This is a genomic window from Steroidobacter sp., assembly GCF_036406195.1.
In the GTDB taxonomy this organism is placed as follows: Bacteria; Pseudomonadota; Gammaproteobacteria; order Steroidobacterales; family Steroidobacteraceae; genus Steroidobacter.
In genome coordinates, this window is the sequence record NZ_DASWVW010000061.1 from 461,374 (window position 1) to 519,044 (window position 57,671).

The window sequence follows — 57,671 nt, forward strand, 5'->3', positions numbered from 1 at the left end:
GCGCCTCTCGAACTGCTGAGCCGCGAAGTCGATCGTTACATCGCGGGAGCCTCGGCCAACTGAATGCGTGCCTTCTGGCAGTTCTTCCGGCTGTCCGCGCCACTATTCGTCATCGTCTTTGCCGGATTTGCGATTGCGAAGTGGCGCTGGCGGCGGGAGTGGACCGAGCTGGGCTCCAGGCTGGTGTTCACAGTGGCGCTGCCAGCGCTGCTGTTTCATATGATGACCGGACTGTCGCGCTTGCCGCCGGTGGACATGCGCCTGCTGATCGCGTTCTTCGGCGGCTGCTTCATCGTGTTTCTGGTCGGGCGCGTGGTCTCGGCGCGCCTGTTTCATCTCGACGGTACCGCTCAGTCAGTGTTCGCGCTGGCGGGAATCTTCTCCAACAACGTGCTGCTCGGCGTGCCGCTCGCGAAGCTCACGCTGGGCGAGCAGGCGCTGCCGTCGGTGGCGCTGGTGCTGGTGTTCAACTCGCTGACCTTGTGGACCCTGGTGACTCTCTCGGTCGAATGGGCCCGTAACGGCGCGTTCACCGTGCAAGGCTTCGGCAAGACGACACTCAGCGTGCTCAAGAATCCACTGATCCTCGCCATCATCAGCGGCTCGCTGGTGGGCTGGTCCGGCGTGCAACTGTATGACTGGGTCGAAGTCACGCTCGCGGGCATCGGCAAGCTCGCCGCGCCGCTCGCGCTGCTGGTGCTCGGCATGGGGCTCGCCGAGTACAGCCTTCGCCAGGGGCTGGATCAAACCCTGGCGATCTGCGCCATCAAGCTGATCGTGCAGCCGCTGGTGGTCTGGGGACTGGCGGTGCTGTTGGGTCTGCCGCCGCTGGAAACGAGCGTGGTGGTGTTGTTGGCATCGCTCGCAGTCGGCATCAACGTCTACATCATGGCCTGGCCGCGCAGTTCAACACGCTTCAAAGCACCATCGCCGGCAGCCTGGTGCTGTCGACAGCACTGGCGTCGCTGACGACGCCAGTGCTGCTGGCTCTACTGCATGCGTTGCACGCTTGATCGGCCTGCCAATCGGCCCGATCAACTGATCGTGCGCGAAATGACGTTCGACAGCTTGCTCTCTTCGCCAGTCGCGGTGTACGCGCGAACAGCGAAGAAATAGGTGCCTTTCGGCAGGTTCTCAACCGTGAAGCTGTTCTGACCCGCGCTCTGCACTTCGATCGAATTCACCAGCGCATTCTCGTTGGTGCCGAAGTGAATGCGATAGCCGGCGAGGTTCTGCAGTGTTTCGCCGGTGACCGTGCGGGTCGGAACCTCCCAGGACAATGCGACGTTCGGGCCGGACGGCGTCGCCGAGGGCGACGTGGTCGGGCTCGACGTGGTCGGGCTCGATGCGACCGTGATCGAGAACGCCTGCAGCGAAGCGCTGGCTTTGCCGTCGCTCACGGTGATCACGATATCGCTGGTGGTGCCGGCGGTGCTCGGCGTGCCGGTGAGCTGGCCGGTGGCCGTGTTGAATTCGGCCCACTCGGGCTTGTTCTGGATGGAGAACGCCAGCGCGTCGCCATCGGGATCGGTGGCCTGCGGCGCCATCGAGTAGACCGCGCCGATGCTGGCTTGGGTGACCGGCGAACCGGAAATCGTCGGCGCCGAATTCCCACCCGTGTTGCCGATGCCTGTGCCGCTGCCTGTGCCCGTGCCGCTGCCGCTATCGGTGCCACTGCCGCTGCCGCTGTCGCTGGAACCACCAGCGCCATCCGCTGCATTGGCCGAAGCGGTACCGCCGCCGCCACCGCCACCGCCGCCGCCGCAACCCGCGGCCATCGCACTTGCCATGATCAGCGCCAGCAGCCCGCTCCGCTGCGCCCACTTCCCGACATTCGCCTTCTGCATCTGACAGCCCTTGATACATCTTCCGGCGCTCGCGCGCGCGGCGTGAATTTCCAAGGGCAAGACGCGGTCGCGCTCATGGCGACCAGACAAATCACCGGTGTGCTCGCGCACACATAGAACATCCGTGCCTCGACGGCACTTTGCTCTCGCTAATTTGGCAGCCCCGCTGTCTTCAAGGCGCGAGCCCCGTAAGACCGGTTGCTTTGCGTCCCCGACTTTCGACGGGTTTGCCCTTGACGGTAGCGAGCCTCGAGAAGCCCTTTCGAGGTGGCGATCGCCGGTCAGGCGCGCACGAGCGCGCAGCCGACCTGGCTCTCACCTGATTTCAGTCAGACGACGAATGCTCATCACATCCTCGACCCGCTGCGGTATTCGCTTTCCCTGCGAACCCTGTTGTTGATCTCCGAAGTGTTACTGGTGGAGATCCTTGGGCGCCAGTTTCACGCTCTCGCGGCTCCTTACCCATCGGAGCGGCACCCAATGTCTTGACGCGGGATGGAGCATAGCGCCCCCCGGCGGATCCTCAATCCTGTCGTCGAAAGGCAGCAACGTCGCCGTCTACAGACGGCGAGGCGGCGAAGAAACAAAACCCCGGCGCGGTCGATTGTGAGCAGGCGCTGTGGAGCAGGTTACGTTCGGGAGCGGCGAGCACGTCGCCGGAAGATGAGTTTGAGCCTGTATTTTCAGGCTTTTTCGTTGATTCGAGAGGTTGGCGGCGCAAGCTCACGCCGCTGTTTTCAGCGACGCCGACGTGTCTCGCGCGCGCTTCCCGGCTTGGACCGGGCATCCCTGGCACCGGCCTTAGTACGTAGTCTAGGTGGCCCCGACCGCTCGCGTCGGAGCTTGTCTACATGTGTTTTCAGGGCCCGACTGATCTGCAGCTGCTGACCGGCGACACGCACCTTCTGCAGTTGGCGAAAGATCTCCTTCGGCATGCCGGTGGGCAGGTCGACAAAACTGTGATCGTCGAAAATCCGCACGCGGCCGATGCGCCTGCCCTCGAGCCCGGCCTCATTGGCGATGGCGCCGACGATGTTGCCCGGCTTCACGCCGTGCACCTCGCCCACCTCGATGCGATAGGTCTCGACTTCGTCGTCGCCGATGCGATCGCGGCTCATACGATCGCGAGGGGGCCTCTCGCCGCCAAAGTCGCGCGACGGGCGGTGTTCCGATGCTCGCGCCTCGTCGCGCGATGGGCGCTTGGCCCGGCCTCGGGCCGGCGCTTCCTCGCTCGGTTGGGCATGGCGCACGATCTCGACCTTCTCGCCGTCACTTTGGGTCGCGCGCTGCGCCGGAAGCCCCTGCCGCTCGCGCTCGGCACGTTCCAGCGCCCGGCGCTCCTTGCGATTTAGCGCACGGGGTTCGGCCGGTGCGGAAGCTTCCTGCTCGGGCCATGCTTGCTCCGGTCGCGTGGCTGGTTCGGAGCGTTCGGCCTCCAGGCGCGCCGCGCGCTTGGCGAATTTCTCATCGCGTGCGGCTCGATCCGGACGGGGAGCGCGCTCACGGCGAGGTGCGGGTGAATCCGACTGCTCTCGTTCGCCAGATCGAGCCTGCGGCTCCAGCAGCAGCGGCGTGGCGCCTTGAGCGATGCTGGCCAACGCCGCCGCGATCTCGACGGCCGACACGTTGTTCTCGCGCTCGTAAGCCTCGATCAGCGGCAGGAACCGCTGACCCTCGTTGGCCTCGATCGCCGCCGTCAGCTTCTCGTTGAACCTGGCGACCCGACGCTCGTTCACATCCTCGATCGTCGGCATCTGCATCTGCTCGACCGGTTGCCGAGTGGCACGCTCGATGATGCGCAGCATGTTCCTTTCGCGAGGCGCGATGAAGAGGATCGCCTCGCCACTGCGACCCGCGCGGCCGGTCCGGCCGATGCGATGAACGTACGACTCTGGATCGTAAGGCACGTCGTAGTTCACGACATGGCTCACCCGCTCCACATCCAAGCCGCGAGCGGCAACGTCGGTAGCGACGACGATATCGATCTGCCCCGACTTCAAGCGGGCAATGGTCCGCTCGCGTTGCGCCTGCGCGATATCGCCATTCAACGCTTCAACCGCAAAGCCGCGAGCGGACAGCCGCTCCGCCAACTCTTCAGTCGCGATCTTGGTGCGCGCGAAAACGAGCATGGCATCGAACGGCTCGGCTTCGAGAATGCGCGTCAGCGCATCGAGCTTGTGCATGCCGCTGACGATCCAATAGCGCTGCCGGATCTGGCTCGCCGTGGTCGTCTTGCTGCGAATCGTGACCTCGGCCGGATTGCGGAGGTGATGTTGGGCGATACGCCGCACCTGCGGCGGCATGGTGGCCGAGAACAGCGCGATCTGCCGTTGCGCCGGAATCTGCTCGAGAATCCATTCGACATCGTCGATGAATCCCATGCGCAGCATTTCGTCGGCTTCATCGAGCACGAGATGCCGCAATGACGACAGATCCAACGTGCCGCGCTTGATGTGATCCATCGCGCGGCCCGGTGTGGCCACGACCACGTGCACACCTCGGCGCAGGCTATGCAACTGCGGCGTGTAGCTCTGCCCGCCGTACACCGGCAGTACGTGAAATCCCTTCAAGTATGTCGCGTAGCGCTGGAATGCTTCGGCCACCTGGATTGCCAGCTCGCGCGTCGGCACGAGCACCAATGCCTGAGGCACGGCTTCGCTGAGGTCGATCTTGGCCAGAATGGGCAGCGCGAAAGCCGCCGTTTTGCCGGTGCCAGTCTGTGCCTGGCCGACCACATCGCTGCCGGCCAGCAGATGCGGAATGGTCGCGGCCTGGATCGGCGAGGGCGACTCGTAACCCACATCCCGCAACGCCTCGAGCACGGCATCGCCCAGGGCGAGATCACTGAAAGCGGGGCTGTCGCCCGGAGTCTGTTCGGAAGGAGCGGGCAAGGAAACCTCGGATTTCGCGGGCGCGGACTGACGGAAGGCGCGCGAGTTTACACATCCAGCGGCCAATCCGCTGGAAACAGTGTATTTCGCGGCCGCTTATGACAGCCCGGCGGCTTCAGCGGCGGACCATCTTCTGCAGTAACTGCTCCAGCACGCGAGAAGGTTCGTCGGTGCGGCCGGTGTGTACCGAGGAGGTCTGGATCATGGTACTGCGCGGCGCCACCAGCCAATGAAACCGCTCGCGCGGCGTGAGCCGGCCAATCGGCCCCGAACCGGCACAGATGGCCGGAATGCTGGCCAGGTTCTCACGCACAAGGTCGAGATCGATATCCGGCGCGAGCGCGCGCAACCGTCCCTCGTCCAACTCGATGCGAGCCGCAAGGTACTCCAGCGCCGGACAGGACACGATAACGCCGACGTTGATGAACTCCTCGCGCTCGACCCGAGGGACGACGCGAATGATGGCGTAGTCATACGAGCACGGAGCGCGCACGCTTCACCTCGTCGAAAAATAGATGGGGTGCCTGCAGCCGGCGCAGCAAATACTCGCAGTAAGCGCTTCGATACTCCGCCGCACTGGAGAAAGTAGCGTCTCCACGTAACAGCGCATCCGGGATCAAAGCCACGATATCACCGACCACTGCGGGCGTAATACGCGCCAGCATGGCCTCGTGCGCTTCATCCAGCGCTGCGGCGAAAGGCAGCAGCACATGGTCGCGAATCATGGGAAAGGCATCGCGGCTGCGCTCCAGGTACTGCGTCCACGAATGATGAAAGTACAAGGACGCGCCATGATCGATGAGCCGCAACTGCCGATGCCAGACCAGCATGTTGGTGTTGCGCGCCGTGCGATCGACATTGGTGACGAACGCATCGAACCAGACGATCTGCGAGGCCAGCGCCGCATCGGGCTGGAACGCGATCGGATCGAACGTGATCGCACCGGGCAAATAGTCCAGCGCGACGTTGAGGCCGGCGCTGGCGCGAATCAATTCCTGGATCTCGACATCGGGCTCGGTGCGAGCCAGGTCCGGGTCCAGCTCGATCAGAACGATCTCCGGCACCGGCAAGCCGGCGGCGCGACCGAGCTCGCCGGCCACCAGCTCGGCGATCAGCGCCTTCGGTCCCTGACCGGCACCGCGAAACTTGATGACATACATGCCCTCGTCATCGGCTTCAACGATGGCGGGTACTGAACCGCCCTCGCGCAGGGGCGTGACATAGCGGGTGACGACAACGGTTCGCAAGCTTCGGTCCACGGCAGCCGGCAAAGCGGCGGCAGTATATAGCCGACGCTCCCGCGACTGGCAGCGCCCGGGACGGAGAAGCCTCGTTACCTCTCGCCAACGCTAGACAATGCCGCCAGCAAAATTCCGTGTCGCAGGACGTTTGTTAGCGCAATCAGTGCGATAGTTGCTGCGGCGATAGGCGCCTATGGGATCGATGGCCGCGCCGTTGCTCAGCCGGGCCCGGGCGAGAATGGGCTGCACGTCGGTAGTGAATGCGCGCTTCAACGTTTGCGCTGCCATCAATGCATCGTTTCGCTCTTGATAGCCGGCGAGCAGTTGCCGATCGACCAGTAGCGCCTGCGCATAGGCCCGCTGCAGCTCGATGGCGCTGGTCATCAAGCTCTCGATGGGATCGGTGACGTTGTGGGACTGATCGAGCATGTGCGCCGGCTGAAATTCCGGCACCTGGCGCCACTGTGCATCGACCAGCTCATTGAAGATCAGGAACAGCCGGTACGGATCGATGCAGCCCGTGTCGAGATCGTCGTCGCCATATTTCGAATCGTTGAAATGAAAGCCGCCGAGCTTGCACGCATGCACCAGCCGCGCAACGATCATTTCGATGTTCACATTCGGTGCGTGATGACCGAGGTCCACCAAACAGAACGCCTTGGGACCGAGTGTTTGCGCGGCCAGCAGCGAGGTACCCCAATCCTGGATCACCGTGGCGTAGAACGCGGGCTCGTACATCTTGTGCTCGATGAGCATGCGCCAGTCCGCCGGCAAGGCCGCGTAGATCCGCACGGTCGATTCGAGATAACGCTCGAACGCCCGAGCCAGATGTTGCTGGCCAGGAAAGTTGGCACCGTCGCCGATCCAAACCGTGAGCGCCTTCGAGCCGAGCAACTCGCCGATGCGGATGCAATCGATGTTGTGCTCGATGGCCTGGGCGCGGACCGCGGCATCGGTGTGCGTCAGGCTGCCGTACTTGTAAGAGAGCTTCTGGCCGGGACGATCCTGGAAGGTGTTCGAGTTGACGGCGTCGAAGCCAAGTCCAAGCGCGCTGGCCCGCTGCCGCAGCGCCGGCAGGTCGTCGGTGTAATCCCAGGGAAGATGCAGCGAGACGGTCGGAGTAGCGCCGGTCAGGCTGTGAATGACACCGCAGTCCTCGAGCTTTTCGAACACATTGCGTGGTTCGCCCTGGCCGGGAAAGCGAGCGAAGCGCGTGCCTCCCGTGCCAACACCCCAGGAAGGAATCGCCACGCCGAAGCCCGCAACCTTGGCCGTGACCGCATCGATATCGATACCTCGACGCTGCAGGATCGCACCTAGCGCCGCGTAGTCGGCATCGAGATCCCGCTGCAGCGGTTTATTGCAGTCGGCGATGAAAGAACGAGCGCGCGGATCGCTGAAGTTGCCAGCCATGATGCCCCTTCATACTGTTACCGCGTGAACGCGGCAGCGTTACCTGCGTCGACGTTGATGATATTGCCAGTCGACTTCGCCGCGCGCTCGGATGCGAAAAACGCGACCGCCTCGGCCACATCTTCAGGATACACGCTGCGCTTCAGCAAGCTGCGCTCGCGGTAGATGGCCTCGAGCTCGTCGGTGCTGGTCTTGTACTGCTCGGCACGCTGCTGCGCCCACTCACCTTGCCAGATGCGCGAGCCACGCAGCACTGCATCAGGGTTCACGACATTGACGCGAATACCTGCCGGCGCCCCTTCCAACGCCAGGCAGCGAGCAAGATGAAGCTCCGCCGCCTTGGCCGTGCAATACGCTGCCGCGCCCGGCGAAGCCGCCAGCGCATTCTTCGAGCCGATGAATACGAGGGAGCCGCCGATGCCCTGCGACTTCAGCAACTGGAACGCCTGCCGCGCCACCAGAAAGTAGCCGGTCGACAGGATATCCATGTTCTTTTGCCAGGTTGCCAGACTGGTCTGATCCACCGGCGATGCGGACGCGATCCCGGCATTGGAAATACAGATGTCGAGGCCGCCAAATGTCCAGGCGCTGTCGCGGAAGCCGGCGACGACAGCCTCTTCGCTGGTGACGTCCACCCAGCAGCTGGAGACGACATCGCAGCCATATTGTTTCTTCAGCCCGGCCTCGGCTTCATGAAGCGCGTCACGATCGATATCACAAAGCAGGACGCACGCACCCTCGTCCATCAAGCGTCGCGCCGTCGCGAGGCCGATGCCGCCCGCGCCGCCGGTGATCAACGCGACCCGGCCCGCCAGGGGCTTCGGCTTGGGCATGCGTTGCAGCTTGGCCTCTTCCAGGTCCCAGTATTCGATATCGAAAGCTTCCTGCTCCGGCAGGCCGCGATAGGTCGATACGGCAGCGGCGCCCCGCATGACATTGATCGCATTGATATAGAACTCGCCGGCAATGCGCGCCGTGGCTTTGTCCGCGGCGAATGTGATCATGCCCACGCCGGGCACCAGATACACGACGGCGTTGGGATCGCGCATCTTCGGTGAGCCGGGCCGTTTGCAACGCTCGTAATAAGCCGCATAGCGCTCGCGATATTGTTCGATGGCTGGCTGGATACGGCGAGCCAGCTGCTCGATCGATTCATTGGCGGCATCGAACGGCAGCACCAGCGGCCAGATCTTGGTGCGCAGGAAGTGATCGGGGCAGGAGGTGCCAAGATCGGCCAACGCCTGCAGCTTTTCGCTACCGACGAATTCCAGCACCGCAGCGCTATCGTCGAAATGACCGACCTTGCGTGTCGTTGCAGAGATCAAGCCGCGAATGCGCGGCATGATGGCTGCCGCCACCTCGCGGCGTTTCTCGAGCGGCAAGGGTTGAACTTTGCTTGCACCGAACGGCTGCTTGCCGCGGCTCTTCTCGGCGAGCCATAACGTCGCGCGATTGATCACGTCGAGCGTGTTCTCGTAACACGCCTTGGCCGTGTCCGCCCACGTGAACACCCCATGCGCTTCGAGCACCACACCGCGCGCCTTGGGATTCTCACGAGTGAATTTGCGGAGCGCGAGGCCCAACTCGTATCCGGGCCGAATCCACGGCAACCAGCCTACTTCCTCGCCATAAATTTCCCGGGTCAGCGCCTTGCTGTCAGCAGCGGCGGCTATCGCGATCAGTGCATCGGGATGCATGTGATCGACGTGTGCGCGATCGACTAGACCATGCAGCGGCGTGTCGATACTCGCGGCCCGAGGATTCAGATTGAAAGTGCAGTGTGAGTACAGCGGCACCAGCACGCTGTCGCTATCCGGACCTCTGTAGAACGGCTGCAGCGACAGGAACTTGTCCATGTACAAGGTGGCAAAGCCATCGAGCTTCAGGGTGCCGAGGTCGCCGCCCGAACCCTTTACCCACAGCACCTGCACGTCCTGGCCGGTGACTGGGTCTTTTTCGGTGAGCTTGGCGGAGGTGTTGCCGCCGCCGAAATTGGTGATGCGCTGGTCGGAGCCCAGCAGGTTGGACCGGTATAGCAGCAGCTCGGCGGGAGTCAGGGTTGCCGCGGCCGCATCGTCCCAGCGGTTCTCGAGCAGCAACGAAGACGACTCGGCTTGCGCCGGCTGAACCACGCTCATCTAATCTCCCCCACCGCCCCGGATCCGTTCCGAGCGTTAAAAAACCGTCAAAGATCGCCCGCCGGGGTCGCTCCCGGGGCGTGAAATGCCTGTTTACCATACGAATCGATCATATACAATCAGATACAAGCATAATCGATCAGGCCCCGTGACCGATCCTGGTAACGGCCCGACGAGCGATGCGCGAGGTAACTGTCATGCTGGAACGCGAGCGCCATAGCCTGATTCTCAAGCTGGTCGAAGAACGCTCCATCGTCAGCGTCGGCGATCTGCTGGAGTTGTTGGGCGCGTCCGAGGCCACCATTCGGCGCGACATCAACACGCTGGCCGAGCGCGGCGAAATCAAACGCATTCGAGGCGGCGCCGAGGCGGTGCGGCCACGCCATCAGCCTCACCTGGTGGGCATGCCGTTTTCGCTGAGTCAGGACATCAGCGTGCCGCAGAAGCGCGCCATCGCGCGGGCCGCCGCCGAGCTGATCGCGCCGGGCGAAAGCATCATCATCAATGGCGGCACCACCACGTTCGCGCTGGTGGAATTTCTCGCCGACCACGATCTGGACATCCTCACCAATTCGTTTCCGATCGCGGCCAAGCTGCTCGCCACCAGCCGCAATCGCATCACGCTGCCGGGCGGCACCATCTTTCGCGAACAGAACATCGTGCTGAGCCCGTTCGACAACGACACCATCGAGAACTTCTGGGGCAACAAGCTGTTCACCGGCTGCTATGGCCTGAACCGCTTCGGCCTCATGGAGGCCGATCCGTTGATCGTGCAGGCGCAGACCAAGCTGCTGAAGCGCACCGAGGATGTGATCGTGATGGCCGACAGCAGCAAGCTGCGGCAGAAGTCCGCGATGATCGTGACCGGCCTGGAGCGCATTTCCACCCTGGTCACCGACGATGGCGCGAAGCCCGAAGAGTTGGATGTTTTCAAGGCGGCCGGCATCAAGGTGATCGTCGCCACGGTGAGCGAGCAGGACGGGTTGCAGAAGCTCGCCTGAGTCGAGTCGGGATTACGGCGGCCGCGCTGACGGCCGTCTGAATGCAGGGGGATGGGAATGCGTAGAAGAGCAATGCTCGTGGCTGCGGCCGCGCTGGCCGCCGTCGTGATCTCGGGCTGCGGTGAGCGCTCGCAGGGACCGGGCGATGGCGGCAAACTTCGGATCGGCATCGTGGCCAAGAGCCTGGGCAACGGCTTTTTCGACGCCGTCCACAAGGGCGCGGATGAAGCGGCCGGCACGCTCGGCGCCGAGATCATTTTCACGGGTCCGACTACACCCACGGCCGAAGGACAAATAGAAACATTGAATGCGCTGATCGCTCAGCGCGTCGATGCCATTGCCATTTCCGCCAACGATCCCGATGCGGTCGTGCCGACACTGCAACGCGCGATGCAACGAGGCATCAAGGTCATTTCCTATGATTCGGCCGTGGCCAAAGCGGGGCGCGCGGTACATCTGGCGCCTTCTTCAGACGAGCTGATCGGCCAGACCGTTGCGCAACTCGCGGCCGAGCTGGCGCCCGAAGGCAAGGGCAAGGTCGCGGTGGTGTCTGCTACACCTACCTCGACCAATCAGAATTCCTGGCTCGCCAATATGCAGCAGACCTTGCCGCAGCATCCGGGGCTGGAGCTCGTCAGCGTCGTGTACGGAGACGATGTCGCGGACAAGTCCTATCGCGAGACCGTCGCGCTGGTGAAACAGCATCCGGATCTGGCGGTGATCGTGTCCTTGAGCTCGGTCGGCATCGTTGCCGCGGCCAAAGCCATCGAAGATCAGGGCCTCGCCGGCAAGGTGAAAGTGACGGGTCTGGGACTGCCCTCGGAGCTGGTCGGCTACGTGCGCAAAGGCGTCGTGCCGAAGTTCGCGATCTGGAATCCAATCGATCTCGGCTACGCCGCCACGCAAGTGGCGGCACATTTGGCTCGTGGCGAGACCCCCGACAGCGGGCTTTCGCTCGAACGCATCGGCACCGTGACGTTCGACGCGGACGGCGTCGGCGCGATGGCCAAACCTTTCATTTACGACGAGAGCAACGTCGAGCAGTTCGCCTCGATCTTCTGACATGGCAGCAGCAATCGAGCAGGCGCCCGCGCAGCCCATCCTGACGCTGGCGCAGGTCAAGAAGTCTTTCGGCGGCGCGCAGGCGCTGCGCGACGCCAATCTTGCTTTGTATCCTGGCCAGGTGACGGCGCTGATCGGCGAGAACGGCGCCGGCAAGTCGACCTTGGTCAAGATCCTTTGCGGCATTCATCAGCCTGACGGCGGTGAAGTACTGCTCGATGGCCGCGCGATTCGCGTGCGTGATCCCGAGCACGCGAGGCAGCTTGGCATCAATGTCGTTCATCAAGAATGCGTGGTGTTCGACAATTTGACCGTAGCCGAGAACATCTTTGTGAGCGCGCGCCCTCGCAAAAACCGCTTTATCGCCTGGAGCGAGATGCGCAAGCGCGCGGCCGAGATCCTGCGGCAACTGGATGTTTCATTCTCACCGGACACGCCCGCAGGTCAGCTCAGCGTCGCACAGAAGCACATCGTGCAGATCGCTCGCGCATTGACGAGCGAGGCGCGGGTATTGATCTTGGATGAACCGACAGCGGCACTGTCTCATCGTGAGGCAGACGACCTGTTTCGAATCGCTCGGCGGCTACGCGACGCGGGCTGCGCGCTGCTGTTCATCAGTCACAAGTTCGAAGAAATCTTCGCGCTTGCCGACCGCTATGCCGTATTTCGCGACGGCGCTGCGGTGGGCAGCGGAATGATCGCCGGCACAGGCAGCGAGCAGCTGATCCGCTTGATGGTCGGCCGATCGGTCGACCAGCTATTTCCCAAGCTGGAAACGACCTTGGGCGAGGAACTGCTGCGCGTGGAAGGCCTGTCGCGGGCGCGCGAATTCGACAATGTTTCTTTCTCGGTACGGCAAGGCGAAACGCTCGGCATCTATGGCCTGGTCGGAGCTGGCCGCACGGAGCTGGCTCAATGTTTGTTCGGCCTCACGGCACCGGATGCGGGCTCGATTCACATCGGCGGCAAGCCGGTGACTATCGACAGCCCGGCGGACGCCGTTCGCCATGGTCTGGCATACGTACCCGAGGACCGACAGCGACAGGGTGCGATCCTGGCCTTCTCCATCGCCTCGAACCTGGCGCTCACCAATTTGAGCACGCTCGCGCCGCGCGGCCTGTGCAGCCGGCAACGCGAGTCGGAGCTGGCGAATCATTGGATCTCCGCGCTCGGCATCAAAGCGACCGGGCCCGAGCAGAACGTCGGCGATCTCTCGGGCGGGAATCAGCAGAAGGTGGTGATCGCGAAATGGCTGGCTCGCGCGCCGCGCGTACTGATTCTTGACGAGCCTACGAAAGGTATCGATGTGGGCGCCAAGTCCGCCGTGCATGCGGTCACGAGCGCCTTTGCGCAGCGAGGCAACGCCGTCGTCATGATCTCTTCGGAACTGCCCGAGATTCTCGGGATGTCCGATCGCATCCTCGTGATGCGCCGCGGCCGCGTGCGCGCACTACTGAATCGAAACGAGGCAACGGCGGAAACCGTCGTGCAAGCCGCCACCGACGCATGATGCATATGCTGCAAACTTCCACCGCGCGACGCGATCTGGCTCTCGGCATCATTGTCATATTGCTGCTGGGCTCGGTCGCCGCAGGTTTTCCGCAGTTCGCCACGCCGGGCAATCTCGCTGAAGTTCTGGATGACAGCGCCATTCTGATCATGCTGGCGCTTGGGCAGATGCTCGTCATCCTCACCCGCGGCATCGACCTGTCCATCGCGGCCAACGTCGCGCTGTCTGGAATGGTGGTCGCACTGTTCAATAGGAACTATCCAGACGCGGGCGTGGTGCCGGTGCTTCTCATTGCCATGGTAAGCGGTACGCTTCTCGGTGCCGTCAATGGTCTGTTGGTGTGGCGCCTGAAATTGCCGCCCATCGTCGTCACGCTCGGCACCATGTCGGTGTATCGAGGGCTCATTTATTTGATGTCAGGCGGCACCTGGGTGAACGACAACCAGATGTCACCTGCCTTCCTAGGTTTCGTGCGGTATGAGCTGCTCGGGTTGACGGTGCTGTCATGGCTGGCGATCGTTGCCACCGCAGGCGCCGCTGTGTTGATGCGCTACACAGTGTTGGGTCGTGACCTGTATGCGGCCGGCGGAAACCCCGCAGCCGCCGCTTACACCGGCATCGATCCTGGCCGCATGCAATGCATCTCATACACCATCTGCGGCGCGATTGCGGGGCTCTGCGGATACTTGTGGGTGGCACGCTTCGCGGTGGCATACACAGACATCGCACTCGGCTTCGAATTGCAAGTCATCGCTGCGTGCTTGATCGGAGGTGTCGCGATCGCTGGAGGCATCGGGACAGTCACCGGTGTGGTGCTGGGCAGCCTGTTCATTGGGATCATCAGAAATGCCTTGCCGTTGATCGGCGTCTCACCGTTCTGGCAGATGGGCATCAACGGCCTGGTGATCGTAGTCGCTGCCGTGCTCAGTGCGCGTCGACGCGAGGACAAACGCGCAATCCTGGAGACTCAACCGGCATGAGCACGCAACGATTCAAGGGGTTGATGCGCTGGGAATCGATGCTCGTCCTGGTGCTCATCATCGAGCTCATCGGTTTCACCAGCCTGTCGCCATATTTCCTGGATGTCTGGACGCTCTCTGACGCGACCTTCAACTTCACCGAGCGTGCGGTGATCGCACTGCCGCTGGCACTGCTCATCATTGCCGGCGAGATCGATATTTCAGTCGCGGCCATCATCGCCCTGGCCTCTGTCGCCATGGGACTGGCCGCTGCCGCCGGAGTCGATACCTCCGGTCTCGTGGCCATTGGTCTGAGCACGGGGCTCGCGGCCGGCATGATCAACGGTGTGCTCGTAACCTTGGGGCGCGTGCCCTCGATCGTCGCGACCATCGGCACGATGACGCTGTTTCGCGGCTTGGCATACGCGGTGCTCGGAGATCGCGTGTTGAAGGATTATCCGTCGTCGTTCTCCGTATTCGGGCAAGGCTATGCAGTGGGTGCGTTGTCCATCGAGTTGAGCTTCGTGATCGTGCTCGCGATCGTCCTTGGGATCTTCCTGCACCTGACACGGTGGGGAAGAACGATCTACGCGATCGGTGCGAATCCGATTGCCGCGCGCTGGTCCGGCGTGTCCGTGGATCACTATCGTTTCCTGCTGTTCGCCGTAACGGGCTTGTGCAGCGGGCTGGCTGCAGTGCTGCTGACTTCCCGGCTGGGCTCGACTCGTCCATCGATTGCGCAGGGCTGGGAGCTGGAGATCATCAGCATGGTCATTCTCGGCGGCGTATCGGTGTGGGGCGGCAAGGGCACCATCCCCGGCGTGCTGCTGGCGGCGGTGGTGCTCGGCCTGGTGAACTTCGGACTGGGACTGTTGAATGTGCCGGGCATAGTGATGTCCATTATCGTGGGCGCGTTGCTCATCACGGTCGTGGCGGTTCCCGTGCTGGCGGAACGCTGGTGGGGACGGCCGGTGCGCCGTTGGTCTTGACTCAATTCCCTCGCTCAGATGTCACGCTCGCTGGTCGCCCTGATCGATATCGGTAAGACGCACGCCAGGCTCTCGGTCGTCGATCCGACGTCGGGTGCCGAAGTTCGTGGTAGCCGGCGTGCGAACGCAGTGATTCAGGGAGCGGTGACACGCGAGCTCGATGTCGCCGCGATCGATCAATGGTTGCTGGAGGCGCTACGAGACGCGCCCCATAGAGAACGCATCCGCGTCATCGCGCCTGTAGCGCATGGTGCAGCGGCAGTGCTGATCGATCGTAATGGCCAGGTAATCACGGCTCCCGACTACGAAGATTCCTGTTTCGAGCAAGTGAGCGTCGCCTATCGCGCGCAGCGGGATGCTTACAAGGACACGTATTCTCCCGATCTGCCCTTGGGACTGAATCTGGGGCGACAACTGTTCTTCTTGCAAGAAACGCAAACGCAACTGTTCTCGCGAACAACGAACGCATTGCTGTATCCGCAGTATTGGGCGTGGCGACTGTCCGGTGTGATGGCTACGGAAGTCACCTCGCTGGGCTGTCATTCGGACTTGTGGCGGCCCGGTGAAAACAGGTTTTCCTCGTTGGTCGAGGCGCGCGGCTGGAAAGAATTGTTTCCTATGAGAAAGCTCGCAAGCGACCTGCTTGGACCGATCTCGTCTGAGATTGCCACCGCCACAGGACTGGACCCCGCCTGCCAGGTCGCCTGCGGCATTCACGATTCCAACGCGTCGTATTTGAAGTTCTTGATCGGCCGCGAGCCAGAGCAGCCGTTCACCGTCATTTCCAGCGGCACGTGGACCGTGGTCATGGCGAATCGCGCGGATCTTGCGAGGCTTCGCGAAGATCGCGACATGCTTGCGAGCGTCGACGCCTTCGGAGCGCCGGTCGCAACGGCAAGATTCATGGGCGGCCGCGAGTACGAGGCTATCGCTGGCACCGACACGCGGCCAAATTTGCCGGCATTAGTCAACGTCATTGAGCGTCACGCGATGGCATTGCCGACGTTTGCGAGCGGCGGACCGTTCGCCGGCCGCGAAGGACGATTGATCAACGCCGAGGGGCTATCTGGTTCGGAGCGCGCCAGCATGGCGACGCTGTACGTCGCGCTCATGTGCGAATTGCTGATCGAGACGTTGGGCGCGCGCGGCGATGTGCTCATCGACGGACCACTCGCGACGAATCCTCTGTTCGGCTCGGTGCTCGCGACTTGCCTGCCCGACCGCGCGGTTCTGCTGAGTTCAGGCACTTCCGGCAACGCGCGAGCCGCCTGTTATCTCGCGGGCTTTCAAGATGCGTCCTCTGAGAGCGTGGCAGCCACGACACCCGTGACGATCAAGTCCCTGCCTGCCTACCGAGACGCATGGCGCAATCTATTGCCGCGCTGACGAGTCTACTGAGCTCGTTTCGGTCCGAAGCTGGGTCCCTTCGAAGTGCTCCTGTCTTCGTCGCCGGCCTTGCCGTCTTTGTTCGTCTTGGAACGTTTCTTGTCGTCCGCCGACGGCTCGCCAATCCCCTCCAGATTCTCACGCACGTCACGTACTGAAATGCTTCCCTCCAACGAGCGTGCGAAGGCACTGACGAACGCATTGCGAAGCACGCTGACGATGGTTTCGAGAATGCTCGTCTTGGGATCTTCGATCGTGCCGGTGAACGGAATGCGCGCGGCCACCTGCTCCTTCCGGTCGTTCTCGAGCACGTTGGCGGCGAAATCCACCAACCCTTCCCAGAGGCGCTTCAGGACATTCTCCTCGGGCTCCTCGCTGCTGTAGATGTCGACGTTGCGGAGCACCGGCTTGGCGTAACCTTTGAACTTGCCATCGGCGGCCGCGATCTCCAGGTACAGCTCGAAATCGCCGGCTTCGGCATCGGCCTTGATGTACTGACGCAGCCAGGGATTCACCTGCGGCAGTTTGACGTCGCGCAACTGCATGTTCACATCGAACGTCGGCTGTTCGCCCATGGGATTGACGCTGCCACTCACGTTGGCCGAGCCGCCATCCAGCACTGCGGCCTCGGCCCGAAAGTCGGCAAATGTTTCCTTACCGCTGTCGACGACATTGGTGAGATTGGTGACCTGACCGCGAACCTGCGTGGCCTTGATGGCGTCCGCGGTGCGGATGCCCGGAGCACGAAACGTGATGGTGCCGTTGTAGACACGGACCGTATTGAAGCGGAATGGGAACAGCTCCCCGAGCCATTGCGCCCAGTTCACGCCCTCGCCGGTCTGCGACTGCTGCTCGTTCTCGGCCTGGACGAAGTTGAGATTGGGACTGTCAAATTGGCCTTCGGCGACCAGCGAGCCTCGCATCAGGCTGCGCCACTCGACGGAGAAGTCGACGCGCTTGCTGCTGAAGAACGGCACGGGCTCGCCCGACCCCGTCTTGACGATGCGAATGCCGTCGATGCCGTACGCGCCGCGAATCAGCGCTAGATCGATGTCATCGATGTAGCCGTCGTAGCCTTCCAACGCCTGCAGCTTGTCATTGACGTAGTCGCGGACCAGTGTCGGCAGCGCGGCGCGAATCGCAACGGCGACGAGAACCAGCAGCACGACACCCATCAGCCATCTGTCCCGGCGCCGCATGACTTCGCCTCAATCCCCGGCTCCGACGACGCGTCGGTGATCACCGCAGTTCATGTCACTCCTCCACGGGGCACTCGCCACCGGTCCGAGGAGGCAACGCGCGTCACCCAGCCTCGGTTTCGGAGTAGGAAGACTTTGACGCCGCTTTGCCGCAAAATCGCGCCTTTCACTGACGAGGTTGGCTCATGAATGCACGGCGCCTGGCGATCCTGGCTGTTGCCACCAGCGTGGCTTTGCTCGGCTGTGGCAACCAGGACGGCAAGGGGCGCATGGGCCGCGACACGCCAGTGGTTCGCATCGACGGTTCCAGCACGGTGTTTCCGATCGCGGAAGCGGTCGCCGAAGAATTCCAGATCGAAGAACGCGGTGCCGTGCGCGTGACGGTGGGTTTGTCCGGCACCGGCGGCGGCTTCAAGAAGTTGTGCCGCGGCGAGATCGACATCTCCAATGCTTCCCGTCCCATCCTCGAGGAGGAGATGGCGGCCTGCCGGGCCGCGGGCATCGGTTTCATGGAGCTGCCGGTGGCCTTCGATGCCATCACCGTGGTGGTCAATCCGGCCAACGATTGGGTGAAGTCGCTGGCCATCGCCGACCTGAAAAAGATGTGGGAACCGGCCGCGCAAGGTCAGCTCAAGCGCTGGAATCAGGTGCGGCCGGAATGGCCGGATGCGCCGTTGATGCTGTTCGGGCCGGGCGCGGATTCCGGCACATTCGATTATTTCACCGAAGCCGTCATGGGCAAGGCGAAATCCAGTCGCGGCGACTACACCGCCAGCGAGGACGACAACGTGCTGGTGCAAGGCGTCGAGCACAATGAGAATGCGCTCGGCTACTTCGGCTATGCCCACTACGCCTCGCACAAGGAGCGCATGCGCGCCATTCCGATCGAGAAGGGCGACGGCACTCAGATATTGCCAAGCAACGCCACGGTGACCGACGGCACCTATCAGCCGCTCTCGCGCCCGTTGTTCATCTATGTGAGCGACAAGTCCGCGCAGCGGCCGGAAGTGCGCAAGCTCATCGAGTTCTACTTGACCGAGGGACCGAGTCTCGCCGAGCAGGTCGGCTTCGTGTCGTTGCCCGAGCATGCGGCGCAGATGTCACTGCAGCACTTCCGGGATGGCCGGCTGGGAACCGTGTTCGGCGGCGTGCCCGAGGTCGGCGTCACCATCGACGAACTGTTGACACGCGAAGCCAGGCTCTGATGTTTTGCCGCCGCCGGGCGGCAGACAGCGCACCTTCGTTTGCTCTGGCCATCGCTCTGGCCAAAGGGGTCGTGGCGGGAAGCCCGATCCCGGGATTAATATCGCGGGCGCGGCAGACTAGAACAAACATCAAGCGAGGGAATTCGCCATGCCTGAGCCGAATGCCGAGCGCGCCACCTTCAACGAAGTGTTGTGGCGCGAGTTGCAAGCGCTGCGGCCGGAGTACTGCGTGTCACGCGCGTTCGAACCGGCAAAGTTCGATCCGGCGCGCCCCGACGACGCCGGCACCGACCCGCAGTTTCAGGACAATCTGCGCGAGCTGTTCCAGATGATCGGCACGCTCGATGCCGATGCCGACAGCAACAAAGCACAGCCGCCGCTGTCGGCGTTGTGCCTGTCGGGCGGCGGCATTCGCAGCGCCACCTTCAATCTCGGCGTATTGCAGGCCCTGGCCAGGAACAAGCTGCTGCCCGAGTTCGACTATTTGTCGAGCGTATCCGGCGGCGGCTATATCGCCAGCTGGCTGCAAGCGTGGATTCATCGGCAGCAGCAAGAATCCGGCACCGCCAAGGAAGTGTTCGCGGAGCTCGGCGAGCGCACCGACAAGCCGGTGAACCCGCTCGCGCCCGAGCCCAAGCCGGTCGATCATCTGCGTCAGTTCAGCAACTATCTCACGCCGCGACTGGGCCTGTTTTCGGGTGACACCTGGACCGCGGCTGCCACCATCCTGCGCAATCTGCTGTTGAACTGGTTGGTGATCTTGCCGCTGCTGGCAGCCTTGATCGTGATTCCGCAGGGCGTGTATCTGCTCGTGCAAAGCACGGTCAGCGCCGGTCTGGGGCGAACGCTGCTGTATGTGTCGCTCATCGCCGAGTTGCTTGCGAGCTTCTCCATCTACTATCACCGGCGCTGCGTACGCGCTCCGGATACACCTCCTGCCCGCTATGCATTGCTATGTGTGCTGCCGGTGATTGCGGCTGCGGCGCTGCTGTCCTTCTGCGGCCTCGGTTACGCAAACGGGCCAGCCGTGGTACTGGATGCGCCGTTCTGGTCCGCAGCGAATCGGCCCATCCTGGTGTTCTCGGTAGTGTGGTGCATGGTCGTTCCTCTGCTCGGCTGGGTCGTGGTCGAGTTGCTGTATCGCTTGCGTCATGACATTGCGCCCGAATCCAAACACACGGAGAAATTCGAGCTGGGCGCTCTGATCCTTTCCGGCCTGGCGATTGCGCTGTTGTTCGCGGTCTCGGTACGTGGCTTGCTGCTGCCGTTCTACAACCAGCCGGGCTTGTATGTGATGCTGACTCTGCCGGTGCTGCTGGGTCTGTATCTGCTGGCACGCACGCTGTTCGTGGGACTGGCCAGCTTGAGCGAATCATTCGTGACCGGTGCGGCGCCGGCACTGGTCAATGATGGCGATCGCGAATGGTGGGCGCGCTTGTCCGGCTGGATTCTGGCAATCGCCGTGGGCTGGATCGTGGTCAGCGGGTTGTGTTTGTTCGGCCAGTTCCTGCTCGACAAAGTGACCGACGCCGCCAAACCGTTCGTCGCCGCGGCCGGCGGCATCTCCGGCGTGGCTGCCGCGTTGCTGGGCAGCCGAGATCGGACGCCGTCGACCGAGAAGAAGCCGTCGATCTTGCAGCAAGTCGGCCTGGCGCTGGCGGCGCCGGTCTTCATCGTCTGCGTCGTGATCGCAATCTCGTGGGCCACGGCCACGCTCGGTGGCTGGATCGTGAGCAACGCGAATGTGGCGGCGGAGCAGATCTTCACCGACCCCATGCTGCGTCAGAAGGAATTGCGGCACACGGGTTTCGAGTGGTTCTGGGCCTTGCCGTGCATCCTGTTGCTCGCGGCCTTGATCATGGGACTGGTCGTGAACGTGAACCGCTTCTCGTTGCACGGCTTCTATCGCAATCGCCTGGTTCGTGCGTACCTCGGCGCGTCTCACACCAAACGCAAACCGGATCCGTTCACCGGTTTCGATGCACAGGACAACTTGCGCATGCACAAGCTGCGGCCGACCGCTGGCGCGCAGCGACTACTGCCTCTGATCAATGTCACGTTGAACATGCTTCGCGACGGCAAGCTTGCATGGCAGGAGCGCAAGGCCGAGTCGTTCTCGATCACGCCGTACTACTGCGGCAATTTCCATGAGGGCTATCGCGCTTCGGCCGCTTACGGCGGACAGGGCGGTATTTCGCTCGGCACCGCGGTCACAATCTCCGGGGCCGCGGCGAATCCGCACATGGGCTATTGTTCGTCGCCGGCGCTGGCTTTCGTGATGTCGCTGTTCAACGTGCGGCTGGGCGCATGGTTGGGCAACACCAACGCACAAGGCGACAAGGCTTATCACCTGCCAGGACCGCGGCAAGCGCTATCGCCCATGTTGGGCGAGTTGTTCGGTTACACCACCCCGGACTTCAAATACGTGAACCTCTCCGACGGTGGTCACTTCGACAACCTCGGCTTGTATGAAGTGGTGCTGCGTCGTTGCCGCTACATCATGGTCAGCGACGCGGGCTGCGACCCCGAAGCCAGGCTGGGCGACCTGGGCAATGCCATTCGCAAGATTCGCATCGACTTCGGCATTCCCATCCGCTTCGAGAAGGAAATCGAGATCTACCCCAACAGCAGCGCCAGGCAGGGACTGTACTGCGCAACGGCGCGTATCGACTACGATGCGGTCGACCAGGGGACGCCGCCGGGACGGTTGCTGTACATCAAACCCACTTTGCGCGGCCGTGGCGAGCATCCCATCCCGTATGACGTGTACAGCTACTCCAGGACGATCGATGCGTTTCCGCACGAGCCCACCACCGATCAGTGGTTCAGCGAATCGCAGTTCGAAAGCTATCGGGCGCTGGGATTCCACTCGCTCCAGCAGATCCTGCGGGGCTCGGCGCCGCACGACTTCGCCGACTTCTTCGCACGCGTCGCAAACTACATGAGCCCGAAGAGCAAGCGCCGGCCGTTCAAGCCCGAGCGCGAAACGCCGCCGCTGTCTCGTACGGTGCTGGATGATGAATGATGAACGAGCGAGTCGACGCGGCTCAGCTCTCGATCAGGTCGCGAATGCGCTCGGCCAATGTTTCCAGCGCGAATGGCTTGGTGATCATTTGCATGCCGGGCGAGAGCAGGTCGTTGCTCACGGCCGCACTGTGAGCATAGCCCGTGATGAACAGCACCTTCAGTCCGGGCCGGTGCGCGCAGGCCGCATCCGCCAGTTGACGGCCGTTGAATCCCGGCAAACCGACATCGGTTATCAGCAGATCGATCCGCACATCGGACAGCGCAATGGCGAGGCCGCTCGGGCCGTCGGCGGCCTGCAGCGAGCGATAGCCCAACTCGGTGAGCAAGTCGACCACCAGGTCGCGCACCACCTGCTCATCCTCCACCACCAGCACGACTTCCTCTCGCGCGCTGGGCTGGAGGATCACTGGCACCCGCTCCGGCTCTTGTGAGCTTTGGTGCTCGCCGTGGAAACGCGGCAAGTAGAGTTTGACGGTGGTGCCCTTGGCCACCTCCGACTGAATTTTGGCGTAGCCACCCGACTGGCGCGTGAAGCCGTAGATCATCGACAACCCGAGCCCGGTGCCCTGGCCGATGGGCTTGGTAGTGAAGAACGGGTCGAACGCCCGGCTCATCACCTCCGGCGTCATGCCGACACCCGTATCGGTGACGCAGATACAGATGTAGTCGCCCTGCACGACGTCGCGCAACTTCGCTTCATGCGGGTCTTCGAGCTGGGTGTTGCAGGTCTGGATGATGAGCTTGCCACCTTCGGGCATGGCGTCGCGCGCATTGATGGTGAGATTCAGCAACGCGCTCTCGAGCTGGTTCTGGTCACACCGTGTCAGCCACAGATCCGGCTCTTCTTTGAGCTCCAACGCGATGGTCTCGCCCAGCGTTCGGCGCAGCAGCTCCTCGATGCCGCGAATCAACCGGTTCGGATGCACCGGACGCGGATCGAGCGCCTGTCTGCGTGAGAACGCCAGCAGCCGGTGCGTCAGCGCAGCGGCGCGATTGGCCGCGGTCATCGCGGCCGAGACATACGCATTGACATCGATCTGTCGGCCACGCGCCAGCTTTCTTTGCATCATGTCGAGCGAACCGATGATGCCGGTCAGCAGATTATTGAAGTCGTGAGCGATGCCACCCGTGAGCTGGCCGACGGCTTCCATCTTCTGCGACTGACGCAGCGACTCTTCCGCCTCCGACAGGCGCTGCTGGTCGCGAACCCGTTCGGTGACATCCTGTGCATACTGGAATGCACCGATGACGGCACCGTCGCGATCACGCAGCGATGTGTATGTGATCTCGAAGTGACGCGGCGAGTCCCCTTCGCTGGTCGCGTCCGGCTCGATCAGTGTGAATTCTTCGCCGGCCAGGGCGCGGCTCCAGCGACTGCCGGACAGCGCCAGTTGCTCGCGATGCCCCTTCATGATTTCGAGCAGGCTTTGCCCCACCTGGGGACGCACGCCGATGCGACGCTCGAAGCGATCGGCATAGGCCTTGTTCATCGCGAGGTAACGGTAGTCGTTGCCTACGGCGGCGACCAATGCCGTGACCGAGTCCAACAGCTCGCTCCACAATTTGCGCTGAGCAAAAGCGTCCTCGACACGTTGCTCGAGCGTCGCGTTGAGCTGACGCAAGGCGTTCTCTGCGCGAGCCCGTTCGACCGCATCCCAAGTGCGCTCCGCGGTTTCGCGCGTCAGCGCGACTTCATTGTCCGTCCACCGGCGCGGTTCGGCTTGATGAACATAGAAGACCGCCACGAACCGTCCGCCTTTGATCAACGGCACGACGATGCCGGAGCGCGAACCGATGGTGCGATAGATGTCTGTTTCCTCCACCTCGCTGATCCGTGGATCGTTGCGGCTGTCCTCGACCCGCAGGATCCGGCCCATCCGCAGTTCTCGAATCAAACCCGCGCCGAAATCGTTCAGCGGGTGGCGGCCGGCCAGACTCGGCATGTCAGGCAGAGTCCAATCGCAGACCACCAGGACCGTATTGGTGGATTCCTCGATTTCTCCGTACCCGACGCGTCCCGCGCCCAGTTCCCTGCCGACCATCCCCGCCGCGGTGAGCATGATCTCCGCGGCATCGCTCAGGCTGCGCAGCTTGTCGCTCAACGCCAGCTGGAAGGCGAGCTGCCGCTCGGCCCGCACCTTCTTGGTCGTCTCCATGCACAGGACCATGACGCCGCCGACGTTGTTGGCTGCGCCGGCGTCGTCGATGGGACTGAAGCTATAGGTCCAGTAGATTTCTTCGCGCTTGCCGAAGCGCGGGATCATGACGAGGTGATCTTCGGCCCAGGTGGAGCCCGCCCCGGACATCACGCGCTCAATTTGCGGCCCCATCACGGACCACGTTTCCGACCATACTTCGCGCAGTGGCGCGCCGAGCATGGCGGGATGCCGCTCGGGCCCGAGCGAGCTGCGAAAGCTGTCGTTGTAGAAACAAATGAGCTGCGGCCCCCAGAAGACGCAGGCCGGGTGTTGGGTCGTAAGCAGGATCCGCAATGCCGTGCGCAACGCTTGCGGCCAGCCTTGGGGCCGGCCGAGCGGCGTCCCTTCCCAGTCGAAAGCGCGGATGAGCTCGCCCATCTCGCCGCCACCACTGAGAAACTCGGCAGATCCATCTACGCGAATGACGGGCAACGTGCTCACGACCACAGCCTGCCGTCTCGGCGCGCGGTGGTCAACGCGTAGTGATCTAGATACACACGCGATTTTCCGTGACTTATCACGGCTTGCGTTTTGCCTCAGAATGTCACTGCAACGCCTGATATACCAAGTTGCGCAGCAGCGACCGGTAGTGAGTGCGTAAGCTCATGTCCGTTGTCTGCAACATCAATACGGCAATCAGTTTTTCCTGCGGGTCCACCCAGAAGTAGGGGCCCGTGGCGCCGCCCCAGAAGAAGTCGCCCACCGAGCCCGGCACCATGCTGCGCCCGGCTTCCTGACGCACGCCAACGCCGAGCCCATATCCCTGGCCATATTGGGGCAGTGGCGCGGTCAATCCCAGCTCCAACGTGAACGCGCCGTAGCTCACATCGGGCGGCAAGTGGTTGCTGGTCATGAGCTCGACACTCTTGCGTGACAGCACTCTGACACCATCCAGCTCGCCGCCATTCAGCAGCATCTGGCAGAACCTCGCGTAGTCCTCCACCGTGGAAAACAGCCCGCCGCCACCGGAGAACCATTTAGGCGGCTTGGCAGCGTTGTATTCGCCAAAAGTCGGCACGCCTGGTGCGGCCTGTGGCCTGGCGAGTCGCGCAGCTTGCTGAGTGTCGAGCAGGAATGCGGTATCACGCATGCCCAAGGGGCGAGCAATGCGCTCGACGATGAAGCGATTCAGGTCCAGGCCGCTCTGCACTTCCACGAGCCGGCCGACCACATCGTTCGACATCCCGTATTCGAAGGCTGTGCCGGGCTGAAACGCCAATGGCAGCTGCGCCAGCTTGTCGATCAATTGCTCGTTGGTTTGTTGATCGTCCAGGGTGTTGGCTTCTCGATAGGCTCGCTGCACCAGGGAGTCGCCGAATATTCCGTAAGTCATGCCCGAGGTGTGGCGCATCAGATCCTGCACTGTGATCTCGCGACGCGCCGGCTCCAGCAGCAGGCTCCGTCCGCCGCTGCCATCCTTCACTTCCACACCCACCTGCAGCTGCTTCAATTGCGGCAGATACACCGCAACCGGATCCATCAACTGCAGCTTGCCTTCTTCGGCCAGCATCAACGCCGCCACCATGGTGACCGGCTTGGTCATGGAGGCGATCCGAAAGATCGAGTCCGGCTGCATGGGGCTGCTGGCGGCGCGATCCTGGAAACCGAAGGTCTGTTGATAAGCGACCTTGCCGTCGCGCGCTATCAACACCACCGCGCCTGGAATTTTTCCAGTGACGACGTCGTCGTTGAGCTTGTCCGTCAGGTGCTGCAGCCGTTGCGATGAGAAGCCCACGTCTTCGGGCTTTGCAGCTTTCGGCAGCGATGCGCACCACGCCGGAGCGTTCAGGGTCAACAGCGACAGGGCCAATATGCAAACGAGTTTCTTCATGGGTATCGCTCTCAAACGATGCCAGTCGCGTAGTACACGCCGATCACGAAAAACACAGCCAATGTTTTCACGCAGGTAATCGCGAATATATCTTTGTACGCCTGTCGATGAGTGAGCCCCGTCACCGCCAGCAGCGTGATCACCGCGCCGTTGTGGGGCAATGTATCCATGCCGCCGCTGGCCATCGCCGCCACTCGGTGGAACACATCGGGTGAAATGCCCGCCGCCTGCGCCGCGGCCATGAATTGTTCCGACATGGCGGCGAGCGCGATGCTGAGTCCGCCGGAGGCGGAACCCGTGATGCCGGCCAGCGTGGTGACCGTGATGGCCTCGTTCACCAGCGGATCTGGAATCGACATGAGGGCGTTGCGAATGATCAGGAATCCCGGCAGCGCGGCGACCACTGCGCCAAAGCCGTACTCCGACGCGGTATTCATGGAGGCCAGCAGCGCACCACCCACGGCGGTCTTGGTGCCTTCGGCAAACCGCGTGACCACCGGCCTGAATGCAAACACCAGCACGGTCAGGATGCCCATCAGCAGCGCGCCCATCACGGCCCAGATCGCAACGACGCTGGACAGTTGCATGACCAGCGGCTGAGCCAGTCCCTGCAGTTGAGTCTCCAGGGTCGGTGGGTAGAAGCGTGGAATGAGCCGCGTGAACGCAAGATTTGCCATGCCTACCACCAGCAGCGGCAGAACGGCGAGCAACGGATGCGCGGCGCTGCCATTGAGGACCTGCTCCGGCTCGTTGACATGGCCGGTGCCATAACCTTCGCCGGCGCTCAGCGCCTGCCGCCGTCGCCAGTTCAGATAGAGCAGTCCGCAAGTGAGAATGAACGCGCCGCCGATCACACCGAGCCACGGCGCGGCCCAAGTGGTCGTGCCGAAGAACGTGGTTGGAATGATGTTCTGAATCTGCGGCGTGCCGGGCAACGCGTCCATGGTGAAGGTGAAGGCGCCAAGCGCGATGGTGCCCGGGATCAATCGCTTCGGGATATTGCCGCGACGGAACATCTCGGCCGCGAACGGATAGACGGCAAAGACGACGACGAACAGCGAAACGCCGCCGTAAGTCAGCAGCGCGCACACCAAGACGATGGACAGAATCGCCCGCTCCTGCCCCACCAACCGGATCACCGCGCCGGCAATGGACTGCGAGAATCCGGACAGCTCGATCAGCTTGCCGAACACCGCGCCCAGCAGGAACACGGGAAAGTAGAGCTTCAGGAAGCCGACCATCCGCTCCATGAACAAGCCGGTGAACGCGGCGGGCACGGCAGCCGGATCGGTCAGCAGCACCGCGAGCATGGCGGCCAGCGGTGCGAACAGAATGACGCTGTAACCGCGATACGCGGCCAGCATCAACAACACCAAGGCAAGCACGACGATGGCAAAGGTCATTGCGCCCAGTCACGGCGCAATCGCTCATCGCGTGCCGCCGCCCCCTATGAAATGCAAATCCCAGGTCGCTCCGATGGATCGCTTTGCCGGCATCTGCTGCGCGGTCGCAGCCGGCGCGGCAAGCCTCGATCGGCGCTGCTTCCGGTATTAATTCATCAGATGATGATTTTCAGCGCAGCTTGCCCTGGCGGCACCGGCCGTGTCAACCAATGCGCGCCTCGGGCTGCTCATGCCGCGGCTGGACCGCACCCGCTACACTGGCTGGATGGACAACATTACTCACACCATCATCGGCACGCTGGTCGGCGAGGTAGCCGCGCGTGTCGCACCGGCCAGCCGCAGCACTCTGCCGGCAACGACTCGCCGCAACCTGTGTGTGACGCTGGCGGCGATCGGCAGCAACCTGCCGGACTCCGATCTGCTGTATTCATTCTTCGGCGGCAAGGTGAACTACCTGTTGCACCATCGCGGCCATACGCATACGGTTCTGATCGCGCTGCTGTTGGGCGTCACGGTTTTTGCCATCACGCGCTGGTGGATACGACGGCGCAATCTGCAAGCTTCCTCCACCGATTACGTGCTGCTGGCCGCGGTGCTGCTGCTCACGCCATTGCTTCACATAGCCATGGACTTCAGCAACAACTACGGCGTGCATCCGTTCTGGCCCATCGACAATCGCTGGTTCCACGGCGATTCGGTTTTCATCATCGAGCCGCTGCTCTGGGCCGCGTGCGCGCCGCTGGCCTTCATCTTCAAGACGCATCTGGCACGCTTCGCCGTGTTGCTGCTGATGGTGGCGGCAATCGCACTGTGCTTCTTCAGCGGCATGGTGCCCCAGGCTCTGGCCGCGGCCTACGCGCTGCTCGTGGCAGCGATGTTGCTGATCGGCCAGCGCGCACCGGCGCACGTCGCGCTCGCTGCCAGCGTCATGTTGTGGCTGGGAGTGACGACGATGTTTGTATTGACCGCTCACACAGCAAGGACGCACGCCGATGCAATTGCCAACGCACAGTTCCCGGAAAGCACCTTGATCGATCGCATCGTCACGCCCATGCCGGTCAATCCCGCATGTTGGGAAGTCATGCTGCTGCAGAGAGAAGCAGACAACGTAGTTCTTCGCCGCGCGATGTTGGCGCTGGCCCCGGCATGGCTCACGGCGGATCAATGCCTGACCCGCAGTCTCGACATGGAGATCACGGCACCCCTCGTGCCGGTGCCCAGCGACAGCTCCGATCGTTTGAAATGGTATGGGCAGATCAGCACGCCGCGCGACCGGCTGGCCTTTCTCGCATCGACCCACTGCGAAGCCGCCGCGGCGCTGCGCTTCATCCGCATGCCTTGGCTGGCGAATGTCGAGGAAGGGCTGGTGCTGGGCGACCTGCGTTACGACCGCGAGAAAGCGCTGGGCTTCGCGGAAATCCTGATCGACGATCGGCCCAGCTGCCCGCCCTTCGTGCCCGACTGGATCGAGCCTCGCCAGGATCTGCTCGGCCTCATGAGTGGCAGGCGCGCTACTTCCGCCGCGCCGTGAAGGTGCCTTCGCCGAACTGGCCGAAGACAGCCTTGCCCGTGATCGTGTCGCCTTCCACCGTGCCGCTGTAGTCGAGCTTCAGGGCCGTGCCCTGAACATCGAGGATGAAATCGAACGACACCGCGGCACCGTGCACCGAGCCCGTGTAATCGACCTCGCCGGCCTCGCCGATAATGGTGCCCACCAACGAGCTGCCGCTCTGGCGCACGATCATCTGCGAGTCCTGCGCGCCCATCTGGCTTTCGGTAGTCAGCACCCAGTGGCCCGACAGGTCTGGAGTGCTGCTCGGACGCGCCGGCAGTTGCGGCGACGGTGCGCTCGCACAGCCCCCGACGAGCAGTGCGGCCCCGAGCAGCATCCATGCGCGAACCTTCTTCATTCGTCCTCCCCCGATCAGCCCACAGATTACGGCGAGCAATTCGCACGCGCCGGGCCTGGGTCACGAGTTGGCGGCGCGCGTTAAACTTTTGTCAGCCTCGGCTCATGATCTGCCTACTGACGGGAAAAGTCAGGATACTGTCAGGCAGGCTCGTTGAGCTCGGTCTCCGAGTCACGGGCTCGATCCCAGCCATAGCCAGGTGTCATCCATGAATCGAGTGCTTCGTTCCGCTGTTGTCGCGACTTTGTTGGTCCCCGCCGTTGCGCTGCTGGCGCAGGCTTCCGAACCGGCCAACATGCAGGAATTCCACAAGGCCCGTCACGACCACTACCACAATCTCGGCGACGCCTTCAAAGTGGTCCGCGATCAATCGCGCGCCGGCAAGCCGGATCTGGCGAAGGTGAAGAGCGCGGCCAAGGTCGTCAGCGAGGCCGCCGCCCAGCAGGAGAAGTGGTTTCCGGCGGGCTCCGGCCCCGAGGCCGGCAAGACTCAGGCGCTGCCGGAGATCTGGAGCAAGCCTGCCGAGTTCAAAGCGGCGATGCAGATGTTCAGCGACGCCGCCCCCAAGCTGCAAGCCGCCGCCGACAGTGGCGACGCGGCCGCCATCCAAGCCGCTTTCGGCGATGTCGGTAAAACCTGTAAGAACTGCCACGAGAAGTTTCGCGCCGAGAAGCATTGATCCGCCATCGGGTCAAAACTTCTCCGCTGTAGTCGCGCCCGGGCGAGATTCTTGCTCCCCGGGCGCCGTTTTTAGCAAACATTGCCAGCCACACCCCGACGCGGGTACTCTGCCCGCTCCTTCATCACCCATACCGGAGAGGTCCAGAGAACCATGACTGTGCGAACCGCGATCTCCGCCGGGTCGATACGGCAAACCACTGTGGTTGGCCCTCACCGCTGACCCGACTGGCGCCTCCGCGCCATTTGCGTTCACCCCGGCGCTGTTACGCCCGCCTCTCTGACGAGGAGCGGAGCTGTCGCGTTCAATTTGGGGTTCACGCATGTCATCATCCACCTTCTCCCTCGCCCGCCTCGGCTGGCGTCCGTTTCATTCGCAGCAACTCACCTTAGACGACCTCGAAACCGCTCACCCGGCCCGCGTAACTGGTGTGCATCGAAGTGCACTGACTGTCGTGTCCGAACAGGGAACGACAACGGTCAGCGTTCCACCGCAACTACTCGGCTCGCTCGAACGACCCATCACGGTCGGCGACTGGGTATTGATCGAGCGCGACGCTGCTCGCGTACAGCGCACGATCGCGCCCTATTCTTTGATCAAGCGTCAGGGTGCGGGCAGTGGTCATCGCCTGCAACCCATCGCCGCCAACCTCGACACTCTGTTCGTGGTCACTTCATGCAACGACGATTTCAATCTGTCGCGGCTGGAGCGCTATCTGGCGCTGGCGTTCGAAGGCCGGGTGGAACCTGTGATCGTGATCACCAAGGCGGATCTCTGCGACCAGCCTGAGACCTATATCGAGCAAGCGAGTTCAGTCAGCACTACCGCACCCGTCATTGCGCTGAACGCGATGGATGACACAGCGGCAACCGCGCTCGCACCTTGGCTGCAGTCCGGCCAAACCGTGGCCTTCGTCGGTTCTTCCGGCGTGGGCAAGTCGACCTTGGTGAACACACTGCTGGGTCAGTCTCTGCAAGAAACCCGCGGTATTCGTGAAGACGACAGCAGAGGCCGCCACACGACAACGTCGCGAGAAATGTTTCCTCTCGACAGCGGCGCGTGGGTCATCGACACGCCGGGAATGCGGGAGCTGAAGGTAGGAGCAATCGACAGCGGCCTGCGAACTGTCTTCGACGACATCGAATCGCTCGCCCGCGAATGTCACTTCCGTGATTGCCGCCACGAGTCGGAGGCGGGTTGTGCGGTCCTGGCTGCTGTGGCTGCCGGAACACTGGACCCGCGCCGGCTCGCGAACTATCACAAACTCCAACGCGAGGCTGCCCTAGCTGAAATGAGCATTCGCGAGCGTCGCGCTCGCGATCGGCAGTTTGGCCGCATGACGGCTTCCGCAATGAAGGTCAAGCAGCAACGCAAGCGTCGATGACATCGAGTGCTCGCGGCAGGTGCTCGCGGCGCAGTTGAATAAGTATTACCGACAGCGCCGCGAGCACTTGCGCCTTCCTTGCGATCGACAGGAACCCGCCGCGTGGCGGTGGGTTACATACGAGGCTATGCATGAGTGACGCGACATGAATCAACAACAGATGCTGGACTTCAAGCTCCGGCTACTGGAGCGGGCACATCAGTTGCGCGATGAACTGCAGCGAACTCGCGCGAAGTCCGTGGAAGAAACGCCAGGGCAGGTCGCGCAGCGTGCGCGCGACAGCGAGGACGACTCGTTCGCGACGTTGGTGGTCGACACCAACCTGTCGGAGATGGAGCGCGACGCCGAAGAGTTGCGACTGATCGACTCTGCATTGCAGCGGATCAACGCTGGCACTTACGGCAATTGCGTGAGTTGCGATCAGCCCATTCCGATTGCTCGCCTGAAAGCGGAGCCGACGGCGGAGCGCTGCGTGCAGTGCCAGGAGTTGTTCGAGAAGACGCACGTCTCGGTGCGCACGCCGAGCCTCTGAGCTGCGAACTTTATTTATCGGCCGTTCGGCGCGCGATCCGGATACTTCTCCAAGACCCTCGCCACGACCTCGCGCGCCTCGTCCTCGTTCAACTCCGCCTTGGCAAATGTGGCATCGATTGAGCCGCTCCAGACTTGCGCGTTCTTCGCCGCGTCCACGATGTCGATGGTGAAGGTACCGGCCTGCTCGTCCCTTTTGCCGATCGGCAAGCTCACGCCAATGCCGCCACCGATGCCGCGCGAGCCGCCGCCGGCGCCCACGCCGACGCGCGGCTTGTTTCTCGGCCGCTCGTGCACATCAAGCACGTACGTGACGCGGCAGTCGCCCTTCTCGGTCACTTCGGCATAGCCCTTCTGCTTGAGCTGCGCCATGATTTCGCTCTTCACCCGTTGTTCGGTGAGGGAAGCGGGTTGCGCAGTAGGCAGCCATTCGAACGACTGGCAGTTGGGCAAGCCGCTTTCGGCCATATCGACTCGCACTTTCGAAGGCGCGGTCGCCGTGCACCCCGCGAGCAGCACCACCCCCAGCAGCAGCGGCGAAGATGACAGCCCGGTTCTCATGACAGCCTCAAGGATCGTATTCGTAGTGCCACGGCTCGTAGGGCGATTGCAACGGCCCGCGGAAGTTGGTGCCCGCCACCGCCTTCTGTACTTTCTCGGTCCAGCCTGGCGCATCCCAATTGCGCCGAACCGTGCCCGTGTCGGTAGACGCCACGATGGCGCCATCCTTCATCACCTGGAAATCGATGGCCCGCAGCTGGCCGTGTCGAGAAATCCCCGGCGCCGCGAGCGGCGCCGCTGCTGGCGGGCGCCAACGAGTCAGGAATTGTTTGAAATGTTGCACTGAATCGGCTTGTTCCGGCGAGCCGTACAGGGGCTTGGCGATCTCCGCCATGGCATGTTGGTGCAATGACGCCGCCACCCTGCCAACCGATTTGTTTGTATTGAATCGCGTGATCTGCAGCTCGAGGCCGCGCACCTGGGTGTTGGCGTACAGCGTATATCCCGGATTCTGTGCTTCGAAACGCGCCCGCACCTTCTGTGTCTCGTTCACCAAGGCGCGATACTCGTGCGAACGGCTGTGTGCGTTAATCTCCTCAGCCGACCAACTCCAGCGGGACGGCAGCTCGCTGCCTGCGCGAAGATACGATCGCACCGCCAACAACCGCCGCGGCGTGCCATCGATCTGTTGCAAAGCTTCGGCGACCTTCTCCGGCAGGCCAGCCGCGAGGTGCTGCAGATATCTATCGATCACGCTGTCCGACGATGCCGGCACTATCTGCAGAGGCGCAAACAGCAACGCGCCAAACGCCACGATGCTGATGCGCCTCACGGTGCAACGCCTCGTCTGGAAACCTCGAAAAACATTGGCTCGAAAAGCATCGGGCAGGTCACATCGAAGGGGTCACGGTGGGCGGCGTTTCGACTTCCTTTTCGATGACGATGGAGCCCTTGAGCACCAGCGCGGCGACCGCGCCGATAGCGGCGAGTTGCGGCGCGAGCAGGGTGCCCACGAGGCCCAGAGTCAGCGGAATGTCGATCAGGACGCGGCCCTCCTCGTTCTTGATGATCACGCGGCGTACGTTGCCGGCACGGATGATCTCCTTGATCTTGGCCAGCAGCGTATCGCCGCTGAACTGAAATTCTTCTGAACGCGGCGGCGGGTTGGATTGAGTCTCGGTCATGGCGTTGGTCCCTCCAGGGGTCTCCGATGTGGATGAGTTCATCCGATCAGCTCCTTCAGCTTGGTGTGCCCGGTCCGCGACATCGGCAGCTTGGTGCCGTCCGACAGGATGGCCAGCCAGCTGTCCTTGCCGTACAGGTCGATGCGCGCCAGGCGTTCCACGTTCAGGATGAACGAGCGGTGGATGCGCACGAAACGCGTAGGGTCCAGCTGAGTTTCCAGGTCGCTCATGGTTTGCTGCTTGCGCAGGCGCTTGCCCCCGGCCGCGAACGACAGGTAATCGTCCTGGGCCTCGATGAAATCGATGCGATCCAGCGGCAGCACGTGGACGCGGCCTTCATGGCGAATCAGGATGCGCTCCAGCGCCCGCCCCGGCGGCCGGGCCGCGGCCGACAATTGTTCGGCCGACGGCGCAGGCGTTTTGTTCCGCAGGCGCTCGGCGGCGCGTTCCACGGCTGCCGCCAGGCGCGGCGGCTCGACCGGCTTCAACAGATAGTCCACCGCGTGCACTTCAAACGCACGCAGCGCGAACTCGTCGAAGGCAGTCGTGAAAATCACGGCGGGCGCACGCTCGCCCAGCAGTTCCAGCACCTCGAAGCCTGATAGTTTAGGCATCTGGATGTCGAGGAACATCAGGTCGGGACTGATTTCCTCGGCCAGCTTCACCGCTTCGAAGCCATTGGCCGCCTGGCCGACGATCTCCACGTCGGGCACCTTGGCCAGGTGCTCGGCCAGGATGGAACGGGCCAGGGTTTCATCGTCGACGATCAGGACGCGCACGGTCGTTTCCTTCAAGAGTGGGCGGCATGACTGCTCACGGCAGGCAGCAGGATGGAGACTCGGAACGCGGTCTCGCTGGCATCGACATCGACGCTGGCGCGATGACCGCACAATGTTTCTACACGTGAGCGCACGTTGACCAGCCCCACGCCGGTGCTGCGCGACGGGGGGCGGTCGGGATCGCAGGGATTGGCGACCACGAGCTCGAGAAAACCTTCCCGCCGCCGCGCCTGCACGCACACTTCGCCACCTTCGAGCAGATGCGCGACGCCGTGATGAACTGCGTTCTCCACCAGAGGTTGCAACATCAGCGGCGGCACGGCCACATCCTTCACGTCATCGGCGATATCGAAACGGGCGCGCAACCGGTCGCCAAAACGCACCTTTTCGATGGCGAGGAAAGTTTCGGCCAGCGACAGCTCCTCGGCCAGCGGTATCGCCTGCTGCCGCGCCAGCGTCAGGCTCTTGCGAAAGAACTGCGCCATGAGAAAACACATCTGCCGCGCGGCTTGCGTGTCGTTGCCGATCAACGCCGCCACCGAGTTCAAACTGTTGAACAGGAAATGTGGATCGAGCTGCGCACGCAGCGACTTCAGCTCCGCCTCACGTGCCAGCACCTGCAACTCCAGCGCGCGACGCTCGGCATTGCGCGAGCGCTGAAATGCGCCGGCCAGATAATGCCCGAGCACCGCGAGCGACATGCCGATCGCTCCTGCAAATATCAGCAACGGCAGGATGCCCGTCGCCGACTCGGGATGCACCTCGCCTTCGGGCTCCAGCCACATCGCCCAGGCGTAGGCGATAGCGATCCACACGATCAGCGACACCAGTCCCGCGATCGCCCAGATGACGGCCATGCGCACCACGGGGGTGTCGTCGGCCGGCGTCGCCTGCACGACGTACCAGAACGACAGCGATTGCAGGCCGAGTATGACCGCCACCGGAACTGCGAACTCGATGGACCAGGCCACCGGCGCATCGCCCCCGAACACGAACACGACGGTGAGCAACAGGCCGAACACCACCCACACCCCGAGGTACAGCAGCAGCCGCCTGCGGTGTTGGAAGATGGGGTGCATTAATTCTTGATCTCCACGCCGGCCATCACCACCGTGCCCTTGATGACCAGATGTTTGGTCGGCACGACGCTGGTGGGACGCCGCTTGTCGATGAATCCCGCCAGCAACGTGGTGACTTCGCTGGTCACGGTCCAGTCCGGCGGCGCGAAGATCTCCACGCCGCCCCAGAACGCGAACACTTCGATGACGGCGGTATCGCCTTCCATGCGCGCGCTGGTCAAATCCAGTTTGATTCCGCCCATGACGGCATTGAGATCGGCGCCGCGAAAGGGTCTCGACACCGGCCGCAGCTCATGCGCCGAGAGTATCGCGAATGCGCGCACGAACTCGGCCTGATCGCTCGTGGAGGCACTACCGAAGCTGGTGCTGGTGGCCGACGGGCCGTTGCTGCTGCTGGTGAAACCGTGGGTGCCGGTCGTGGTGGTCTTGCTGGGGGTTGGCTTCGCGCTGTCGCCGCTGGGGGGCCCCGATAACGATCGAAACACCAGCGTGCCGCCGACGAACAACAGGATGCCGGGCAGGATCAGCTGCCCCACGCTGACGTGAATCCAGCCGATCTTGTCGAGGAAAATCCAGATACCGACCGTAATGAGCACCCAGCCCCAGTTACGGCTGCGCTTCTGCTCCGGATGGCGGACCATGGCCACGCCCACTGCTACGAGCGCGAGCGGCCAGAGACTCCGCAATAGGTGACGCGCATCGAACCAGCCCAGATTGTCGGCGAGCAGCGCGCCGCCCAGAAAGATGATGAACAGGCCGACGATCAGCCGGGTGGAAAACACATCGTGCTGGTTGCGCCCGAAGCGCGCTCGCGATTGCCACTCGTGGCCGTGATCGGCCTGGCTGTGATCGGCCCGTCTGTGTTCAGCATGGATGTGATCGTCCGGCTCGGCCGGCGGCGGATCTCGATGGGAATCGGGGTGGTCGGATGGGCCCTGGTTCATGACACACCGTTTCCCGGCGGCCGCTGGTCGCTCGTCTGTGGCCGGTCGTCATGCCGGTACAGGATGAAACCCAGGCCGGCCGCGATCACGAAAATGGGCCACGCGCCGCCCCAGCCCAGGCCCCACCAGTCGAAAATGCCAAACAGCAAATACAGGCCGGCGGCCAGCAGCCACACGCCGCCGACCCGATCCAGGTGCCGGCTCGGCACCGCCAGGCCCCATACGCCGACCATGATCAGCAGCCACGGCACATATCGCCACCAGCCCCACGGCAAGCTGTAACCGAGGTTCACCGCCAGCAGCAGCGCCCCCATGATCAGCAGGAAAATGCCCACCACCAGCCGGGAGCGGCGCGGCGGGTGGTGTGCGGATTCATCTTTCATCGAGCAACTCCAGCGGTCATCGCCGCCTGCAATCATGGCTGCCGCCCCGGAGCGGGCGCGAGCATATGAGGCGCAGGGCGAGGACGGATTGACGACCATGGGCTCCGAAGTTAAGGACTGCCGGGCAGGCTTGCCAGCAACTACCGGTGAACGGCGGATCGGCGCCGGTATACGGCGCGTTACTTGCGAGCGACAGTGCGGATTGGCCCGTCGTCAGCCTGGCATTGTTAAGATCTGCGCCCATGAAACGCGCTTCACGGAACAGTTGGGCTCGCTCATGGCCGTTGCTGGTGTTGCTGGCCGCAGGATGCGCCAGTTCCCCGCCGCAGCAAGACACCCCTTCACGACCTGCGGCCGACACCGGCGGTGTGGATGAGATGGCCGCAACTGCGCTGGCACTGTGGGGCCAGGACCCGAGCGGCAATGGCTCGCAAGCCCTGAATATGATTCAGAAAGCGGCCAAGGCGGCGCCTGACCGCCCGGAGATCCTGTGGCTGCATGTGCGGATCTGCAGCGAAGTGCCGGGCTGCGAACCGCAGCCCATCGAAACCCAGCTGCGCAAACTCGACCCGGTCAGCGGGTCCGTCTGGTTGGGGGCTCTGGCTCGCGCACAGCGGCGCGGCGATGCGAGTGCCGAAGAACAGATTCTCGAAGCAATGACCAAGGCCGCTCACTTCAATACGTACTGGACCACGCTGATCGCCAGGCTCACTCCGCCACTGAGCCGCACTCCCCTTGCCAGCTCATCGGCACAACCGGTGCCCACGCCGGTGACCAATGCGATGAACGCGACTATCGGCTGGCTATCGAGCTTGGCCGCCTCCAGCTTCAAGCCCCTATCGACTGCGTGCGATCAACAACACGTCCGTGAGCCCGCCACTCGCGTGCGCTGTGACCAGATCGCTCGCGCACTCGAGCGCAGTGACACCGTCCTGGCGGAAGGCATCGGCCTTGGCATCTTGCAACGCCTTGCAATTCCCGACTCAGCCGCTGCAATTCAATTGCGCGGCAAAGTGCAACTGCTCCGCTATCAGAATCAGGAATCGGGCGCGATCGTAGCGGCGCAGGTGGAAAAGGAAAAATTCTCCGAGCAGATGCTGAAGCTGATGTCACAGCTGAAGAAAGAACAAGACGTCGCTCGCGCCATCTTGCGCTGGGCTGGCAAGCCACTCACGCCTTGAGCCATCGGCCGTCGTCGCGAGCGGCTCAAATCAGCTGCAATTCCCGGCCGAGAAACTCAGCAGGGACTTCAGACCCTTGGCTGAAAGTTGTTTGAGTCGTGCCTGGCACCGCGCGGACGCGCATGCGCTCGAACCCCTTGTAGATATCGCGTCTGATCTCGGAGTTTCCGTAGCTCCGCATTTCTTCTGCCGTAATCCTGGCATAGCTATATCGAGACGTGGACTTGGCGAGGAAGCTCGCGGCGCACGGCGAGCTCTTGATCAGCTCGAAGCCGGGCTCGATCTCCCCGCTCATGATTCTGCCGATGTTGCCGACAAAGACGGCCGTGGCTGCTTGAACCATCTCGTGGATCGCCTTCACGCGGAACATCTGCATCGAAATATCATTCAACTCGCTTCGAGCTTGCGGGGCATCTGAACCCGTGTCCGAAGGTTGTGCTTCCTAACAAACTAGCCGCAGCAAGCACTAACGTTCTCACGAGAATGGCCCGCGCACCTGCGCGCCGGCGAGTACGGCGCGCGAAGAATGCGCGGCCATCCCCACGCAGGGGATGCTGCTGGAATCTACGCGAGCTCGCGCGCGGTACGATCCCTACGCCGCGGCCGCCTGCTTCTCTTCCGGAGCGCCGAGCGCGGTTGCGAGGTCTTTGAGGAGTGCGGCGAGCTCGCCGGTCATCAGGGTGAAATCGATATCGAACTGTTCGGCGGGGGTGGTTTCGCCGCCGTCTTCGGGTTTGTCTTTTTCGATCAGCAGGAATTCCAGTTTCTTCACGTGCAGTTTCTCGTTCAGCACGAACGAGATGCGGTCCTTCCAGGTGAGTCCGAGGCGGGTGGCGTACATGCCGCCGGAGATCTGCGCGCGAATTTCTTTGCCGTCCAAAGGATGGCGCACATAGCGAATCGTGGGCTTGCTCTGGTCCGCGGCCTGCAGTTCCAGTTCGTCGTCGATGGTGAAGGTCAGCGGCGCGTCGCCGAGCATGAGCCAGGCAGTCAATGCGGAGGACGGCGAGCGCTCGGTTTCCAGCAGCGTGACCTGCAGGCTGCCCAGAGTGTTGCGCAGCGTCTCGACCACGTCTTCGGCCTTGCCTTCGCTGGAAGCATTGACGACCAGCCAGCCGTTGATTGGATCGATCCACGCATGCGTGACTGTCTTGCGCGTGAGCGCGCGGCCGCGAAGCTCTTCGGTGACGCGCATCTTCAGTTCGCGCATCTGCCGGCGGCCGACGGGATATCCCTGCTCCTTGGCCATTTCCTTGGCGCGCTCGGTCGCGACCTGGCGAATGACGGAGCCGGGCAGCAACTTCTGGTCGACGCCGAGGGCGATCAGGTGCTGGCCGTTGACAGTGTGGACGTAGCGCTCCAGGTCGCTGGAAAACACCCAGCCCTTGCTCTGCATGTCGAAGCTGCCGCACGGCATGAGGGAGCGCGCGGCGAGCTTCTCCTCCAGCTCAGTCGCGGAGACAGACCAGTCCTCGGGCAGGCGATAGACGATGAGATTCTTGAACCACATGGGCGGACGCCGGCGGAAAACCGCGGAGTATACGTGGCGGAGCCGGGCCGACCAGTCCTTGCATTTCCGGAAAAACTTCGGCACCGGGTCGAGGGCCGGTGCCGCGCGAATAACGGCGGCTATCCCGTTCAATCAGCACGGAATCGCCGAACTCGTGGGTGCGGTAGCCCGCGCTGTTCAGGGCCTCATCCGCGCGGCGGAGCGCTGCGGTGTCGGCGAACGCTTGCAGTAACTCGTAGTGACTGGTACCCGCCTCGTGGGTGCCAGACAGGATCGCGTCGACCACCCGCAACTAAGTCCGTGCACCGACCCGATTGTTCGTCACATTGTCGCCGGCAGCTACTGAGCCGCTCTCAGTTCATGCGGCGTCGGCCATCGATGATTCAGCAGGAAGATTGGTGACTACTTGACGTCAGGGGGCCTCATAGGTGTTGGGTAACGCACTTCACTGAACCTCGAGTTCCCGCATTACATTTCGCATCAACGGTTCTTGCTCAGGGCAAACTCGAAACGTTGCATGTCGGCGACGTGAAACCGACAGATTGGCCATCGCAACGCTGAAGCTCTGATCCAGTCCTGCGTACAATGCATTCTGCCCTGGCAACGTGACCGGTAAGCTTGCCGGGAGCTGGCGCTTACCCAGTGCCTGCGATCGCAGATGCTATTGAGGCTGGCCTGCGTCTATGGCAAAAGGGGCCATCTATCAGTTCCAAGACAGAGATGTCCGCAAAAAAGCTCGAGAAGCCGGCTCGCCCACGTCGCATCCGAATGGCCGCGCCCCGCATGCAAAAATTCGACCCGACCGCCCCCGAGGCTATCGAGCGTCAGGTCTACCGGATCGTGCGTCAGTCACTGATGGCTGGGGCGATCCTGCCGGGCAAGAAGCTCAGCACCCGATCGCTGGCCGAGGCGCTGGGCGTCAGCCCCATGCCGGTGCGCGAGGCGCTCAAACGCCTCGAAGCCGATGGACTGTTGGAGAGCCGAGCCAAAAGCGCGTTCCACGTTCACGAGCTATCTCAGGCCGAGTTTCGCGAAGTGTTGAAAATTCGCCTGCGGCTGGAAGGCCTGGCGGTGCGCGAAGCCGCAAAGAACATTGACGCCGACAAGGTGCGCCGGGCGCGTGCATTGGACAACCGCATACTCGCCAGCACGACAACCGCACAACGCCTGGAGCGCAACTTCCGCTTTCATTTCTTCATCTATCAGCTGGCGGACATGCCGATGACGCTGGCGCTGATCGAAAACATGTGGTTGAGAATAGGCCCCACGCTCAACAAGGTAGTCGACAAGACCCGACCCGGGGCGACCTATCCTGCCCATGCGCGACTGCTGGCGGCGCTGGCCAGGCGAGATCCTGACGGCGCCGAGCGCGCCTTGCAGCGCGACCTTCTGGAAGCGGCGGAATCGATTGAAAAGCAGCTTTCGGCATCCGCCACCTGAAGCAAATGCAGCGCCTCGCCCGATGCAGCCGCGAGCGCGGCGACCCGGTGCGCAGAACAATGGACAGAACCGGCGACGAGCCGGCATGCGACTCCTTTATGCGGATTCAGTCGGCGCGTCTTGCGCGGGTTGCTCCAACTCCTCCACGTGCAGCGCACGGCGTGCCGCCGCGCGAATGTCGGCAGGCAGTTCGAGCGCAACTCGCCGCTCGAGGTCGAAGTGCACGGCCACGCCGGTCAGCACCGCACAATTCTTATCCTTCTCCGCGGCGCGCGTCAGACGGCTCTTGTAGGTGATCGACGTCCTGCCGATGCGCTCCACCGAACTGAGCACCAGCAGAAGATCGCCCGCCAGCACTTCGCGGCAATACTCGATCGAGTGGCTCACGTCCGCCCAGCCCCGGCGGGTACGCGTCACATCGGACAGTGCAAAGCCGAGGTGACCAAGCAGGTGGTAGGTCGCGTCGTCGAACACCTTCATGTAGTGCTGCGTGGCGAAGTGCCCCATCGAATCGCATTGCCATGGATAGGCCACGGTGCGCGCAGTCTCCCACTCCATCACGGATCTCCCGTCGATCTGCCGCTCATCTCGATCCGACGGTTGCTTCCTCAAGTCGCCAGCCCCAGGATTTGCCGCGCTTCCCCGGGAGTCGCCAGCTCATGGCCAAGCCCCTCGAGGATCGTGCGGGCGCGCTCCACCAATTGACCGTTGGTCGCGAACACACCGCGACTTAGATACAAGTTGTCCTCGAGCCCGACCCTGACGTTGCCGCCGAGCAGCGCCGCCTGCGCCATGATCGGCATCTGCAGCCGACCGATGCCGAGCGCTGCCCACAGCGCATCAGGCGGCAGCAACTCTTTCATGTAGAGCATCGTGCGTGTATCGGCCGGCGCTCCCCATTTGACGCCGAGCACGAACTGGTAGAGCGGCCGGCCGGAAATCAGGCCTTCACGCGCCATCTGCTTGCCGAACTCGATATCGCCCGGGCCGAAGACCTCGAGCTCGGGTTTTACATTGAGTTCCTGGAAGCGCTTGGCCATCGCGCGCAAGGTGCGCGTCGTATTGAGGTAGACGAACTCCTGGTCGCCTTCGACCTGATTGCCGGTCGTAATGTCGAGTGACGCAATTTCCGGCCGGGCAAGCTCCAGATGGACGACCCGCTGTTCGACGCCGATCACGTCGCTCTGTGGCAGCGCCCGCGACTCATCTGCCGGGTCCGGCAGGAATAACCCGCCGAGACCGGCCGTGAGATTGATGACCACATCGACCTGTGAGTCCCGGATGCGATCGACTGTCTCCTTGAACAGCCGAGGGTCACGACTACCCTCGCCAGTGCGCGGGTCACGGACATGCACATGCACGATGGCGGCGCCCGCTTTCGCGGCCTCTATACACGCCGCGGCGATCTCCGCCGGCGTCACCGGGAACGCCGGATGCTTGCGGTTGAATGGCGCATTGCCGGTCACGGCGCAGGTGAGAATGATTTTCCTGTTCGAGTTCTGCACGGACGACTCCTGAAGCCACGGGAACGTATGTGTTCTCGCTCGAGCGTCGGCATGCTCGAGTCGCTTGTAAACTGTGATCTCAGATATTTCCACTTGTGACAAAGCCCTGTCAAGCGCCACGAGTCCACGCCAGCTTGTGCAGGCCGGGGCGGCAGTGAGGCGCAAAACAGCGGCGCCTGCTTGCAGCAAGCTGTCCGCCTTGACAGCTCGCCGGGCCGCAAACACACTAACTGCGATCGCAGTTTTTCAGGTGACATGCACTGCGAGCGCCGTCCGCCTCGTCGACCCTGAAGCGTCGTGCGGATCGTCATCCAGCGTCCCGGAGCTCTGACGCATGCGTTTACTCAAGATCCTGTTCTCGCCGTGGCTGGTCGTTCTCGCGGCGCTGATTGCCGCGCCCGCTCATGCGCAAGTAATGGGGATCGAGATCCTACGGCGCGAGCCCTTCGCCGGCGGCGCCTCGTTCGCTCCAGTGGGACCTTACGAAATCATTGCTGGGCGGCTGCACCTCGAGGCCGACCCGGACGATTCTGCCGACCAGCGCGTGCATGACCTTGCACTTGCGCCGCGTAACGCACGCGGCAAGGTGGAGTACTCGACTGAATTTTTCCTGCTCAAGCCCGTCGACCTAGCGCGCGGCAATGGGCGCCTGCTGTACGAGGTGGTCAATCGCGGCCACAAGCTCGCGCTGGGCCTGTTCAACGGCGCGGGCAGCGCCGAGCCGAAAACGCTGCGGGACGCCGGGAATGGATTCCTCATGCGCCAAGGCTACTCCGTGCTGTGGAGCGGGTGGTCCGGCGATGTCATGGAAGGCGGCGGCCGGATGTCCGCCCGGCTTCCCGTCGCGCGTGAGCACGGACGCGAGATCACATCTACGGTCTACGCCGAGATGGAAAGCTCCGTGACCCAGATGTACGAGAAACGCCAGTCGGCGGGCGCCGGGAACGCCGCGAAGATGCGCAAGAGTCTCCCGCTGGCGTGGGGAGATACGCTCGCCTATCCCGCGGTGTCGCTGGACAATCGTCACGCCAGGTTGACGGTGCGGGCCGCACGTTCCGAGCCTGCGATCGAAATTTCACACACACAGTGGCAGTTCGCGCGCTGGGAGGACGGCAAGGTCCTGCCCGATCCGACGAGCGTGTACCTGGAGGAGGGTTTCGCGCCCGGGCTGCTTTATGAGCTCACGTACATTGCCAGCAACCCGCGGGTCGCCGGCCTTGGATTGGCCTCGGTGCGCGATGTCGTCGCATTCTTCCGCTACGATCGCATGGACGCCGCGGGCGCGCCGAATCCTTTGGCTGGCGCTATCGAGCACGCGTATGGCGTCGGAGTATCGCAGTCGAGCCGGTTCCTCAACCATTTTGTCTACGAGGGCTTCAACAGCGACCGGCACGGGCGTATCGCATTCGATGGCTTGATCATGTACGTCGGTGGCGCCGGCAAAGGGCTGTTCAACCACCGTTTCGCTCAAACCACCCGGCACGGCAGCCAGCACGAGGAGACGCTGTATCCGACGGACTTCTTCCCGTTTGCCACAGTGCCCCAGGAGGATCCGGTTACCGGACAGCGCGGCGACGCCTTTGCGCGTGCGCGCGCGCTCGGGAATCTCCCCAAAATCTATTACATCCAGACATCCACCGAATACTGGGCGCGCGCCGCATCGTTGCTGCATACGGACGTTCAAGGCAAAAAGGATTTGCCCGTCGACCCCAACGTCCGCATCTATCTGTTCACGGGCGCCGCGCATAATGCGGTGACTGGCGGACTCGCCGAGCATCCGCTCAACAGGCGTAAAGCCGCTCCGATGGTCCGCGCCAGTCTGGTCACGCTGGATGATTGGGTGAGCCGCGAGATCGAGCCACCGCCGAGTCGCTATCCACGTCTCGACGACGGTACGCTGGTAGAGCTGCCGCAGCTGGTGAGCGCCTTTCCCAAGTTCCCGGCCGTGCGTCTGCCCACCCGCTACTATCAGCCGTTACGTCTCGATCCCGGTCCGTGCTGGCAGCCGGAAGGCGTCGCCGATCACGTGCCACCGCTTGCCGGGCCTGCTTATCACACGCTGCTGCCGATGGTGGACAGTGACGGCAATGAGCTGGCTGGAGTTCGCTATCCGGACATCGCCGTACCGTTGGGCACCTTTACAGGCTGGAACATCCGCACCAAGGAGTACGGGGCGCCGGGCATGCTGTTGCGTTGGCAAGGCTCTCACCTTCCGTTTGCGCGCACCGAGCAAGAGCGGAAGAAAAATCGCGATCCGCGCCCGTCGATCGTCGAGCGCTATCCGACTCGTGACATCTATCTGGGCAAAGTCGCCGAGGCCGCCCTGCGGCTGCGAGCCGAACGCTTTCTGCTGGATGAGGATATGATCGAAATCCTCGAAAGCGCGGCAGAGCAAGCGCTGTGGGATTGAGGACGCGCGGGCAGGGTGGCGTGTGATTGCCGGCGGCATGCCGGATGGAGATGATCTCAGGCGGGCGGCCGCTCGGGCGTCGTCCTCATCCTTCCCACTCGGCATTGCCGTCCACGCCGATGAGCTGTCCGGTGATGTGGCGAGCGGCGTGGCCGCATAGATACACAGCCATGTCGCCGACCTCACAGGGCTCGATCTTCGCGCGCAGTGAAATGTAGCCCAGTGCCTCACGCTCGACGGTCTCGACGCTCGCGCCGCGCTCTGCTGCGTAATGTTGAATGATGTTCTGCATCCGCGGGGTGTTCATGAAACCGGGGCGTATCGCGTTGACGCGAATGCCGAACGGGCCGAGTTCCCGCGCGAGATTGCGGGTGAGACCCTCAATGGCGAACTTCGAGGCAATGTACGGCGCACGCCGCGGCAGTCCGGTCACGGTACTCGCAGTGGATATGTTGACTATGCATCCGCTGCGGCGTGACTTCATCTGCCGCACGACCGCCCGCGTCATCAGAAAAGCGCCGGTGACATTGACCGAGAACGTTCTCGTCCAGTCCTCCAGTGAGATATCCTCGAGCGCGGCTGTCGGGCCCGCAACGCCGGCGTTGTTTACGAGTACGTCGACGCCTCCGAGCCTCTCGTTCGCCTCTCGCACCACGCGCGCCGCGTCTTCGAGAGCCGAGACATCGGCCGTCACGCACACCAAGCGCGGTTCTGCTCTGCTCGCGCGTTGCAGCGCCGACTCATCGATGTCGCAAATGCATACCGCCGCGCCGGCGTTTAGAAACGAATCTGCAATGCCGCGGCCGATGCCGGCCGCCCCGGCGGTGATGATGACGCGCTGCTGGCTACTCATGGATGTCGAGGCCTTTTCGCATCGTCCGCTCGCGCCGCGTCCGCATCTCATCGACCGCACCGTCCGGCCCGAGACTGACCCCATAGACCTCCCAGGCGCGCGCGACGCTCACCAGACCTTCGCGCACGTCATGCGCGACGCGCGCCGCATCGCGCTCAAGGGGTGAACCATATCCACCGCCTCCAGCGGAGACGGCGATGATCCGTTCTCCGTCCCGCACGCGTATCTGGGCGCATGCCGGCAAGCGCTCGCACTCGCCATCCACATGCATGATGTGTTGATTCGCAGCGCCGCCCGGCAATCCGCCACGCGCGCCTACCGGCGGGTTCACATGACCGTCGGACAAGTAGCCGATATCGATATCGCAGCCCAGCGGCCCGAAGTCCACACGCGTGCAGGGTGCGCCGGTTGTACGCCCCGGGCCTTCGGAATCCGCGACGAAGCTCCGGCTTCTAACGAGAATCGGCTGATAAAGCTCGGCGAGCTCCACGCCGTCCAGGCAGCACATTCCAGCGTTGCCCACGTGCGCCGTCGTCCACCACGCATCGGCGATGGGCGAGGCCGCTCCGCCGCTGAACGCCAGAAAGATCTGATTGACGAACGGCCTTCGGGTTCGTGGATCTACGCCCGAGATGACGCCGGCGGAGGGAGCAATGACGGCGCCGACCTCGGCCATGCCCGCGCCGTCGCTCAACTCGGCGATCGCGGTCTGCACACCGTTCGCAACGCGGTCGGCGATGTTGGTGGTCGCCGCCGAGCAGCTGAACGGATGAACCGGAACGCCGGCTACGCAGCCCTCGCGCAAGCTCACGCGGATTCGCCGGAAGGAGCCGGCGTTCTTGGGTACACGATGATCGATGCTGTTGAAGACGCCGATCATCGCCGCCGTTCTCGCCGTGGCCTCGCTGAGATTCATGCCGCAAGGAAGACAATCCGGGTTGTCCGTCAGATCCACGTCGATCAAGGCGCTGTCGGGATCGACGCTCACGTGCGTCTTGATCTCCACGCCGCCGGGCGGCATGCCGGGAAACTCATCGTGCGTGCTGCTCGTCGTGGCGCGTCCGCGCGGCAGCTTGCAGATCGCCTCGATCATGCGCGCCTCGCTGTAATCGAACCAGTGGCCGGCGAAGGCGTCAAGCACGTCCCAGCCGATCTCCTGCGCCATCGCGAGCAACTCACGCTCCCCGATGCGGGCAGCTGCGATCATGGCCAGGTAGTCGCCGCGCCATTGCTCCGGCACGCGAATGCGCATTTCGCACATGCGTATGATGTCGTCGATATCGGCGTAGTCTCTCTGCACCTGGACGGCTGGAAAGATAAGCGCGCCTTCTTCGTACACGTCGCGCGCAAAGCCATGGTATGTCGTCGCCACGGAATTGCCGATGTCGGCTTGGTGGGCTTTCGCGAGCACCGTCAGGCGATGCGCGCCGTGTTCGTCGAGCACCGGCGCAAGAATCGTATGATCCGCGGCATGCGAGCAGCCGTGATAGGGCGAATTGTGGAGGAACGCATCACCGCGCCGCAAAGCCGGATGGAACCGTTGCATCGCTCGCGCCATCAGGTCGGGGCCGGAAAGCACGTGGATCGGCAGGCTCTCGGCGGCCGCCAGCAGCTCACATTCGCTGGTGACGATACAGCAGGAGAAATCCTTTGCGCGATTCAGTACGCCCGAGCGACCGGTGCGCAGCAAAGTGTTGGACATCTTGCGCACGACGCCCTCGAGGCGACTGTGAATTACGGCAAGCTCCGCGCCAGTGAGCTGCGGCCGTTTGCTGACATCGTTCATGCGTCGCACGCCTCAATGAGAATGCTGCCCGCGGCCGAGCGGCGGAAGCGGGCCTGCGGGTCCACGACGATGCTGGTGAACGGCGACTCCAGGATGGCCGGGCCCGCATACGTTTCGTGCAGGCGCAGCGTTTCGAGCCGATGTACCTGCGTGCTGACCCAGCCGCCAGATGGGAAGTACACGGATCGTACTTTGGCCGTCGCGCACTTCCCGGCGATGCGTGTCGGCGCCAGGCGAAACTCATCCACGGCGCGCACGCGGCTGCGAACCTGTGCGCGCAGTCCGACCAGTTCCACGTTGGATCGTGGATCGCGCACGGCGAAAATCCGCTCGTGCATCGCATCGAACGCTTCTCGAAACGCTGCAACGCTGGCTTCGGTAGAGAACTCAGCGAAACCGAGCGGCGTATCGATCTCCCACACTTGATTCTCATAGCGCGCCTCGGCGATGAGCGAAGTTTGCGTCTCCTGCGTGCGCCCCGCAGATCGACGAGCGAAGTCCTCGCACTGCGAACGCAGATGGGCGAGTGCCGAGTTGATGCGCTGACGCTGGAAATCGCCCGTCGTGGTGAATACGCTGGCCGCGTACTCCGCGCCGATTTCCGACATCATTGCGCCCGCGGCGCTCAGTGCCGCGCCGCTCTCCGGGAGAATGAGCAGCCTGCAGCCCAGTCTGCGCGCGATGAAGACCGCATTCACGCCTGCGGCGCCACCGCCGCCGATCAACGCCGCCTCGGCGGGATCGATTCCTTGGCTGACCGTTATATCGGCGATCGCCTGCACCATGTTCTCTGTCATCAGGTTCACGATATTCCAGGCCGCTTCTTCGACGCTGACGCCAAGCGGACGCGCCACGGCGGTTTCCACCGCTCGCCGGGCAGCTGCACGGTCGAGCGGCATCGCTCCGCCGAGAAAGAAATTCGCATCGATGTAGCCCAGCACTACCGCTGCATCCGTAACTGTGGGCTCGAGACCTCCTCGTCCGTAGCATGCCGGCCCGGGTGCCGATCCAGCGCTTTGCGGACCGACGTGCAGCAGTCCCGCCGAATCCACATGGGCAATGCTGCCGCCACCGGCGCCAATGCTCTTGACGTCGACCGACGGGTAGCCCGCCAGATGGCCGCGAAACGGCTGGCCGATCCACAACTCGCGCGTCATCGGAACCTCACCGTCACGCACCAGACTGATATCGCAAGTGGTCCCGCCGGTGTCTGCCACGATAGCCGTACGGAACTTGCCCTCACGCTGCGCGTAGTAGCGACCCGCGTTTGGCGCCATTGATGGACCGGAGTTGATGACGCGGATTGGCGCAGCCGCGAGCTCCGAGGCATCGAGCATGCCGCCCGCGCTCGTCAGTACCATCACGCGCCCCTCGAAACCGGCGCCCGCGAGCCGCTTGGTCAGCCCGGCGAGATAGCGAGTCATGATCGGCTTGAGTGAAGCATCAATGGCAGTGGACGAAGCGCGACGAAACTCACGTAACGTGGGATTGACCAGATGCGAAAGACTGTACGGAACGCCCGGCAGACATTCCTCGATGAGTTCGCCGAGGCGCCGCTCGTGCGCCGGATTGACAGTGGACCACAGCAGACACACCGCAACCGCCTCAATACCCAATGCGGGCAGACGAGCGAGAACGTTGCGCACAGTCGGCTCGTCGAGCGGCTCGAGCACGGCCCCCGAGTAGATCACCCGCTCGGGTATCTCGAAAGTGAGCTCGCGCGGCGCGTACGGGCGGGGGTAGGCGATCGTATTGTTGAAGGGCTCGAGCCGACCACCTTCCCTGAACACGAGCATGTCACGATGGCCTGCCGTGACTAGCAGCGCCGTCCTAGCCGCCCGGCCCGTGATAATGGCATTGATCGCGTGCGTAGTGCCGTGAATGAACATTTCGCCGCGGCCGAGAAACGCGCGCAAATCGACATCGCGGGCGCGGGCCGCCACGGCCAGCACGTCGAGCACACCCTGTACTGGGTCCTCCGCGGTGGTGGCTGCCTTGTGCATCGTAACCAGGCCATCGTCCTGTTCGACCACGAGATCGGTGAACGTCCCGCCGGTGTCTGTCGCGAAGCGCATCGATGTGCCTTTTCCTTGTCGGACTCTCAGAGCGCCGCGGCTGATAAGCCTTCATCGACGAGCCAGGTGGCGCCATGGACTGCGCGTGCTTGCGGAGAAAGCAAGAACATCGCGGCCGCTGCGATCTCCTCGGGTTGGCTGAACGGAACGCCGCTCGGGGTGACCAGCCGGAAATTCTCGAGCGCCTGCGCATGGGCGGGGTCCGTGCGCACCGCCTCGTTCATCGGCGTGGCGGTGTTGCCCGGTGCCAGGGCGTTGACGTTGATCTTGAACGGAGCGAGTTCCGCGCCCGCCACGCGCGTGATGGCGCTGATGGCGGCCTTGCTCGCACAATACAGCGCAAAGCCCTTGACTCCGACGGCGAAGCCCGCGACCGACGAGAAGTTCAGAATCTTGCCGCCGCCGCGACGCTTCATACGCGGCGCGGCGTGCTGGATGCAGTTCCACGTTCCCTTGACGTTGATGTCGATGAGGCGATGCGCATCGACTGCCGGCGTCTCTCCCACGGGCGTTGCGTAGAAGACGCCGGCCGCATTGACCAGGATGTCCGGGCTCTGCAAATCGCGCTCCACCTCATCGAAGAGTCGCGCGATCGCCTCATCACTGCTCACGTCAGCAGCGAAAGGCGCACAACGTCCGGCAGCATGCTCTAGCGCTTTGCATACCTGACGAGCCTTCTCGATGTTCGAGCTGGCGACGATAGCCACGTTCGCGCCCTGTTGTACGAGCAATCGCGCGATCACGGCGCCGATTCCCGAGCTGCCTCCCGTAACGATCGCGGTCTTGCCTTCGAACATTGGGTCCTCCGAACAGCGCAACGCCGCTCATTTCTATCTGGATGTGTCAATCAGGGTGCGGAGAAGTGTCGGCAATGTCAATACTTGTGTCGACACTTAGCGAACCTGCCGATCAATTGCCCTCCCCGATCATGAAAATTATCGCAGATTTTCGGCTATCATCCAGGCGTGGACGCAGGCGCTAGTTCAAGTAACCCTATGATCGTCGACACTTACGGCGCATGACGTCAGCAACCCCGACGGATCGGGAACACCGGCGCACACGCCAAGGCGCCGCCCGATCTGCTTAAATGACGCATTTGACGCGGGCGCTGCCCGCCTTCCGATGGATCAGCCCGTGACAACTCTCGTACGCAAAAGAACGAAGCCCGCCGCGCGCGGCGCCGGCCCCACGTCGCAACCTCGGACTGCCCGAGGCGACGTTCCTAGCCGCCCCGCCCCCAGCAGCGGACACGCTCGCTCCCCGTTCGGCACGCCCAAGCCACTGCCCGGAGGCGGCGCCAAGACAACGCTGGTGCAACTCGTCCATCGCACCTTGATGGACAGTCTCGACGAAGGAACTCTCGAACCGGGCCAGCGCATCAAGGCGGCGGAACTGGCCAAGCGCCTCGGCCTCAGCCGCGCGCCCGTGCGTGAAGCGCTGCATGTGCTCGCAGGCCAGGGACTGGTCGAGCTGCTACCCGACAAGGGCGCAGTGATGCGCAGGCTCACGCTCGAAGATCTCATTCAGATCTATGAGGTAAGCGGCGCCGTGGCCAAGGTCGCGGTCGTTGCGGCCGCCCGGCGCATCCACGAAGGCGACAATCGCGAGCGCGTCGCAGCCGCGATCGCGAAGATCCGCGCGACCGAACACGCGCCGCCCTCGCACCGCTTTTATTTCGCGCTCAACGATCTCCACTATCTGCTGAACGAGATCGGCGAGAAGCCGTATGTGGACTATCTGATGGGCGTATTGAACATCGAGTACTGGAACCGCTTTCTCGCCGACACGATCGACCTGAAGGCGAGCATTCCGGGCTACATCGCCAACTATGTTCGACTGGCCGATGCCGTGCTGGCCGGCGACTGGCGCGCAGCCGGAGCGATCATGGAGAGCCACGTGGAGTGGTCGATCAGCCTGCTCGAAGGCTCGCAGCGTCGCTGACCCTGCGAGCCGCGATCGAATCCTCTAAATACTGTCGACACAAACAGCGCGTTTCGCCATGCTCGCCAGGAATGGCGCCTGGCCGCCCGCTCGCTTCCCAGCTCGGTCACCCCGCGAAACTCGTTATTTTTTCACGGTCCTTGACCGTACGCACAGCTTCGCTGACTCACCGCCAGCGAGAGCACACATGACGGCCCCCTGGACAACTGTCGACACTTCGCATACCGTTGACTCCAACGGGGAGAAATGAGCGCTTGCGATCAGGCGAGTCAGCGGCGATCTGTTGGAGTACTGCGCTAGCGCACGGCGTTCGCGCGGTGAACCCAAAGATCACACGTGCAACACCCCGGCGATCCCGGCCTTCGACGTCTGTGATTAGAAGAGGACACCATGCGCAAGCCCAAAGCTCCCTTAGCATCCCTGACTGGAACCACCGCAATCCTGCTGTGCTCGGGCGCAGTCCATGCGACGCCCGCCGACGGCGTGGCCGACGGATTGCAGATCGCCGAGATCGTAGTGACCGCCACCAAGATGGGGGCGACGAATCTCCAGGACACACCGCTCGCCATCACGGCGTTCACGGCCGACGCGCTCGATCGCACCGGTATGAAGGACATCCGTGACCTGGCCGGATCGACGCCCAATCTTGTGATCGCGCAGAACGGGCCGTTCTCCCAGATCTATATTCGCGGCATCGGCTCGAACAACGTGTTCGCCGGCTCCGATCCGAGCTCGACCTTGCATGTGGACGGCGTTTACTACGCACGGCCCGCGGCGGTCTTCAACAACTTCCTCGATGTCGAGCGCATCGAGGTGCTACGCGGACCACAGGGCACGCTGTACGGGCGCAACTCGCTCGGCGGCACGGTCAACGTCATCTCGCGCCTGCCGGGCAACAATTTCCAAGCGAAGGTCCAGACCACCATCGGCAACTACGATCTGCTGCGTGGCGAAGGCTATGTCAGCGGCCCGATCGTCGAAGATAAGCTGGCTGTCAGCCTCTCCGCCATGACCAGCAAGCGCGATGGCTATTTCGAGAACGTCGTCGCCTCCGGCAACGATCGCGGCACCGAGGACACCTGGAGCGCACGCCTGCAGGTTCGCGCAACTCCCACCGACGCGCTCGACATGATCCTGCGCGCCGACTACCTGAAGGATGAAGGCGTTTTCGCGAGCAACCAGGCGCTGCTCACGGAGTTTCGCCCGGCCCCTGGCGGTCCCGTGGATCCTGTGACCCAGAGCATTCTGGGCAATTGGCGCAAGGTCGCGCTCGACAGTCCGTCCGTCGCGGATCGCAGCATCCGCGGCGTATCCGGCGAGATCAGCTATCGGCTCTCCGACGCGCTCACGATCAAGTCACTGACGGCTTATCGCAAAAGTCACCTCGACTCGCTGGGAGACTCCGATGCAACGGACGTGCACCGCCAGGAAACCGTGCAGCGGGAGAATCAGGACCAGCTGTCCGAGGAGATCAATCTCACCGGTACGCACGGCCGCTTGAACTATGTCGCCGGTCTCTACTACTTCGATGAGCATATCGACACCTTCGCGGCCGTGACCGCGTTCAATGTGGACCGTGAGACCAACCCCTCGCCGAGTGTCGACACCGAAGCCTGGGCCGGCTATGCCCAGGGCTCCTATGAGCTCACCGAGCGGTTCACTGCAACCCTCGGCGTGCGCTATACGGATGAGAAGAAGAAGTTCGATCAGTCTCTAGACGTCCACACGCTGAGCACTGGCGTGTCACTTCCCACCTATCCGCGGCACTATCTGAACGAAGCTCACTACAAGGCGTGGACGCCGAAATTCGGCCTCGAATTCCGCCTCGCCGACGATCTGCTGCTGTATACCTCGGCCACGCGCGGGTTCAAGTCCGGCGGCTTCAACTTCTCCAGCGGCAACGCCGCGCAGGGTTTCGATCCGGAGATGCTGTGGAGCTACGAGATCGGCTTCAAGAGCGAGTTCGCGGATCGGCGCGTGCGCCTGAACGGCTCCGCGTTCTACTACGATTACACGGATCTGCAGGTGCAGTCGTTTCTGATGCCTGGCGTGATCGATATCACCAATGCGTCCAATGCAACGGTCGAGGGCGTGGAACTGGAGTTCCTGGCGCGGCCGCTCCAAGGCCTCGATATCGGTGGGTCGCTCACGTACCTCGACGCCACCTACGCGGATTATCCGCAGGCGCCGATTCCAGGAACCGCGCCGGCCCTCACCTTCGACGCGTCCGGCAACTACCTGAACTCCTCGCCCAAATGGTCCTATACGCTGTTCGGACAGTACGAGGTGCACCTCGCCGATCACGGCTCCGTCTTTGTCCGCGGCGAGTATGGCTGGAAAGACCGCCAATACTTCACCGTGGTCAATGACGATCTGCAAACGATGGCGGGCTATGACCTGATCAACGCCAGCGTCGGCTACACCTCGCGCGACGGGCATTGGCAGATCGTCGCGTACGGACGCAACCTGGCCGATAAGCAGTATCTGGTCTCGACGGGAAGCTTTACCGCGGCGCCGTCCGGCACGCCGGGAGATCCGCGCAATTACGGCATCCGCCTGAGCTACAGCTACTGAGAAACCAGCGGTGTCCACACAAGGCGATCCGATGAGTCAGCAGATGGAGTTCCGCATCGACGGCGCTTGCGATCCCGCGTTTGCCCACGTGCGAGAGGTGTTTGCCGAGAATTTCCGTAGCCGCGGCGAGCTGGGCGCCGCCGTATGCGTCTACAGGGAAGGCCGCAAGGTGGTTGATCTGTGGGGCGGGATCGCCGATCCGGAAAGTGCGACGCCGTGGCGTGAAGACACCATTACCTGCATGATGTCCGTCGGCAAGTCCATGGCGGCACTGGCGGTGCTGATGCTCGTGGATGACGGGCGGATCGATCTGCAGGCGCCAGTCTCCCGCTACTGGCCCGAGTTCGCGCAGAACGGCAAGGAGCGCATCACCGTGCGCATGCTCTTGGGGGGATTGGCCGGTGTGATTTACGCCGACGCGACACCGGACGGCTCGGCCTATGACTGGGAGGTCATATGCTGCGCCATCGCGGCCCAGAAGCCTGAATGGGAGCCGGGGACGCAGGGCGCCTATCACTCATTCACCGGCGGCTACCTGCTCGGCGAGTTGGTGCGGCGTGTTGATGGCCGCATGATCGATGTGTTCTTTCACCAAGAGATCGCCCGGCCGCTTGGAGTCGACTACGGTTTCGGCGTCGCCGCAGCCGATCTACCGCGCGTGGCGCGGACCATTCCCAACCCTGACGGCGTCACGCTCACTCAGTCGCAGAACGCCAGCACCAAGCTGGGCCGCGCCTGGCGGCCGTGGCCGAAATATCCCTGTCCCTTCAACAGCGCCGATTTCCGAACGGCCGTCATGCCGTCCTCGAACGGCCACGGCAATGCGCGCGCAGTGGCTCGTGTCTATGCGCTGCTCGAGCGCGGCGGTGCACTCGACGGCGTGCGCCTCATTTCACCCGCCCTGGTCGAAGCGATCCGCAAGGAAAGCTGGGCCGGTACATGCGGCATGACGGACCGGCCGTTCCGCTATGGTCTCGGGTTCTTCCTGAACTGCCCGCCACTCGTTCCGCTCGGCGCCAATCCGCGCGCTTTCGGCCATCCCGGCGCCGGTGGCGCAATCGGTGTTGCCGATCCCGAAGCCGGCCTCGCCATGAGTTACAGCCCCAATCTGATGTGTGCGGGCGCAGGCGTGGGCGATCGCTGTGAAGCGCTGGTCGAGGCGGTGCTGGGCGCCTCCGCACCCATCAATCCATGACAATGATTCCTCCTGATGGACGGCTCGATGCGCGCCGTGCGTAATCGCGAACGAAGGCTTCATGGCGGCGTGCCGGCGAGGGCCGGAATGTGATCGCACGAAAAGACACGCCTTACGCGTGGTATGTGGCCCTCCTGCTGTCCTCGGCCCATCTCATTTCCTTCGTTGACCGCTTCGTGATGAGCCTCGTGCTGGCGCCTATCAAGCACCAGCTCGGGCTGACTGACACGCAACTGGGCCTGCTGCACGGCACCGGCTTCGTCATCCTCTACACGATCGTCGCCGTTCCGCTCGGCCACATCGCCGATATCGGCAATCGGCGCAACCTGATCATCGCGGGCGTCGTCATCTGGAGCCTGGCCACTGCCGCGTGCGGGCTGGCTGATTCTTTCAACAGTCTTTTCGCGGCACGCATAGCCGTCGGCTTCGGCGAGGCGGCGCTGGTTCCCGCCGCCATGTCGCTGATCGCCGGATACTTCTCACGCGAGAAGCTTGCACGCGCGGTCGCCACGTTCACGATGGGCGCCTCGCTCGGACAATCGACGGCGCTGTTGGGCGGAGGCATGATACTCGCGTGGCTGTATTCCCGAGGCGGACTGTCGCTGCCCGGCCTGGGTGACACTCCTCCGTGGCAGGCGCTGTTCATCCTCGCGAGCCTGCCTGGCGTCATGGTTGCAGCCTTGATGCTGACGGTTCGCGAACCCTTGCGCACTCATGAAGCGCTGCATTCGAAACCGAACCTTGGTACGGTGTTCGCGTATATCGGCGAACATCGCTCGGCTTTCCTCTGGCATACCGTGGCGTCGGCGGCAGCCATTCTGCTGGCGCAGTCCTATGCCGCGTGGGCGCCCACGTTCTACATCCGTCTTTTCGATTATTCGCCGGCGCAGACCGGCTTCACCGTCGGCATCATCGTGCTGGTGGTCGGGCCGCTCGGGCATCTCACGGGCGGCTGGCTGACGGACAAGCTCCAGGCCGCAGGGGTCAAAGGCGCGCCAAGTGTCGTGATCGGCGGCATGCTGCCGATGGCGATTTTGCCGGGCTTCCTGTTCTGCGTCACGAGAAACGAGTTCATTTCGCTGATCTCGTACGGCCTGCTGACATTCTTTACCACTGCCGCCGCACCGCCCGCCCTCTCGGGAATACAGATGCTAACGCCGCCGCGGCTGCGGGGTATGATGAGCGCCTGCTTTCTCGCGGTAATCACGTTCACCGCAGTGGGCTTCGGTCCTCCACTGATCGGAATGATCACCGACCACGTCTTCGGCGATGCACAGGCGCTTGGATCCTCGCTCCTGCTGGCCACCGTCGTCTTCGCGCTCATCGGCGCCCTGGCCGCATGGCGCAGCCGTACGCCGGTGACCGCCACTCTCGATGCGCTTGCAGAGAGGACCTAGCGCACCGCGCATCCGCCGATGCAGACAAGCCTTCCAACCTGAGCGCGTGCGAAAGCACGCGGTCCGGGTTAACGGCAGCTCTGCATAGGGAGAGCAGACCGCCAGCGACAGTGCACGACACCAAGGGCATGTCCAACAACACGCCGACTCGCAACGGCTCAGCGCCTTTGCCATTCGGCATGGCGCGGACGTTCAATGCTACCGCCCGATGTCACGCACGCACTACGCGTCAGCGACTTTCAGCACGAGCTTGCCGAAGTTCTCCCCGCTGAAAAGTTTCAGCAGCGTCTCGGGGAACGTTTCCAAGCCTTCGACGATGTCCTCGCGCGTCTGCAACTGGCCGCTCTTGAGCCAGCCCGCCATCTCGCGCCCTGCTTCGCCGTAGCGAGCGGCGTAATCGAACACGATCATGCCCGTCATGCTGGCCCGATTCACCAGCAGCGAAAGATAGTTCGACGGACCCTTCACACCCGAAGTACTGTTGTATTGTGAGATCGCGCCACAGATGACGATGCGCGCGTTGCGGTTTATCTGGGTGAGCACGATATCGAGGATGTCGCCGCCGACGTTGTCGAAATAGACATCCACGCCCTGCGGGCAATGCTCGCGCAGCGACTTCTTCACGTCTTCGGACTTGTAGTCGATGGCGGCGTCGAAGCCGAGGGTCTGCGTGAGGTAGTCGCATTTCTGTTTGCCGCCCGCGATGCCCACCGCGCGACAGCCTTTGATCTTTGCAATCTGCCCGACCACTGAGCCCACGGCGCCCGCCGCGCCGGACACGACCACGGTCTGGCCCGGCTGCGGTTTACCTACATCCAGCAAGCCGAAGTAAGCGGTCATTCCCGGCATGCCGAGCGCGCTCAGATACACCGGCAACGGTGCAACATCGGGATCGACCTTGGTGAGCAGCTTGCCATCCACCGTCGCATATTCCTGAACACCCAGCGTGCCCGACACGAACTCGCCGGTACTGAACTTGGGATGCTTCGATTCCAGGACTTTGCCGACGGCGCCGGCGCGCATGACCTCGCCGAGCTGCACCGGCGCAATGTATGACTTGCCTTCGTTCATCCAGCCGCGCATGGCCGGATCGAGCGAAATGTACAGAATCTTCACCAGCACTTCGTTGT

General features: G+C 63.1%; 47 protein-coding genes, 1 pseudogene and 1 riboswitch (2 of these 49 only partly in view). Of the genes and pseudogenes, 21 read left to right on the top strand and 27 right to left on the bottom strand.

Annotated features, from left to right (window positions below; genetic code table 11):
- Together VGE08_RS25615 and VGE08_RS25620 are read left to right on the top strand one after the other, a co-directional pair.
- A protein-coding gene (locus VGE08_RS25615) for a DUF885 domain-containing protein (protein WP_331070776.1) crosses the window boundary here: on the top strand, positions 1 to 63 show its 3' end. The gene continues 1,731 nt to the left of window position 1, outside the view; the window shows 63 of its 1,794 coding nt (coding positions 1,732-1,794); its start codon lies off the left edge, out of view; it ends in the stop codon at positions 61 to 63.
- Positions 64 to 1,013 (top strand): annotated as a pseudogene (locus tag VGE08_RS25620) (AEC family transporter).
- Positions 1,014 to 1,034: 21 nt separating this feature from the next.
- On the opposite strand, the gene VGE08_RS25625 reads toward VGE08_RS25620, so the two are convergent.
- From VGE08_RS25625 to VGE08_RS25650, 6 genes are all read right to left on the bottom strand, one after another.
- On the bottom strand, positions 1,035 to 1,847 hold the full coding sequence (locus VGE08_RS25625; protein WP_331070778.1) for a hypothetical protein: 813 nt from the start codon (positions 1,845 to 1,847) through the stop codon (positions 1,035 to 1,037).
- A 153-nt stretch (positions 1,848 to 2,000) separates the two neighbouring features.
- Positions 2,001 to 2,089: riboswitch (cyclic di-GMP riboswitch) on the bottom strand.
- 495 nt (positions 2,090 to 2,584) lie between these two features.
- Entirely contained in the window at positions 2,585 to 4,738 is a 2,154-nt protein-coding gene (locus tag VGE08_RS25630; RefSeq protein WP_331070779.1) for a DEAD/DEAH box helicase, read from the bottom strand.
- 115 nt (positions 4,739 to 4,853) lie between these two features.
- Complete coding sequence (locus VGE08_RS25635) at positions 4,854 to 5,231, bottom strand: DUF3037 domain-containing protein (RefSeq protein ID WP_331070780.1); 378 nt, start codon at positions 5,229 to 5,231, stop codon at positions 4,854 to 4,856.
- Positions 5,209 to 5,985: a HipA family kinase gene (locus tag VGE08_RS25640; protein WP_331070781.1), complete on the bottom strand. Its 777-nt coding sequence runs from the start codon at positions 5,983 to 5,985 to the stop codon at positions 5,209 to 5,211. Before VGE08_RS25640 ends, VGE08_RS25635 begins: the two co-directional genes overlap by 23 nt.
- Positions 5,986 to 6,087: 102 nt before the next feature.
- Entirely contained in the window at positions 6,088 to 7,392 is a 1,305-nt protein-coding gene (rhaI, locus tag VGE08_RS25645; RefSeq protein WP_331070782.1) for an L-rhamnose catabolism isomerase, read from the bottom strand.
- A 17-nt stretch (positions 7,393 to 7,409) separates the two neighbouring features.
- Positions 7,410 to 9,530 carry a bifunctional rhamnulose-1-phosphate aldolase/short-chain dehydrogenase gene (locus VGE08_RS25650; protein ID WP_331070783.1) on the bottom strand — a complete coding sequence of 707 codons (2,121 nt, stop codon included), beginning with the start codon at positions 9,528 to 9,530 and terminating at the stop codon, positions 7,410 to 7,412.
- Between the two features lie 197 nt (positions 9,531 to 9,727).
- On the opposite strand from VGE08_RS25650, the gene VGE08_RS25655 reads away from it, so the two are divergent.
- From VGE08_RS25655 to VGE08_RS25680, 6 genes are read left to right on the top strand one after another with little or no spacing between them, the layout of a single operon-like run.
- The gene (locus VGE08_RS25655) at positions 9,728 to 10,531 is read left to right on the top strand and encodes a DeoR/GlpR family DNA-binding transcription regulator (protein ID WP_349258804.1); all 804 of its coding nucleotides are present in this window, start codon (positions 9,728 to 9,730) and stop codon (positions 10,529 to 10,531) included.
- Positions 10,532 to 10,588: 57 nt separating this feature from the next.
- Complete coding sequence (gene rhaS / locus VGE08_RS25660; protein WP_331070785.1) at positions 10,589 to 11,593, top strand: rhamnose ABC transporter substrate-binding protein; 1,005 nt, start codon at positions 10,589 to 10,591, stop codon at positions 11,591 to 11,593.
- 1 nt (position 11,594) lies between these two features.
- Positions 11,595 to 13,103 carry a sugar ABC transporter ATP-binding protein gene (locus tag VGE08_RS25665; protein ID WP_331070786.1) on the top strand — a complete coding sequence of 503 codons (1,509 nt, stop codon included), beginning with the start codon at positions 11,595 to 11,597 and terminating at the stop codon, positions 13,101 to 13,103.
- Positions 13,104 to 13,108: 5 nt separating this feature from the next.
- Complete coding sequence (locus VGE08_RS25670; protein ID WP_331070787.1) at positions 13,109 to 14,083, top strand: ABC transporter permease; 975 nt, start codon at positions 13,109 to 13,111, stop codon at positions 14,081 to 14,083.
- Entirely contained in the window at positions 14,080 to 15,051 is a 972-nt protein-coding gene (locus VGE08_RS25675) for an ABC transporter permease (RefSeq protein WP_331070788.1), read from the top strand. Before VGE08_RS25670 ends, VGE08_RS25675 begins: the two co-directional genes overlap by 4 nt.
- Before the next feature lie 18 nt (positions 15,052 to 15,069).
- Positions 15,070 to 16,437, top strand: coding sequence for a hypothetical protein (locus VGE08_RS25680; RefSeq protein ID WP_331070789.1), 1,368 nt, complete (start codon positions 15,070 to 15,072; stop codon positions 16,435 to 16,437).
- A gap of 5 nt (positions 16,438 to 16,442) precedes the next feature.
- On the opposite strand, the gene VGE08_RS25685 is transcribed toward VGE08_RS25680, so the two are convergent.
- The gene (locus VGE08_RS25685; RefSeq protein WP_331070790.1) at positions 16,443 to 17,636 is read right to left on the bottom strand and encodes a DUF748 domain-containing protein; all 1,194 of its coding nucleotides are present in this window, start codon (positions 17,634 to 17,636) and stop codon (positions 16,443 to 16,445) included.
- A 185-nt stretch (positions 17,637 to 17,821) separates the two neighbouring features.
- Between VGE08_RS25685 and VGE08_RS25690 the strand changes: the two genes are divergently transcribed.
- On the top strand, positions 17,822 to 18,841 hold the full coding sequence (locus VGE08_RS25690; RefSeq protein ID WP_331070791.1) for a PstS family phosphate ABC transporter substrate-binding protein: 1,020 nt from the start codon (positions 17,822 to 17,824) through the stop codon (positions 18,839 to 18,841).
- A gap of 148 nt (positions 18,842 to 18,989) precedes the next feature.
- Positions 18,990 to 21,866 (top strand): patatin-like phospholipase family protein, encoded by a 2,877-nt coding sequence (locus VGE08_RS25695; RefSeq protein WP_331070792.1) that lies wholly within the window; start codon positions 18,990 to 18,992, stop codon positions 21,864 to 21,866.
- A gap of 22 nt (positions 21,867 to 21,888) precedes the next feature.
- Here the strand turns inward: VGE08_RS25695 and VGE08_RS25700 are convergent, their stop codons facing one another.
- The 3 genes from VGE08_RS25700 to VGE08_RS25710 all read right to left on the bottom strand — a co-directional run bounded on the left by VGE08_RS25700 (position 21,889) and on the right by VGE08_RS25710 (position 27,300).
- Entirely contained in the window at positions 21,889 to 24,507 is a 2,619-nt protein-coding gene (locus VGE08_RS25700; protein WP_331070793.1) for a GAF domain-containing hybrid sensor histidine kinase/response regulator, read from the bottom strand.
- Positions 24,508 to 24,610: 103 nt separating this feature from the next.
- Positions 24,611 to 25,897 (bottom strand): serine hydrolase domain-containing protein, encoded by a 1,287-nt coding sequence (locus tag VGE08_RS25705; protein ID WP_331070794.1) that lies wholly within the window; start codon positions 25,895 to 25,897, stop codon positions 24,611 to 24,613.
- Positions 25,898 to 25,908: 11 nt separating this feature from the next.
- Positions 25,909 to 27,300, bottom strand: a complete 1,392-nt coding sequence (locus VGE08_RS25710; protein WP_331070795.1) for a GntP family permease — start codon at positions 27,298 to 27,300, stop codon at positions 25,909 to 25,911.
- A 199-nt stretch (positions 27,301 to 27,499) separates the two neighbouring features.
- Between VGE08_RS25710 and VGE08_RS25715 the strand changes: the two genes are divergently transcribed.
- On the top strand, positions 27,500 to 28,831 hold the full coding sequence (locus VGE08_RS25715; protein ID WP_331070796.1) for a metal-dependent hydrolase: 1,332 nt from the start codon (positions 27,500 to 27,502) through the stop codon (positions 28,829 to 28,831).
- Here VGE08_RS25715 and VGE08_RS25720 read toward each other — a convergent pair.
- A complete protein-coding gene (locus VGE08_RS25720; protein WP_331070797.1) occupies positions 28,812 to 29,210 on the bottom strand; it encodes a hypothetical protein in 399 nt (132 codons plus the stop codon). The genes VGE08_RS25715 and VGE08_RS25720 overlap by 20 nt on opposite strands.
- Positions 29,211 to 29,418: 208 nt before the next feature.
- Between VGE08_RS25720 and VGE08_RS25725 the strand changes: the two genes are divergently transcribed.
- The 3 genes from VGE08_RS25725 to VGE08_RS25735 all read left to right on the top strand — a co-directional run bounded on the left by VGE08_RS25725 (position 29,419) and on the right by VGE08_RS25735 (position 31,805).
- Entirely contained in the window at positions 29,419 to 29,889 is a 471-nt protein-coding gene (locus VGE08_RS25725) for a cytochrome c (protein ID WP_331070798.1), read from the top strand.
- Between the two features lie 322 nt (positions 29,890 to 30,211).
- Positions 30,212 to 31,273, top strand: coding sequence for a ribosome small subunit-dependent GTPase A (gene rsgA / locus VGE08_RS25730; protein ID WP_331070799.1), 1,062 nt, complete (start codon positions 30,212 to 30,214; stop codon positions 31,271 to 31,273).
- Between the two features lie 145 nt (positions 31,274 to 31,418).
- Positions 31,419 to 31,805, top strand: a complete 387-nt coding sequence (locus tag VGE08_RS25735) for a TraR/DksA family transcriptional regulator (protein ID WP_331070800.1) — start codon at positions 31,419 to 31,421, stop codon at positions 31,803 to 31,805.
- A 14-nt stretch (positions 31,806 to 31,819) separates the two neighbouring features.
- Here VGE08_RS25735 and VGE08_RS25740 read toward each other — a convergent pair whose 3' ends face one another.
- Genes VGE08_RS25740 through VGE08_RS25770 form a run of 7 tightly spaced genes read right to left on the bottom strand, consistent with a single transcriptional unit; the run spans position 31,820 to position 36,674 of the window.
- The gene (locus VGE08_RS25740; RefSeq protein WP_331070801.1) at positions 31,820 to 32,365 is read right to left on the bottom strand and encodes a DUF4136 domain-containing protein; all 546 of its coding nucleotides are present in this window, start codon (positions 32,363 to 32,365) and stop codon (positions 31,820 to 31,822) included.
- Between the two features lie 7 nt (positions 32,366 to 32,372).
- Positions 32,373 to 33,137: a hypothetical protein gene (locus tag VGE08_RS25745; RefSeq protein ID WP_331070802.1), complete on the bottom strand. Its 765-nt coding sequence runs from the start codon at positions 33,135 to 33,137 to the stop codon at positions 32,373 to 32,375.
- A 58-nt stretch (positions 33,138 to 33,195) separates the two neighbouring features.
- Positions 33,196 to 33,489, bottom strand: a complete 294-nt coding sequence (locus VGE08_RS25750; protein WP_331070803.1) for a DUF4342 domain-containing protein — start codon at positions 33,487 to 33,489, stop codon at positions 33,196 to 33,198.
- Positions 33,490 to 33,527: 38 nt separating this feature from the next.
- The gene (locus tag VGE08_RS25755) at positions 33,528 to 34,268 is read right to left on the bottom strand and encodes a LytR/AlgR family response regulator transcription factor (RefSeq protein ID WP_331070804.1); all 741 of its coding nucleotides are present in this window, start codon (positions 34,266 to 34,268) and stop codon (positions 33,528 to 33,530) included.
- 11 nt (positions 34,269 to 34,279) lie between these two features.
- Positions 34,280 to 35,347 (bottom strand): sensor histidine kinase, encoded by a 1,068-nt coding sequence (locus VGE08_RS25760; protein ID WP_331070805.1) that lies wholly within the window; start codon positions 35,345 to 35,347, stop codon positions 34,280 to 34,282.
- Positions 35,347 to 36,291 carry a LiaF transmembrane domain-containing protein gene (locus VGE08_RS25765; RefSeq protein ID WP_331070806.1) on the bottom strand — a complete coding sequence of 315 codons (945 nt, stop codon included), beginning with the start codon at positions 36,289 to 36,291 and terminating at the stop codon, positions 35,347 to 35,349. The genes VGE08_RS25760 and VGE08_RS25765 overlap by 1 nt, the downstream gene beginning before the upstream one ends.
- The gene (locus tag VGE08_RS25770; protein WP_331070807.1) at positions 36,288 to 36,674 is read right to left on the bottom strand and encodes a LiaF transmembrane domain-containing protein; all 387 of its coding nucleotides are present in this window, start codon (positions 36,672 to 36,674) and stop codon (positions 36,288 to 36,290) included. The genes VGE08_RS25765 and VGE08_RS25770 overlap by 4 nt, the downstream gene beginning before the upstream one ends.
- A 377-nt stretch (positions 36,675 to 37,051) precedes the next feature.
- Here VGE08_RS25770 and VGE08_RS25775 point away from each other — a divergent pair, with 377 nt between their 5' ends.
- The gene (locus VGE08_RS25775; protein WP_331070808.1) at positions 37,052 to 37,855 is read left to right on the top strand and encodes a hypothetical protein; all 804 of its coding nucleotides are present in this window, start codon (positions 37,052 to 37,054) and stop codon (positions 37,853 to 37,855) included.
- A 25-nt stretch (positions 37,856 to 37,880) separates the two neighbouring features.
- Here the strand turns inward: VGE08_RS25775 and VGE08_RS25780 are convergent, their stop codons facing one another.
- A complete protein-coding gene (locus tag VGE08_RS25780) occupies positions 37,881 to 38,231 on the bottom strand; it encodes a hypothetical protein (protein WP_331070809.1) in 351 nt (116 codons plus the stop codon).
- 216 nt (positions 38,232 to 38,447) lie between these two features.
- On the bottom strand, positions 38,448 to 39,365 hold the full coding sequence (locus VGE08_RS25785; RefSeq protein ID WP_331070810.1) for a recombination-associated protein RdgC: 918 nt from the start codon (positions 39,363 to 39,365) through the stop codon (positions 38,448 to 38,450).
- Positions 39,366 to 40,133: 768 nt separating this feature from the next.
- Between VGE08_RS25785 and VGE08_RS25790 the strand changes: the two genes are divergently transcribed.
- Positions 40,134 to 40,805, top strand: a complete 672-nt coding sequence (locus VGE08_RS25790; protein WP_331070811.1) for a GntR family transcriptional regulator — start codon at positions 40,134 to 40,136, stop codon at positions 40,803 to 40,805.
- Positions 40,806 to 40,901: 96 nt separating this feature from the next.
- Here VGE08_RS25790 and VGE08_RS25795 read toward each other — a convergent pair whose 3' ends face one another.
- Together VGE08_RS25795 and VGE08_RS25800 are read right to left on the bottom strand one after the other, a co-directional pair.
- The gene (locus VGE08_RS25795) at positions 40,902 to 41,363 is read right to left on the bottom strand and encodes an acyl-CoA thioesterase (RefSeq protein WP_331070812.1); all 462 of its coding nucleotides are present in this window, start codon (positions 41,361 to 41,363) and stop codon (positions 40,902 to 40,904) included.
- 50 nt (positions 41,364 to 41,413) lie between these two features.
- Complete coding sequence (locus tag VGE08_RS25800; protein WP_331070813.1) at positions 41,414 to 42,310, bottom strand: 3-keto-5-aminohexanoate cleavage protein; 897 nt, start codon at positions 42,308 to 42,310, stop codon at positions 41,414 to 41,416.
- A 334-nt stretch (positions 42,311 to 42,644) separates the two neighbouring features.
- Here VGE08_RS25800 and VGE08_RS25805 point away from each other — a divergent pair, with 334 nt between their 5' ends.
- Complete coding sequence (locus VGE08_RS25805; protein ID WP_331070814.1) at positions 42,645 to 44,720, top strand: alpha/beta hydrolase domain-containing protein; 2,076 nt, start codon at positions 42,645 to 42,647, stop codon at positions 44,718 to 44,720.
- A gap of 85 nt (positions 44,721 to 44,805) precedes the next feature.
- Here VGE08_RS25805 and VGE08_RS25810 read toward each other — a convergent pair whose 3' ends face one another.
- The 4 genes from VGE08_RS25810 to VGE08_RS25825 are packed head-to-tail and all read right to left on the bottom strand — an operon-like array spanning position 44,806 to position 50,231.
- Positions 44,806 to 45,573: an SDR family oxidoreductase gene (locus VGE08_RS25810; protein ID WP_331070815.1), complete on the bottom strand. Its 768-nt coding sequence runs from the start codon at positions 45,571 to 45,573 to the stop codon at positions 44,806 to 44,808.
- Positions 45,566 to 47,359, bottom strand: a complete 1,794-nt coding sequence (locus tag VGE08_RS25815; RefSeq protein WP_331070816.1) for a hydantoinase B/oxoprolinase family protein — start codon at positions 47,357 to 47,359, stop codon at positions 45,566 to 45,568. The genes VGE08_RS25810 and VGE08_RS25815 overlap by 8 nt, the downstream gene beginning before the upstream one ends.
- The gene (locus VGE08_RS25820; protein ID WP_331070817.1) at positions 47,356 to 49,434 is read right to left on the bottom strand and encodes a hydantoinase/oxoprolinase family protein; all 2,079 of its coding nucleotides are present in this window, start codon (positions 49,432 to 49,434) and stop codon (positions 47,356 to 47,358) included. The genes VGE08_RS25815 and VGE08_RS25820 overlap by 4 nt, the downstream gene beginning before the upstream one ends.
- 26 nt (positions 49,435 to 49,460) lie before the next feature.
- A complete protein-coding gene (locus tag VGE08_RS25825) occupies positions 49,461 to 50,231 on the bottom strand; it encodes an SDR family oxidoreductase (protein ID WP_331070818.1) in 771 nt (256 codons plus the stop codon).
- Positions 50,232 to 50,745: 514 nt separating this feature from the next.
- Between VGE08_RS25825 and VGE08_RS25830 the strand changes: the two genes are divergently transcribed.
- The 4 genes from VGE08_RS25830 (at position 50,746) to VGE08_RS25845 (ending at position 56,541) form a co-directional block, all read left to right on the top strand.
- Positions 50,746 to 51,375: a GntR family transcriptional regulator gene (locus VGE08_RS25830; RefSeq protein ID WP_331070819.1), complete on the top strand. Its 630-nt coding sequence runs from the start codon at positions 50,746 to 50,748 to the stop codon at positions 51,373 to 51,375.
- Between the two features lie 390 nt (positions 51,376 to 51,765).
- The gene (locus tag VGE08_RS25835; RefSeq protein WP_331070820.1) at positions 51,766 to 53,949 is read left to right on the top strand and encodes a TonB-dependent receptor; all 2,184 of its coding nucleotides are present in this window, start codon (positions 51,766 to 51,768) and stop codon (positions 53,947 to 53,949) included.
- Positions 53,950 to 53,959: 10 nt separating this feature from the next.
- The gene (locus VGE08_RS25840; protein ID WP_331070821.1) at positions 53,960 to 55,144 is read left to right on the top strand and encodes a serine hydrolase domain-containing protein; all 1,185 of its coding nucleotides are present in this window, start codon (positions 53,960 to 53,962) and stop codon (positions 55,142 to 55,144) included.
- Between the two features lie 89 nt (positions 55,145 to 55,233).
- Positions 55,234 to 56,541: an MFS transporter gene (locus tag VGE08_RS25845; protein ID WP_331070822.1), complete on the top strand. Its 1,308-nt coding sequence runs from the start codon at positions 55,234 to 55,236 to the stop codon at positions 56,539 to 56,541.
- Between the two features lie 222 nt (positions 56,542 to 56,763).
- Here the strand turns inward: VGE08_RS25845 and VGE08_RS25850 are convergent, their stop codons facing one another.
- Positions 56,764 to 57,671, bottom strand: partial view of an NADP-dependent oxidoreductase gene (locus tag VGE08_RS25850; RefSeq protein ID WP_349258805.1) — the 3' portion only. It continues 103 nt past the right edge of the window; the window shows 908 of its 1,011 coding nt (coding positions 104-1,011); the start codon falls outside the window, past its right edge — the gene reads right to left on this strand; the stop codon is at positions 56,764 to 56,766.

What these genes read in the sequence shown, in the direction of transcription:
- VGE08_RS25625 (WP_331070778.1), bottom strand. Translation starts at nt 1,847, where the DNA reads ATGCAGAAGGCGAATGTCGGGAAGTGGGCGCAGCGGAGCGGGCTGCTG.
- rhaI (WP_331070782.1), bottom strand. Translation starts at nt 7,392, where the DNA reads ATGGCTGGCAACTTCAGCGATCCGCGCGCTCGTTCTTTCATCGCCGAC.
- VGE08_RS25650 (WP_331070783.1), bottom strand. Translation starts at nt 9,530, where the DNA reads ATGAGCGTGGTTCAGCCGGCGCAAGCCGAGTCGTCTTCGTTGCTGCTC.
- VGE08_RS25655 (WP_349258804.1), top strand. Translation starts at nt 9,728, where the DNA reads ATGCTGGAACGCGAGCGCCATAGCCTGATTCTCAAGCTGGTCGAAGAA.
- rhaS (WP_331070785.1), top strand. Translation starts at nt 10,589, where the DNA reads ATGCGTAGAAGAGCAATGCTCGTGGCTGCGGCCGCGCTGGCCGCCGTC.
- VGE08_RS25665 (WP_331070786.1), top strand. Translation starts at nt 11,595, where the DNA reads ATGGCAGCAGCAATCGAGCAGGCGCCCGCGCAGCCCATCCTGACGCTG.
- VGE08_RS25670 (WP_331070787.1), top strand. Translation starts at nt 13,109, where the DNA reads ATGCTGCAAACTTCCACCGCGCGACGCGATCTGGCTCTCGGCATCATT.
- VGE08_RS25675 (WP_331070788.1), top strand. Translation starts at nt 14,080, where the DNA reads ATGAGCACGCAACGATTCAAGGGGTTGATGCGCTGGGAATCGATGCTC.
- VGE08_RS25680 (WP_331070789.1), top strand. Translation starts at nt 15,070, where the DNA reads ATGTCACGCTCGCTGGTCGCCCTGATCGATATCGGTAAGACGCACGCC.
- VGE08_RS25685 (WP_331070790.1), bottom strand. Translation starts at nt 17,636, where the DNA reads ATGCGGCGCCGGGACAGATGGCTGATGGGTGTCGTGCTGCTGGTTCTC.
- VGE08_RS25690 (WP_331070791.1), top strand. Translation starts at nt 17,822, where the DNA reads ATGAATGCACGGCGCCTGGCGATCCTGGCTGTTGCCACCAGCGTGGCT.
- VGE08_RS25695 (WP_331070792.1), top strand. Translation starts at nt 18,990, where the DNA reads ATGCCTGAGCCGAATGCCGAGCGCGCCACCTTCAACGAAGTGTTGTGG.
- VGE08_RS25705 (WP_331070794.1), bottom strand. Translation starts at nt 25,897, where the DNA reads ATGAAGAAACTCGTTTGCATATTGGCCCTGTCGCTGTTGACCCTGAAC.
- VGE08_RS25710 (WP_331070795.1), bottom strand. Translation starts at nt 27,300, where the DNA reads ATGACCTTTGCCATCGTCGTGCTTGCCTTGGTGTTGTTGATGCTGGCC.
- VGE08_RS25720 (WP_331070797.1), bottom strand. Translation starts at nt 29,210, where the DNA reads ATGAAGAAGGTTCGCGCATGGATGCTGCTCGGGGCCGCACTGCTCGTC.
- VGE08_RS25725 (WP_331070798.1), top strand. Translation starts at nt 29,419, where the DNA reads ATGAATCGAGTGCTTCGTTCCGCTGTTGTCGCGACTTTGTTGGTCCCC.
- rsgA (WP_331070799.1), top strand. Translation starts at nt 30,212, where the DNA reads ATGTCATCATCCACCTTCTCCCTCGCCCGCCTCGGCTGGCGTCCGTTT.
- VGE08_RS25735 (WP_331070800.1), top strand. Translation starts at nt 31,419, where the DNA reads ATGAATCAACAACAGATGCTGGACTTCAAGCTCCGGCTACTGGAGCGG.
- VGE08_RS25740 (WP_331070801.1), bottom strand. Translation starts at nt 32,365, where the DNA reads ATGAGAACCGGGCTGTCATCTTCGCCGCTGCTGCTGGGGGTGGTGCTG.
- VGE08_RS25750 (WP_331070803.1), bottom strand. Translation starts at nt 33,489, where the DNA reads ATGACCGAGACTCAATCCAACCCGCCGCCGCGTTCAGAAGAATTTCAG.
- VGE08_RS25760 (WP_331070805.1), bottom strand. Translation starts at nt 35,347, where the DNA reads ATGCACCCCATCTTCCAACACCGCAGGCGGCTGCTGCTGTACCTCGGG.
- VGE08_RS25765 (WP_331070806.1), bottom strand. Translation starts at nt 36,291, where the DNA reads ATGAACCAGGGCCCATCCGACCACCCCGATTCCCATCGAGATCCGCCG.
- VGE08_RS25770 (WP_331070807.1), bottom strand. Translation starts at nt 36,674, where the DNA reads ATGAAAGATGAATCCGCACACCACCCGCCGCGCCGCTCCCGGCTGGTG.
- VGE08_RS25775 (WP_331070808.1), top strand. Translation starts at nt 37,052, where the DNA reads ATGGCCGCAACTGCGCTGGCACTGTGGGGCCAGGACCCGAGCGGCAAT.
- VGE08_RS25780 (WP_331070809.1), bottom strand. Translation starts at nt 38,231, where the DNA reads ATGCAGATGTTCCGCGTGAAGGCGATCCACGAGATGGTTCAAGCAGCC.
- VGE08_RS25785 (WP_331070810.1), bottom strand. Translation starts at nt 39,365, where the DNA reads ATGTGGTTCAAGAATCTCATCGTCTATCGCCTGCCCGAGGACTGGTCT.
- VGE08_RS25790 (WP_331070811.1), top strand. Translation starts at nt 40,134, where the DNA reads ATGGCCGCGCCCCGCATGCAAAAATTCGACCCGACCGCCCCCGAGGCT.
- VGE08_RS25795 (WP_331070812.1), bottom strand. Translation starts at nt 41,363, where the DNA reads ATGGAGTGGGAGACTGCGCGCACCGTGGCCTATCCATGGCAATGCGAT.
- VGE08_RS25805 (WP_331070814.1), top strand. Translation starts at nt 42,645, where the DNA reads ATGCGTTTACTCAAGATCCTGTTCTCGCCGTGGCTGGTCGTTCTCGCG.
- VGE08_RS25810 (WP_331070815.1), bottom strand. Translation starts at nt 45,573, where the DNA reads ATGAGTAGCCAGCAGCGCGTCATCATCACCGCCGGGGCGGCCGGCATC.
- VGE08_RS25815 (WP_331070816.1), bottom strand. Translation starts at nt 47,359, where the DNA reads ATGAACGATGTCAGCAAACGGCCGCAGCTCACTGGCGCGGAGCTTGCC.
- VGE08_RS25820 (WP_331070817.1), bottom strand. Translation starts at nt 49,434, where the DNA reads ATGCGCTTCGCGACAGACACCGGCGGGACGTTCACCGATCTCGTGGTC.
- VGE08_RS25825 (WP_331070818.1), bottom strand. Translation starts at nt 50,231, where the DNA reads ATGTTCGAAGGCAAGACCGCGATCGTTACGGGAGGCAGCTCGGGAATC.
- VGE08_RS25835 (WP_331070820.1), top strand. Translation starts at nt 51,766, where the DNA reads ATGCGCAAGCCCAAAGCTCCCTTAGCATCCCTGACTGGAACCACCGCA.